Genomic DNA, 47,883 nt, shown 5'->3' on the forward strand with positions numbered 1-47,883 from the left:
CTCATCCTGGACATCGCTCCAGGTCTGGAACGGGTCAAGCGAGCAGGGCAGTGACCTGGTGGCACCCGGGGTGCATCGGCGCTCTGTCTGAGAACGCCGACAAGAGGATGGTGGACCAGTGAGCCGGGAGCCCCAGCCCGAGTCCCGGTCGCGCGGGCGTGACCACGACGTCGGCCCTCGCCGCCGGGACGTCGAGCAGGCGGCGAAGGCGGCCACCATCGCGGCGTACGACGCCCATGCCGCCGACTACGGCCGGGCGGTCGCCGAGCTGCCGGAGAAGGTCCGGTCGACGCTCGACCGGTTCCTGGGCCTGCTCGAGCCCGGCGCCAGGGTGCTCGAGATCGGCAGCGGCGGCGGCCGCGACGCGGCCGCGATGGAGGCAGGTGGCGTGCGGGTGCGCCGTACCGACATCACGCCCGGCTTCGTCGACCGGCTCCGCGACCAGGGGTACGAGGCCTGCGTGCTCGACCCGCTTACCGACGACCTGCGCGACCCGGCCTCGCCCCAGGACCCCTACGACGCCGTGTGGGCCGCCGCCTGCCTGCTGCATGTGGCTCGGACCGACCTGCCGGTGGTGCTCGGCCGGCTCGCGGCCGTCACCCGGGCCGGGGGAGCGCTCCACGTCTCGCTGAAGGAAGGCGACGGCGAGGGCTGGTCCACCCATGGGTCGGTGCCGGCGCCGCGACTGTTCGTCTACTGGCGTGAGGGGCCACTGCGGGAGGCGCTGGCGGCGACCGGCTGGGAGGTGGTCGAGGTGGGACACGGCATCGGCAACCGCGGGGAGCCGTGGCTTGACGTCCTCGCGCGTCGGGCGGACCGGCCGCCGGCTCCCCCACACTCGTAGGCTGGGGGAGTGAGGCACACCGAGTTCTGGTCGCGGATGGACGATGCGCTGGGCCGGGACTACTCCCGGGTGTGGGCCGGCCAGTTCGTGATGGCCGATCTCGGCGGCCGCACCGCGCTGCAGGCGCTGGAGGCGGGGGAGAGCCCGAAGACCGTCTGGGCGGCGGTCTGGCACGCCCTGGAGCTGCCCGCGCGCGAGCGCTGAGCACCGCTGCTCATCCGGGGCGAGACGACGCGGGCGACACGCCGCGCGGGAATCTTTCATCGAACATCTGTTCGCCATACAGTGGATCGCGACGTGCCGATCAAGGTGCCCGATCCGAAAACTGTCGGTGGCCTCATCTAGCGTCGGGACCGATGACGACGAAGACACGGCGGAAGAGCGACGGGCGGGCTACGAAGGCCTCGCAGGAAAGGAACATCATGGCTGGTGGGGATCGCGAGAAGGCGCTTGACGCCGCACTCGCCAACATCGAGCGGCAGTACGGCAAGGGGTCGGTGATGCGCCTGGGCGATGAGGCCCGCGCGCCGCTGGAGGTGATCCCGACCGGGTCGATCGCGCTGGACGTGGCGCTCGGCCTCGGCGGTCTGCCGCGTGGTCGCGTGGTCGAGGTCTACGGTCCGGAGTCCTCGGGTAAGACGACCGTCGCGTTGCACGCGGTCGCCAACGCCCAGCGCGCCGGCGGGATCGTGGCGTTCATCGACGCCGAGCACGCCCTCGACCCGGAGTATGCGAAGAACCTCGGCGTCGACACCGACGCGTTGCTGGTCAGCCAGCCGGACTCGGGTGAGCAGGCCCTGGAGATCGCCGACATGCTGATCCGCTCCGGCGCGCTCGACCTGATCGTCATCGACTCGGTCGCGGCGCTGGTGCCCCGCGCCGAGATCGAGGGCGAGATGGGCGACAGCCACGTCGGCCTGCAGGCCCGATTGATGAGCCAGGCACTGCGCAAGATGACGGGTGCGCTGAACAACTCCGGCACCACCGCGATCTTCATCAACCAGCTGCGCGAGAAGATCGGCGTCATGTTCGGCTCGCCCGAGACCACCACCGGTGGCCGGGCGCTGAAGTTCTACGCCTCGGTGCGCCTCGACGTGCGCCGGATCGAGACCCTCAAGGACGGCACCGACATGGTCGGCAACCGGACCCGGGTCAAGGTCGTGAAGAACAAGGTCGCCCCGCCGTTCAAGCAGGCCGAGTTCGACATCATGTACGGCAAGGGCATCAGCCGCGAGGGCGGCCTGATCGACGTCGGGGTGGAGGCCGGGCTGATCCGCAAGGCGGGCGCCTGGTTCACCTACGACGGCGACCAGCTCGGCCAGGGCAAGGAGAACGCCCGCAACTTCCTCAAGGACAACCCGGACCTGGCCAACGAGCTGGAGAAGAAGATCCTGGAGAAGCTGGGTGTCGGAGCGACCGTCGACGAGTCACCGCTGGCCGAGCCGGTCGGAGTCGATGACTTCTGATCCGTGGGCCGGCGACCCGCTCCAGGGGGACCCGCCCGACTGGCTCGGTGACGTCTCGGCGGGGGTCGACGCGTGGACGCGGCGCTCGAGCTCCGCGACGCCGGCCGTGCCCGAGCCGGAGCAGGACCCCGAGGCCGATCACGAGGCGGTCGCCCGCAAGATCCTGTTGGATCAGCTGACCGGCCAGGCCCGTAGTCGTCAGGAGCTGGCCGCTCGGCTCGCCAGGCGCCACGTGCCCGACGAGGTGGCGGGCCGGGTGCTGGATCGCTTCGAGGAGGTCGGCCTGGTCGACGACGCCGCCTTCGCTCGGAGCTGGGTCTCGGCCCGTGGACGCGCCGACGGCAAGGGTCTGGCGCGGCGCGTGCTGGCCCAGGAGCTCCGTCGCAAGGGCGTCGACGACGAGGCCGCCCGGGCGGCTCTCGACGAGATCGATCCGGCCGAGGAGGAGCGGGCCGCCCGGGCGCTGGTGCGCAAGAAGCTGCGCGGCATGACCCGGCTGGACGCGATCACCAAGGCGCGGCGGCTCGCCGGCATGCTCGCCCGGAAGGGCTACCCGTCGGGGCTCGCGTTCGCGGTGGTGCGCGAGGAGCTGAGGCTGACCGATGGCGCAGATCTCCCGCACTCGGTCGAGTAGGCCCGATCGGCGTCCGATCCGGTGATGACACAATGCGCGGGTGACGAGCGAGCAGACGCCTCCGCGGGAGATCCTGACCTACGAGCTCTTCGGCGTGGCCGTTCGTGAGCTCGCCCAACAGGTGGTCGACAGCGGCTACGAGCCGGACATGGTGCTCTCCATCGCCCGCGGTGGCCTGGGGCTGGGCATGGGGCTCGGCTACGCGTTGGACGTGAAGAACCTGTCGGCGGTGAACGTCGAGTTCTACACCGGCGTCGACCAGCGACTCGAGGTGCCGATCATGCTGCCGCCGACGCCGACGGCGGTGGACCTGACCGGACTGAAGGTGCTGATCGCCGACGACGTCGCCGACACCGGCAAGACGCTGGAGATCGTGCAGGAGTTCTGCGCCGGACACGTCGCCGAGGCGCGCACGGCCGTCATCTACGAGAAGCCTCGCACCGTGATCAACGCCGACTTCGTGTGGCGTCGCACCGAGCGATGGATCGACTTCCCCTGGTCCGCCGAGCCGCCGCTGGTCGACCGGCACGGAGGCATGGCGCACTGAGCCACTGAGCCGCAGGTGACCGATGCCGACCCCGATCGTCGTACGACACGGTGAGCGAGAGCTCGCCGGGCTCACCCAGCCCGGGGAGTCCTGGGGCGCCGCGGCGGCACGGATCGGTCTGCGAGAGGCGTGGGCGGTCGACCTCTCCGGCGAGGTGAAGGTGTTCGCCACCGACCCGATGCCGTCGGTGGCGCTGCGCGAGATGACCCCGGGCGACCTGCGTTCGGTCTCGCGCTGGCGCTACGCCGAGCACGTGGCCCGCTGGTATCACGGCACCGACGAGGCCGACCTGGACTCGGTCACCGCCAGGTACGGTCCGCGGCTGGAGGCGAGCGGTCCGATCCGGATGTGGGTGGTCGAGGTCAACGGCCGCTCGATCGGCTACGTGCAGGACTACCGGATCGGGGACGTGCCGGGATTCGCCGCCATCGCCCCGACCGAGCCGGACTCGGTCGGCGGCGACTATCTGATCGGCGAGATCGCCTGGGCGGGGCGCGGTCTCGGCACCCGGATGCTGTGGGCCTGGTTGCGCACGATCCCGGGCCGCTATCCGGCCGCGCGGGAGGTCTTCTGCGCCCCCGACCATGCCAACCTCGCGTCGCTGCGCGTGCTGGACAAGCTGGGCTTCCGCCGGGGCGTCTGGTTCGACGAGCCCGCGCCCGGGGGCGGCATCGACACCATGGTCGCCTGCTCCCTCGACCTGCCTCGGGTGGTGGGCACCGGATCGCGGCCGGGACCGGAGGGCGACGGCTAGGCTCGCGCCCATGAGTCTGCTCGATGCGCTGCGCGTCCCCGCCGGACCGGTGGACCTGCTCGCCTACGACACCGATGCCACGCCCGGCTTCGAGGGCGACAAGAGCGACGGCGAACGGGCGCTCGCCGACCTCGGCGAGCATCTGATGGACCTGCAGACCAGACTCTTCGCCGGCCGCGAGACCGACACACCGCACCGGGTCCTGATGGTGCTGCAGGGGATGGACACCTCCGGCAAGGGGGGAGTGCTCAAGCACACCGTCGGGCTGGTCGATCCGGTCGGGGTGAAGATCACCTCGTTCAAGGCGCCGACCGAGGAGGAGCTGGCGCATGACTTCCTGTGGCGGATCGCCAAGGCCGTGCCCGGTCCCGGCTATCTGGGGGTCTTCGACCGCTCGCACTACGAGGACGTGCTGATCGGGCGGGTGCGCGCGCTCGCCCCGGCCGAGGAGATCGAGAGGCGCTACGGCGCCATCAACGGCTTCGAGGCGGATCTGGTCGCCGGCGGTACCGTGGTGCTCAAGTGCATGCTGCACATCTCGCCCGCCGAGCAGAGGCGGCGGCTGCAGGCCCGGCTCGACGACTCGACCAAGTACTGGAAGTACAACCCCGGCGATCTGGACGAGCGTGCGCTGTGGGCGGACTACCGCTCGGCATACGAGATCGCGCTGGAGCGGACCACCACCGACGCCGCGCCATGGCATGTCGTCCCCAGCGACCGCAAGTGGTACCGCAACCTGGCGGTCGCCCAGTTGCTGGTCGAGACGCTCGAGGAGCTGGACCTGCACTGGCCGCCGCCGGCCTTCGACCTCGAGGCCGAGCGGGCGCGTCTCGCGGCGGACGGCATCTCGTGACCGAGGAGTCCACGGCGGCCGTGTCGACCGCGCTGACGCGGGTGGCGGTGACCCGATACGTCACCCCGCTGCGCGAGGGCGGCAGCCTGCCCGGCATCGTCGAGGCCGACGACCTGGGCACCTACGTCTGCAAGTTCCGTGGTGCGGGTCAGGGGCTGCGGGTGCTGGTCGCCGAGGTGATCGTCGCCGGGCTGTGCCGGGTGCTCGACATCCCGACGCCCGACCAGGTCGTGCTCGACCTCGACCCCGACCTCGCCCGCTACGAGGCCGACGAGGAGGTGCAGGCGCTGCTCAGCGCCAGCCCCGGCACCAACCTCGGGATCGACTTCCTCGCCGGGGCGTTCGGCTACGACGCCGGCCACCGCCCCGACCCCGACCTGGCCGGTCGGATCCTCTGGCTGGATGCGTTCATCGCGAACGTCGACCGGAGCTGGCGCAATCCGAACCTGCTGGTCTGGAACGGCGTGCTCTACGCGATCGACCACGGCGCCTCGCTCTACTTCCACCACTCCTGGCCGGGCGGGCCCGGCAGCCCGGAACGGTTCGCGGCCCAGCCCTACGACGCCGGCGAGCACATCATGCTGGCCTACGCCGACCGTGCCGTCGCCCAGGACGCCGACCTCACCCGGAGACTGACCGACACCGCGGTGCGCGAGGTGGTCGCGGCCGTGCCGGCGGAGTGGCTCGAGCCGGTGCCCGGCGCCGAGACCCCGGACGAGCTGCGCCGTCGGTACGAGAGCTTCCTGCGGGCCCGGTCGACCGGTGACCGCCGCTGGCTGCCGACGGCCGGGGGTGCCGGATGAGCCCCGACCGGATCGGCCGGCCTCGCCGGCCGGATCAGCCCTACGAGTCCCACCAGCTTCACCAGCCTCACCAGCCCTACCAGTACGTGGTGCTGCGCTGTGTGCCACGCCCGGATCGGGAGGAGTTCCTCAACGTCGGGGTCGTGCTGCACAGCCCGGCGGCGGAGTTCCTCGGCGCGGCCTGGCGACTCGACCGGCAACGGCTCGCCGCGTTCGCCCCCGAGCTCGACCAGGAGTCGGTCCGCTCGGCGCTGGAGGCGGTCGACCTGATCTGTGCGGGCGACGCCCATGCCGGGTTCGGTGCCGGCCGGCGAGCCACCGCCTATGGCGTCCGGCTCCTCGGCGACGACCAGAGCACCCGCTTCGGGCTGCTCAAGGCGCCCAGGAGCACGGTGCTGCAGCCCGGCCCGGTCCACGGTGGCGTCACCGAGGATCCGGCCGCCGAGCTCCAGCGTCTCCTCGCGGCCCTCGTGTCCTGACCCCGGAGAGGAGCCGTGGCCGGGCCGCGGGCCCCGAAACGTGTCCTCAGACCGGGACCAGCTCGACGGCGCCGACGGCGTACCGGGCCAGGATGGTGCGGGCGATCTCGGGATGGGCGCCGAGGGCGTCGGAGACGGCCACCGCGCCGGCCTCGAGGGCGAGCTCGCTGACCCGGTCCAGCAGGTTCCCGGGCGCGAGGAACAGCGAGGCGACCGCGATGTGCCGGCGGCCCTCGCCGCGGAAGGCGCGCACCGCCTCGCCCGCGGCCGGGGGAGCGGCGGAGGCGAACGCCGCCACCACCGGCAGCCGGTGGTGGCTGCCCCAGATCCGTGCCAGCCGGGCCACCGACTGGTTCGCCAGCGGGTCGCTGGAGCCGGCGCCGGCGAGCACCAGGGCGTCGAGCTCGCGCACCCGGTGCGTGCGGAGCGCGGCCCGCAGCCGGTCGTCGAGCACCCGCAGGAAGGTGGCCTCCAGACCGAGGATGGCGCTGGTGTGGATCTTCAGACCGGGGTGACGCGCGGTCGCCTCGCCGATCAGCTGTGGTACGTCGACCTTGGCGTGGAACGCCTCGGTGAGCAGCAGCGGCACCACCACGATCTCCTCGAAGCCGGCCCGGACCAGCTTGCCGACGACGGTGGGGAAGCTCGGCTTGGCGAGGTCGAGGAAGGCGGCCTCGACGCGGAGGTCCGGCCGTTGCGCGCGCACCTCCTCGATGAGAGCGGTGATGGTGGCGGCGGAGCGGGGGTCTCGGCTGCCGTGGGCCAGGGCCACCAGGGCTGGAGCGGCCATCAGTGGGTCATCCCTTCGGTGTCGCGGTGGAGGTGGTGGACGTGCGGGGCTCGGCGGTCGCCCGCGAGCACGCGGATCGGCGCGCTCATGTGTGGATCCCGCACTCGGTCTTGTTCATCCCCGCCCAGCGGCCGCTGCGCGGATCCTCGCCCGGGGCGACCCGACGGGTGCAGGGGGCGCAGCCGATCGACGGGTAGCCGTCGTAGACCAGTGGGTTGACCAGGACGCCGTTCTCCGCGATGTAGCGCTCGACCTCCTCGTCGGACCACCGCGCGATCGGCGAGACCTTGACCTTGCCCTTCTTGGCATCCCAGCCCACCACCGGGGCGATCACCCGGTTGTGGGTCTCGGCGCGGCGCAGGCCGGTCGCCCAGGCGTCGTACCCGGCCAGGGACTCCGCCAACGGCCTGACCTTGCGCAGCGCGCAGCACAGATCGGGGTCACGCTTGTAGAGGTCCTTGCCGTATTCGGCGTCCTGCTCGGCGACCGACTGGACGGGAGTGATGGTGATCAGGTTGACGTCCAAGGTGGCGGCCACCGCGTCGCGGGTGCCGATGGTCTCGACGAAGTGGTATCCGGTGTCGAGGAAGACCACGTCGACACCGGGCACCACCTTGGCGGCCAGGTGCGCGAGCACCGCGTCGCCCATCGAGGAGGTCACGCAGAACCGCTCGCCGAACGTCGCCGCCGCCCATTCGATGATGCTCTCGGCGGGCGCGAGCTCGAGCTCGGCACCCATGTGGGAGACGATCTCGCGGAGCTCCTCGGGGGAGCGGTCCGCCGTCTTGGAGCCGCGGTAGGCGGCCGCGGCAGCCGTCGTCGCCGCTGTCATGAGCCACCTCCTCGGTGGGCGCTGGGCTGGATCATCCCGGTCATCCGGAGAGTGAAGGTCCGCAGGCACGAGCGGCACTCCCAGGAGCCGTGGCTCTCGTCGTGCGGCCGCAGGTCGTCGTCGCCGCAGTAGGGGCAGTGGTTCGGCTGGGAGCGTTCAGACATCGGTCCGGCCACCCGTCGGCGGTGTGGAGGGGATGGCGGTGGTCATCAGACCGCCTCGAGGGTCTTCTCGCCGCGCAGTTGCTCCTCATCGGCCCGCGCGACCCAGGCGGCGAACGACTCCCCGTCCTCGCGCTCGTCGAGGTAGGCCCGTACGACGGTGGTGACGTAGTCGTCCAGGCCCGCGCTGGTGACCTTGTGGGCGCGCAGCTTGCGGCCGAACTCGGCGGTCAGGCCGATCCCGCCGCCGAGGTGCACCTGGAAGCCTTCCACCTGGTTGCCGTCATCGTCCAGCACCAGCTGGCCCTTCAGGCCGATGTCGGCCACCTGGATCCGGGCGCACGAGTTCGGGCAGCCGTTGACGTTGATGGTGATCGGCGTGTCCAGGTCGGGGAAGCGTCGTTCCAACTCGTCGATCAGCGCCTTGGCCCGGCTCTTGGTCTCGACGATGGCGAGCTTGCAGAACTCGATGCCGGTGCAGGCCATCGTGCTGCGCCGCCAGTTCGAGGGGCGGGCGCTGAGTCCGATCCTCTCCAGCCCGGTCACGACGTCGTCGACGACCGCCGGGTCGACCCCGATCAGCACCAGCTTCTGGTAGGCGGTGAGGCGGGCGCCGGCGACGCCGTGGCGCTCGACCAGGTCGCCGAGCGCGGTGAGCAGCTCGCCGTTGATCCGTCCGACGGTGGCGGTGGCGCCGATGTAGAACCGGCCGTCCTTCTGCGGGTGCACGCCGATGTGGTCGCCGTTGCGGGTCGCCCGCTCCGGTGACGGGTTGGAGACCAGCCGTCGGCCCAGGTACTCGTTCTCCAGCACCTCGCGGAACTTCTCGATGCCCCAGTCCTTGACCAGGAACTTCAGCCGTGCCCGCGAGCGCAGCCGCCGGTAGCCGTAGTCGCGGAAGATCGAGATGACGCCCTCCCAGACGTCGGCCACCTCGTCCAACGGGATCCAGACGCCCATCCGGGCCGCGAGGAACGGGTTGGTGGACAGGGCGCCCCCGACCCACAGGTCGAAGCCGGGCCCGAGCTCGGGGTGGCGGACGCCGACGAAGGAGACGTCGTTGATCTCCGGCGCGGCATCGAGGCTGGGGTGGCCGCTGACCGAGGTCTTGAACTTGCGCGGCAGGTTCGAGTAGGCCGGGTTGCCGGTCCGCCGCCGGTTGATCTCCTCGAGCGCCGGGGTGCCGTCGATGATCTCGTCGGCCGCCACGCCGGCGACCGGGGATCCGAGCATGCCGCGCGGGGAGTCGCCGCAGGCCTCCTCGGTGCTCAGCCCGACCGCGGCCAGCCGCTCCCAGATCTCGGGGACGTCGCGGATGTCGATCCAGTGGTACTGGATGTTGCTGCGGTCGGTGATGTCGGCGGTGTTGCGGGCGAAGTCGGTGCCGATCCCGCCCAGGGTGCGCAGCTGGTCGGCGTCGAGCAGCCGGCCGTCGGAGCGGACCCGCATCATGAAGAAGCGGTCGTCCAGCTCCTCTTCCTCCAGGGCCCCCGTCTTGCCGCCGTCGATGCCCGGCTTGCGCTGGGTGTAGAGGCCCATCCAGCGGAATCGGCCGCGCAGGTCCGCCGGGTCGATCGAGTCGAAGCCGCGCTTGGAGTAGATGTACAGGATGCGGTCCCGCACGTTGAGCGGGTCGTCGTCCTTCTTGGACTGCTCGTTCTTGTTCAGCGGCTCGGTGTAGCCGAGCGCCCACTGGCCTTCGGCACGCTTGGGGCGCGGGATCGCGGTGCTCTCCGCCCGGCGGGCCTGGAAGCGCGGGTCTGACATGGGGGTTCCTTGGCGTTCGGGGACGCGCGGCGCGAGCTGGGCCGACCGGAGGAGTGTCGACGGGGGCTGCTCGGTTGCCATACGCCCTAGATGTTGGGGGGCGATGGGCCAGCGGGTTCGTCGCGCCGTTGCGGCGATGCGCTGGGTCCTCAGCTCGACCAACAGATCATGCTGCGCATGCGGCAGTAGTCCACGTGGCGACGTACCACGAGATGCGCATGAGTAGCAGCGGAGACCATGTCAAGCAGTCTCACGGTTCGGACGGGGTTGCGGCAACTTCGCTTCTCGCAGTCTGAGACGGTCGTCCATATAATGGACAATGTTGATCGATCACGCAGGCCCGGGTGACAGGTGTCACGCCGCGGTCATGCCTGGTCAACCTGTCGAGACGGCCGGGCATTCCCGTTCGCGGCCGTCCGGTCGCATCGATAGGCTGTCCGCCATGGCCGACCTCAACGCCCTCACCAGCAGCGCCTACTCCCACGCCCTCGAGGTCATCGCCTCGGTCGAGCCCCGCATCGCCGAGGCCACCCGGGCCGAGCTCGCCGACCAGCGGGCCAGCCTGAAGCTGATCGCCAGCGAGAACTACGCCTCGCCCGCGGTGCTGATGACGATGGGGACCTGGTTCAGCGACAAGTACGCCGAGGGCACCATCGGGCACCGGTTCTACGCCGGCTGCCAGAACGTCGACACGGTCGAGTCCGTCGCCGCCGAGCACGCGCGCGAGCTCTTCGGGGCGCCGTACGCCTATGTCCAGCCGCACTCCGGGATCGACGCCAACCTGGTCGCGTACTGGTCGATCCTGGCCCACCGGGTGGAGAGCCCGGCGCTGGAGAAGCTCGGTGCGAAGAACGTCAACGAGCTCACCGATGCCGACTGGGAGGAGCTCCGGGCCGAGCTCGGCAACCAGCGTCTGCTCGGGATGTCCCTGGACGCCGGCGGACACCTGACCCACGGCTTCCGCCCGAACATCTCCGGCAAGATGTTCCACCAGCAGCAGTACGGCACCGACCCGGTCACCGGGCTGCTGGACTACGACGCGGTGGCGGCGAAGGCGCGCGAGTTCCGGCCGCTGGTGATCGTGGCCGGCTACTCCGCCTACCCGCGCCGGGTGAACTTCGCCAGGATGCGCGAGATCGCCGACGAGGTCGACGCCACCCTGATGGTCGACATGGCGCACTTCGCCGGTCTGGTGGCCGGCAAGGTGTTCACCGGCGAGGAGGACCCGGTGCCGCACGCCCACGTGACCACCACCACGACGCACAAGTCGCTGCGCGGTCCGCGCGGCGGGATGGTGCTCGCCGGCGAGGAGTTCGCCGCCGACATCGACCGCGGCTGCCCGATGGTGCTCGGCGGGCCGCTCTCCCACGTGATGGCCGCGAAGGCCGTCGCGCTGGCCGAGGCGCGTCAGCCGTCCTTCGCCAGCTACGCCCGGCAGATCGCGGACAACGCCCAGTCGCTCGCCGAGGGCTTCCTGAGCCGGGGCGCGAGGCTGGTCACCGGCGGCACCGACAACCACCTGGTGCTGCTCGACGTCAGCTCGTTCGGGCTGACCGGACGCCAGGCCGAGTCCGCCCTGCTCGACGCCGGTGTGGTCACCAACCGCAACTCGGTGCCCGCCGACCCCAACGGCGCCTGGTACACCTCCGGGGTGCGGCTGGGTACGCCGGCGCTGACCACTCGCGGCTTCGGGGCGGCCGAGTTCGACCGGGTCGCGGAGCTGATCGTCGAGGTGCTGCGAGCGACCACCCCCGGCACCACCAAGGCCGGTACGGCGTCCAAGGCGTCGTACGTGCTGGCCGACGGCGTCGCCGAACGCACCCGCGCGGCCGCGGCCGAGCTGCTCGACGCCCACCCGCTCTACCCGGGTCTCGAGCTGGCCTGACCCGCGTCCCGGGCCGGCGGAGACCGGGAGCGCTAACGGACCGGCGTGGCCCGCTCCACGATCGCTGCCAGATCTCCGCCGGTGAGCATTCCGTACACCCCGTGCGGCTCGGCGAGCCGGGAGGCGCAGAAGACGTCCGCGACGGCGGCCGGCGCGTGCCGGACCAGCAGTGAGCCCTGCAGGCAGGCGGCCATCCGGCCGGCCAGGCGGCGCGCGGAGGCCTCCATCGCGTCCGGCGCGGCCATCAGCTCGCCGAGCAGGGCGAGCGTCTCCTCGATCGCCCGATCGAGTCGGGGATCGCCGCCTCGGGCGAGGCCGACCTCGGTGATCCAGGCGTCGAGGGCCGCCGGCTCGCGGCCCAGCGCGCGCAGCACGTCGAGCGCGTTGACGTTGCCGGAGCCCTCCCACACCGAGTTCAGCGGGGCCTCCCGATAGAGCAGCGGCATCCCGGACTCCTCCACGTAACCGTTGCCGCCCAGGCACTCGAGCGCCTCGGCGACCATCGCCGGGGTCCGCTTGCACACCCAGAACTTGGCCAGCGGCAGCCCGATCCGGCGCAGCGCCGCCTCGCCGGCGTCGTCGGCGCGGTCCACCGCGGCGGCCAGGCGCATCGCCACCGCGGTGGCCGCCTCGGACTCGACGGCGAGGTCGGCGATCACATTGCGCATCAACGGCTTGTCGGCCAGCGGCCCGCCGAACGCCGAGCGGTGCGCGACGTGCCAGGAGGCCTCGGCGACGGCCCGGCGGATCAGCGAGGTCGAGCCGAGCACACAGTCGAGCCGGGTGGCGGCGACCATCTCGATGATGGTGCGCACGCCCCGGCCCTCGTCGCCCAGCCGACGGACCAGCGCGCCGTTGAACTCCAGCTCCGCGGAGGCGTTGGAGCGGTTGCCGAGCTTCTCCTTGAGCCGGACGACGTCGTAGGAGTTGCGGGTCCCGTCCGGGAGGACACGCGGCAGCACGAAGCAGGTGAGTCCGCCCGGTGCCTGGGCCAGCACCAGGAAGACGTCGTTCATCGGGGCCGAGGTGAACCACTTGTGCCCGTGCAGGGTGTACTCGCCCTCGACCGCGGTCGGCCGGGCCTCGGTGATGTTGGCGCGCACGTCCGAGCCGCCCTGCTTCTCGGTCATCCCCATCCCGGCCAGGGCGCCGCGCTTGTGCTGGACGGGTGTGGTGCGCGGATCGTAGTCGGTCGAGGCGAGCAGCGGCACCCACTCCTTGGCGAGCAGCTCGTCGGTGCGCAGCGCCGGCACCGCGGCGTACGTCATCGAGATCGGGCAGCCGTGTCCCGGCTCGGTCTGCGACCAGGCGACGAACCCCGCGGCCCGGCGGAGATGGGCGTGCCCGGCGCTCTGCTCGCCCCCCTGTGCGGCCCCCTGTGCGGCGCGCTCCCAGGGTGCGGCGGCCAGCCCGTGGGCGACCGCGCGCGACATCAGCCAGTGCCACGACGGATGGAACCGCACCTGGTCGATCCGGTCGCCGTACCGGTCGTAGCCGGCGAGCGTGGGCTCGTTCTCGTTGGCGAGCATGCCGTGCTCGCGAGCCTCGGCACTGCCCGCCGCGGTGCCGAGCGCGGCGAGGCTGCCCAGCACCTGCTCGTCGGCGTGACGCAGGACCGCGTCGCGGAGGGCGTGGTCGGCCGCGACCACGTCGTAGTCGACCAGCGGGGGAGCCTGGTTGAGCACGGTGCGGTTCTGCGAGGTAGCCATGAGACCGAGATTAGTGCCCGACCGCGCTAGATTTCGGGGGTGCCCGAGGAGACCAGCGACTTCCTACCCGGCAAACGGTCGAGGCCCGGCTCGGTCTCGTTGCCGGAGCGGGTGCGCTCGCCGTGGTGGCAGCTCTCCCGCCGGCTGTTGCTGGCGACCGCGATCCTGGTCGGCACGGTGCTGCTGGTCTACGTCGACCGCCACGGCTACCGCGACACCGCCCACCCGCACCGGCCGCTGACGCTGATCGACGCGGTGTACTACACCACCGTCACGCTCAGCACGACCGGGTACGGCGACATCGCGCCGGTGGCCGAGCACGCCCGGCTGATCAACGCCTTCGTCATCACCCCGGCGCGCATCGGGTTCCTGGTGCTGTTGATCGGCACCACCCTGGAGGTCCTGGCCACGCGCGGCCGGGAGCTGATCCGAGTCTCGCGCTGGAGGAAGAAGATGGGGCATCACGTGGTCGTCGTCGGCTACGGCACCAAGGGACGGAGTGCGGTCGAGACCCTGCTGCGCAAGGGCCACGACCGCGAGGACATCGTCGTGGTCGACCCCTCGTCGACCGCGCTGGCCGACGCTCACGCCGACGGCCTGGCGGTGGTCAGCGGTGACGCCACCCGGCGCGAGGTGCTCAACCGGGCCGGGGTCGGCAAGGCCGACCAGATCATCATCACCACCGACCGGGACGACTCCAACGTGCTGGCGACCCTCACCGTGCGCCAGCTCAACCCGGACGCGTGGATCGTCTCCGCGGTGCGGGAGCACGAGAACGCGCCGCTGATGAAGCAGTCCGGTGCGGACTCGGTGATCACCTCCTCGGACGCCGTGGGCCGGCTGCTCGGGCTCTCCTCGGTCTCGCCGACCCTCGGTGCGGTGATGGAGGACCTGCTGACCTACGGCGCCGGCCTGGAGGTGGCCGAGCGCGACCTGATGGTCGGCGAGGTGGGCAAGCAGCCGCAGCAGCTCGCCGACCAGGTGATCGCGGTGGTGCGAGACGAGAAGGTGTTCCGCTACTACGACCCGGTCGTGACCACGCTGTCGCGCGGAGACCGGCTGATCGTGGTGCGGCCGGCGAAGGAGCTGCCGTGGGCGCCGCGGCCCGGCACGCACGGCGAGGAGTTCGCCGCCGCCGACGAGAGCTGACGGCGGGTAGAAAAGAGTTGAGCCGCTGGCGTCTCGGGTCACCAGCGGCTCAACGAGAAGAACTGTAGCCGCCCCGGCGGTGGGGATCGCTCGAAACGGCGGTGCCCTGGGTAAAGATCCCCCAAATTGGGTAGGACGGGCGGGACGGAAAGGGAGGCCGGGGACGACCGGCTCAGCCGCGGTCGGTCAGGATCAGCGGTCCGTCGGCGGTGATGGCGATGGTGTGCTCCATGTGCGCCCCGCGGGAGCCGTCGGCGCTGCGCAGCGTCCAGCCGTCCGGGTCGGTGTAGATCTCGTCGGTGGTGTGCAGGAACCAGGGCTCGATCGCGATCACCAGCCCGGGCTGCAGCCTGTAGCCGCGCCCGGGGCGACCGTCGTTGGGCACGTGCGGGTCGCCGTGCATGGTGCGGCCCACGCCGTGTCCGCCGAACTGGGTGTTGATCTTCAGGCCGGCGCCGCGCGCGACCTCGGCGATCGCGGAGGAGATGTCGCCGAGCCGGTTGCCCGGCTGGGCCGCGGCGATGCCGGCGGCCAGCGCCTCGGTGGTGACCTCGATCAGTCGCAGGTCCTCCGGGCGCGGCGTACCGACGACGAGGGAGAGCGCGCTGTCGGAGACCCAGCCGTCCACGCTGGCGGCGAAGTCGACGCTGAGCAGGTCGCCGTCCTGGAGCGCATAGTCGAACGGCAGGCCGTGCAGCACCGCGTCGTTGACGCTCGTGCACAGCACCTTGCCGAACGGCATCGCCCCGAAGCTGGGGTGGTAGTCGATGTAGCACGACTCCGCGCCCCGCTCGGTGATCATCCGGTGGGCGAGGGCGTCGAGCTCGAGCAGGTTCACCCCGACCGCCGCCTTGTCGGCCAGGGCCAGGAGCACGTCGGCGACGAATCGCCCGGCCGGCTTCATCTCGTCGATCTGGGTCGGGGTGCGGAGCTCGATCACGCAGGCGACTCTAGCCCGGGCCGGCGCGCGAGCCCGAGCCGGGAAGGCGGCGGCCCGGCGCTCCGCCGGGGCGTTCTGCTCAGGGCAGCTCTGCCGACGGCGGATTCCCTGGTCGTCGTACGGCGTGACGTCCAGGCTCGAGGCATGACTCAGATCACCACCCGAGCACAGAGACCGGCGCAGGCAGCGGCGCCGGCAGCGGCACCCGCACTCGACGACCAGCTTGCCGGCCGGCTGCTGCAGCAACGCATCCTGGTGCTCGGCCAGGAGGTCGACGATCCGATCGCCAACCGGATCTGTGCCCAGCTGCTGCTGCTCTCCGCGGAGGACCCGCACCGCGACATCAGTCTCTACATCAACTCCCCGGGCGGCTCGGTGACCGCCGGGATGGCCATCTATGACGTCATCCAGCTGATCCCGAACGACGTCTCGACGCTCGGCATGGGGCTGGCCGCGAGCATGGGTCAGTTCCTGCTGACGGCCGGGACGCCCGGCAAGCGCTTCGTGCTGCCGAACGCCGAGGTGCTGCTGCACAAGGGCTCGGCCGGCATCGGCGGCAGCGCGGCCGACATCGCGGTGCAGGCCGCGCGGCTCGAGCGGATGACCCGGCGGATGCTGCAGATCACCGCGGCGTGCACCGGCCAGAGCGAGGCGACGATCGACCTCGACTCGGTGCGGGACAGGTGGTTCACCGCCGAGGAGGCGCGGGAGTACGGCCTGGTCGACGAGGTGCTCAGCGATGTCGGGTCGGTGACGCCGGCGCGCCACGGCCTGGCCTTCGGGGCCGGCCGATGAGCAGCTACTCGATTCCGTCGGTCATCGAGCGGACCCGAACGGGGGAGCGGGCGACCGACATCTACAGCCGGCTGCTCTCCGAGCGCATCGTCTATCTCGGCACCCCGATCGATGACGGCGTGGCCAACGTCGTGATCGCGCAACTGCTCTATCTGGAGTCGGAGAGCAGCGAGACCGAGATCGGGATCTACCTCAACTCCGCCGGCGGCGACCCGACCGCGGCCCTCGGCATCTACGACACGATGCAGTTCATCAACGCTCCGGTCCTCACCACCTGCGTGGGCCAGGTGGCCGGTCCGGCGGCGGTGTTGCTGGCGGCCGGGGCGCCCGGGCGCCGTACCGTCCTGCCGCATGCGCGAGCGGTGTTGCAGCAGCCGGGGCAGGGCGGCACCCGTGGCGACGTACCGGACCTCCAGGTGGCGGCCAAGGAGATCGCTCGGCTACGGGCGGAGCTGGAGGCGATCCTCTCCCGGCACACCGGCCGGGAGAGTGCCCAGATCCATGCCGACACCGAGCGGGACCTGGTGCTGGGCGCCGACCAGGCGGTGGAGTACGGACTCGTCGACGCGGTGCTGGAGAGCAGGAAGGCGGCGCAGTAGCGGGCAGATCCGGGGCGGGCCCTCACGCGGCCAGCGCGAGCGGGCCGCGTACGGCCGCGGTGGTGAGGCGTCGGGTGACCCGTGCGGTCAGATCGACGAGCCGGAGGCCGAGCGCCGCCGCCACCGCGCCCAGCATCTCCGAGCTCGGCTCCTTGCGTCCCCGCTCGATCTCGGAGAGGTACTGGGTGGAGAGCCCGGCCTCGCCGGCCACCTCCGCGAGCGTACGGCGCTGGGTGGCCCGCTCGGCGCGCAGCTCCTGTCCGACCGCGTCCCGCCACAGCGGCTCGGCCGACGGCGCCGGGCGCGGACCGATGGGGCGTGGCAATCGAATCAACTCACCCATGTCGCCCACCCTAGCCGCGCACCGGGTGCGGAGACCGGTACGGAGACTCGGACCGGTCGGTGTTCGCGCCGGGCGAACGCTCACCAGCCGCGCTCGCGCCACTCCGCCAGGTGGGGCCGCTCGGCGCCGAGGGTGGAGTCGTCGCCGTGACCGGGGTAGAACCAGGTGTCGTCGCCGAGACGCTGGAAGACCCGTTCGTCCACGTCGTTGATCAGCTGCTCGAAGCGACCGGCGTTGTTCTGGGTGTTGCCGACGCCGCCGGGGAAGAGCGAATCGCCGGTGAACAGGTGGGGGGTGCCGGCGGGATCGGAGTAGAGCAGCGCGATGGACCCGGGGGTGTGCCCGCGCAGCGCGATCACCTGCAGGGTGCACTCACCGACGGTGACGGTGTCGCCCTGGCCCACCGCACGGTCGATGCCCACGCCGGTGGCGTCCTCGATCGCGGCGGCGTCGCGCTCCCCGGCGATGGTGACCGCGCCGGTGGCGGCGACCACCTCGGCGAGCGCGCGATGGTGGTCCCAGTGCCGGTGCGTGGTGACCACCGTGGCCAGTCCGTCGGCGCCGACCAGGTCGAGCAGCACTCGCGGCTCGTCGGCGGCGTCGATGAGCAGCTGCTCACCGGTCTGCTGACAGCGCAGCAGGTAGCAGTTGTTGGACATGGTCGGATCGACGGCGACCTTGGTGATACGCAGCTCGGCGAGTTCGCGCGCCTCGGCGGGGCCGCCGGGCTTCACCGCCCCGGTGTAGCTCATCTGGTCCTCCCCGGCCCCGCCGTGGGGGCATCGACACTCTGGAAGCATGCAGCGCCGGGACGCGGCGCGCAAACTTGTCGGTGGCGACTGGCAGGGTGCCCTCCGGAGTGTGCGTGCCGATCGACCGATTGACCGATTGATGCGGTCGCGTACTATGACGAACAGTTGTTCGATGGAAGGGATCGCTCAGTGGCCGAGCAGCAGCTCATCATCCGGGGTGCCAGGGAGCACAACCTCAAGGATGTCTCGCTGGATCTTCCGCGCGACGCGCTGATCGTCTTCACCGGCTTGTCCGGCAGCGGCAAGTCGAGCCTGGCCTTCGACACCATCTTCGCCGAGGGCCAGCGTCGCTACGTCGAGTCGCTCTCGGCGTACGCCCGCCAGTTCCTCGGCCAGATGGACAAGCCGGACGTCGACTTCATCGAGGGACTCAGCCCCGCGGTCTCCATCGACCAGAAGTCGACCTCGCGCAACCCGCGATCCACGGTCGGCACCATCACCGAGGTCTACGACTACCTCCGCCTGCTCTACGCGCGCGCGGGTCGGCCGCACTGCCCGGTGTGTGGCGCGCCGATCGAGCGGCAGACCCCGCAGCAGATCGTGGACCGCATCCTGACCCTGCCCGAGGGCACCCGGTTCCAGGTGCTGGCGCCGGTCATCCGCGGCCGCAAGGGGGAGTACGTCGAGCTGTTCTCCTCGTTGCAGACCCAGGGCTTCTCCCGTGCCCGGGTGGACGGCGAGACCCACACCCTGGACGCGCCGCCGAAGCTGGACAAGCAGAAGAAGCACACCATCGAGGTGGTGGTGGACCGGCTGGCCGTCAAGGAGTCGGCGAAGCGCCGTCTGACCGACTCGGTGGAGACCGCGCTGGAGCTGGCCGGCGGCCTGGTGGTGGTCGACTTCGTCGACGGTCCTCTCCCGGACGGGCAGTCCCAGCTGAAGTTCAGCGAGAAGATGGCCTGTCCCAACGATCATGTGCTCGACACCGACGAGCTGGAGCCGCGGTCGTTCTCCTTCAACTCGCCCTTCGGCGCCTGTCCGGCCTGTACCGGGCTGGGCACCCGGATGGAGGTCGATCCGGAGCTGGTGGTGCCGAACCCGGCCGCCACCCTCGCGGACGGCGCCGTCCAGCCCTGGAGCCAGGCGCATGTCGCCGACTACTTCCAGCGCCTGCTCGGCGCGCTCGGCGACGAGCTGGGCTTCGACCTGGACACGCCCTGGTCGGCGTTGCCCGAGCGGGCCCGCGCGGCGATCCTGGAGGGCCATGGCCGCAAGGTCCACGTGGTCACCACCAACCGGTACGGCCGGGTCCGCTCCTACGACGCCGAGTTCGAGGGCGTACGGCGCTATATCGAGCGCCGTCACCGGGAGGCGGAGAGCGACACCAGCCGCGAGCGGTTCGAGGGCTTCATGCGGGAGGTGCCGTGTCCGACCTGCCGGGGCAGCCGGCTGAAGCCGATCTCGGTCGGCGTCACCCTCGGCGACCGCGCCAGCGGCGGGCTGAACATCGCCGAGGTGTGCGCGCTGCCGATCAACGAGACCGCGGCCTGGCTGAACCGGGTCGAGCTGAGTGCCCGGGAGCGGCAGATCGCCGAGCGAGTGCTCAAGGAGATCCAGGAGCGGCTGCGCTTCCTGCTCGACGTCGGCCTCGACTACCTCTCCCTCGACCGCCCGTCCGGGTCGCTGTCCGGCGGCGAGGCGCAGCGCATCCGGCTCGCCACCCAGATCGGTGCCGGGCTGGTGGGCGTGCTGTACGTCCTCGATGAGCCGTCGATCGGGCTGCACCAGCGCGACAACCACCGGCTCATCGAGACCCTCGTCCGGCTCAAGGACCTGGGCAACACGCTGATCGTGGTCGAGCACGACGAGGACACCATCAAGGTGGCCGACTGGGTGGTCGACATCGGCCCCGGGGCCGGCGAGCACGGTGGGCAGGTGGTGCACAGCGGCACCGTCGGCGCGTTGCTCGCCAACGAGCACTCCGCGACGGGGCAGTACCTGGCCGGCAAGCGCGAGATCCCGGTCCCGGCGGTCCGCCGCCCGCGGACCGTCGGCCGCGAGCTGACCGTGCACGGCGCGCACGAGCACAATCTCAAGGACCTCGACGTCACCTTCCCGCTGGGACTCTTCGTCGCGGTCACCGGCGTCTCCGGGTCGGGCAAGTCCACCCTGGTCAACGACATCCTCTACACCTCGCTGGCCAAGCAGCTCTACGGTGCCCGGGCGGTGCCCGGCCGGCACACCTCGATCAGCGGGATGGAGCACGTGGACAAGGTCATCCACGTCGACCAGTCGCCGATCGGGCGTACGCCGCGGTCGAACCCGGCCACCTACACGGGGGTCTTCGACCACGTGCGCAAGCTGTTCGCCTCCACTCCGGAGGCGAAGATGCGCGGCTACCAGCAGGGCCGGTTCTCCTTCAACGTCAAGGGCGGCCGATGTGAGGCCTGCTCCGGTGACGGCACCATCAAGATCGAGATGAACTTCCTGCCCGACGTCTATGTGCCCTGCGAGGTCTGTCACGGCGCCCGGTACAACCGGGAGACCCTGGAGGTGCACTACAAGGGCAAGACCATCGCCGAGGTGCTCGACATGCCGATCGAGGAGGCGGTCGACTTCTTCGCGGCCGTCCCGGCGATCGCGCGGCACCTGACCACGCTGGTCGAGGTGGGGCTCGGGTATGTCCGCCTCGGCCAGCCGGCGACCACCCTCTCAGGGGGCGAGGCGCAGCGGGTGAAGCTCTCCGCGGAGTTGCAGAAGCGCTCCACCGGGCGCACCGTCTATGTGCTCGACGAGCCCACCACCGGACTGCACTTCGAGGACATCCGCAAGCTTCTCGGCGTGCTGTCCAGCCTCGTCGACAAGGGCAACACGGTGTTGGTCATCGAGCACAACCTGGACGTGATCAAGACCGCCGACTGGCTGGTCGACATGGGGCCCGAGGGCGGCAACCGCGGTGGTGCGGTGGTGGCCGAAGGCACTCCCGAGGAGGTGGCGAGCATCCCGGCGAGCCACACCGGTCGGTTCCTGGCCCCTCTGCTGGAGGGGCGTGCCGCCGAGCAGCCCGGCCCGCCGCGGTCGGTGCCCGAGGTCGCCGACCCGGCAGCCAAGACAGCCAAGACCGCCAAGACAAGGAAGACGGGCACGACGACCAAGACGGCCAAGACGGGCAGGGCGACCAAGAAGGCCGCCGCCAAGCGGCCCGCCACGAGGAGCAGCGCCGGTTAGCCAGCCAACCGGGACAGTCAGCCGGGACAGTCAGCGTGATCCCGCGGCGGTGGCCGGGAGCGTGCGTCGCCACCGCTCGTCGCGCGGGGACCGGCGCCGCTCCAGTCGTGCATCCAGCAGGATCCGGGCCTCGTCCCACCGGTCCGCGCGCAGCAGCGCGGCGATGCGGGCCTCCTCGACCACCTCGCGCTGGGCATCGGAGCCGCCGAGGCGCCGGATCGACGGCGCGAGCACGGCGAGCCGGTCGGCAGCCTCGCCGGGACGGTCCGTGGCCATCAGCCCGAGCGCGACCGTGAGCGGCGCCACCACCTCGCGCATGGTGGCGTGGGCGTGGCCGCCCGCCCATCGTGCCAGCGCGTCCAGCCGGACCGTGTCGCCGATGGCCAGCAGCGCCACCGCGGCGTGCAGGGCGAGGAACGGGGTCGCCGGCCGCTCCAGAGTGGTCTCGCCGGTCACCCGGAGCACCTCGCTCATGTCGGGCACGGCGCTCGCGCCCGGGGTGAGGGCCCACCGGAACAGCAGCGAGCCGCTGTCGACCAGCGCGCGGCACCCGAGCGCGTTCCCCGGCTGCAGTTGGGTCCGATAGCGACGTCGGACGGCGTCGAGGTCGCCGAGCGAGAGCTCGTGCAGGGCGGCGTGCCAGCTGAAGTGCGAGAGGCTGTCGATCTCGGCCCCGTCGCCGAGCACCCAGGCGTCCATCCAGGCGAGGCCACTCTCGTGGTCCCCGGTCTCGTAGTGCGCGTGCGCGCGGGCGTGCGCGGAGTGCCCCGCACCCGGGACGACGGCCAGCGACCGACAGGAGAGCTCCATCGCCTCGTCGAACCGCAGCTGCTCGGTGCGGATGAAGGCGAGCAGGCCGGCGTACCACCAGTCGTCGCCATAGGCCGGGGCCGCCCGCTCCACGATCGCCCAGGCCTCCTCGGGCACCTCGGTGGCGCCGGCGAACGCGATCGTCGGCACCGCGGTGGACAGCAGCAGGGCGTCTCGGGGATAGGCCGCCAGGTGGTCGATCAACGGGCGGGAGTCGCCGCCGATGTGCGCCACGACGGCGTGTACGTGGCTGCGCTCGCGCTCGTCGCCGCGACCGGCGTGCAGTCGCGCCTGACGCAGCCGCGCGTCGACGTCGACGGGGGCGCACAGCTCGTGTCCCAGCAGGGCCAGGGCGGCGTGTCCGAGGGCGAACGTCGGGTCGTGCACGATCGACTCGGCGAAGTGGTCGAGTGCCCCGGTGCGCAGGCGCAGCACGTCGAGCAGGCCCGCGTCGTACGCCTCGGCTGCCGAGGTGGCGGTGGTCAAGGCGTAGCCGTAGCTGTCACGGGGGCTCACATAACAAGACTAGATCACTAGACAATCCCGGGCGAGGAGGCGGCCGGTACGGCGTACGTGTCGGTGTCGAGCCGTAGGGTTGTGGACGTGCCCGACCCGCGTAGCTACCGGCCGAAGCCGAGCGAGATCCCCACCCGGCCGGGGGTCTACCGGTTCCGGGATCCGGCCGGCCGGGTGATCTATGTCGGCAAGGCGGTCAACCTGCGCGCCCGGCTGGCGAACTACTTCCAGCCGCTGCCCAGCCTGCACCCTCGCACCGCCACCATGGTGACCACCGCGGCCAGCGTGGAGTGGACGGTGGTCAACACCGAGGTCGAGGCCCTGCAGCTGGAGTACTCCTGGATCAAGGAGTTCGATCCGCGGTTCAACGTGAAGTACCGCGACGACAAGTCCTACCCGTGGCTCGCGGTGACGGTGGGCGAGGAGTTCCCCCGGGTGATGGTCGGCCGCGGTGCCAAGCGCAAGGGCACCCGCTACTTCGGTCCCTACAGTCACGCCTGGGCCATCCGGGAGACCGTCGACATCCTGCTCCGGGTGTTCCCGATGCGCTCGTGCAGCAACGGCGTCTTCAAGCGCTCGGGCCAGATCGGCCGGCCGTGCCTGCTCGGCTACATCGACAAGTGCTCGGCGCCGTGTGTCGGCTCGATCAGCGCGGCCGACCACCGCGCGATCGTCGAGGACTTCTGTGACTTCATGGCCGGTCACACCACCGGGTTCATGCGGCGCATCGAGAAGGAGATGTTCGCCGCCTCCGAGGAGCTCGACTTCGAGCGGGCCGCCCGGCTGCGGGACGACCTGGCCGCCATGCAACGTGCCCTGGAGAAGCAGGCGGTGGTGCTCGGCGACGGCGCCGACGTCGACGTGATCGCGCTGGCCGAGGACCCGCTCGAGGTCGGCGTGCAGATCTTCTATGTGCGCAGCGGCCGGATCCGCGGCCAGCGCGGCTGGGTCGCCGATCGGGTCGCCGACGGCGGGACCGACGAGCTGGTCGAGCAGTTCCTGCTGCAGCTCTACGCCGGCGAGAGCGCCGACGCCATCCCGCGGGAGATCCTGGTCCCGGTGCTGCCGCCGGACAGGGCCACCCTGGAGGAGCTGCTCTCCGACGTCCGCGGTGCCAAGGTGCAGATCCGCATTCCGCAGCGTGGGGACAAGAAGACGTTGCAGGAGACGGTGGCCGCCAACGCCGCCCAGGCCCTGGCGCTGCACAAGACCAAGCGCGCCAGCGATCTGACCACCCGCAACCGGGCGTTGGAGGAGATCCAGGCGGCGCTCGGTCTGGACGAGGTCCCGCTTCGGATGGAGTGTTACGACATCTCCAACCTCCAGGGCACCGAGGTGGTGGCCTCGATGGTGGTCTTCGAGGACGGGCTGCCGCGCAAGAGCGAGTATCGCCGGTTCGTGATCCGGTCGGTGGGCGGGGAGAGCGGCGCCAACGACGTGGCGTCCATGCACGAGGTGATCACCCGCCGGTTCCGGCGGCTGCTGGAGGAGCAGGCGACCAGCATCCCCGCCGAGGACGGTCCGGGGGGCGGACCTGGCACCGGACCTGGCACCGGGCGCGCGGACGAGCTCGGCCCGATGCTGGTCGACCCCGAGACGGGTCGGCCGCGCAAGTTCGCCTATGCCCCCGGACTGGTGGTGGTCGACGGTGGGCCGCCCCAGGTGGCGGCGGCCAAGCGGGCGCTCGACGAGCTCGGCATCGACGACATCCCGGTGGTGGGCCTGGCCAAGCGGCTGGAGGAGGTGTGGGTGCCCGAGGAGGAGGATCCGGTGATCCTGCCGCGCAGCTCGGAGGGGCTCTACCTGCTGCAACGGCTCCGGGACGAGGCGCACCGGTTCGCCATTACCCACCACCGCTCCCGGCGCAGCAGGTCGATGGTGGAGAGCGTGCTGGACGACGTACCGGGCCTGGGGGAGGTGCGTCGCAAGACCCTGCTGTCGCACTTCGGCTCGTTGCGGAAGCTCCGCGCCGCCACCGCCGAGGAGATCGCCCGGGTGCCGGGCATCGGGCCGGCGACCGCCGCCGCCATCGTCCGGGCCGTCGCCGCCGACAGCGCGTCCGGCCGGGTCTCGGTGAATACCGCCACCGGCGAGGTCACCTCGGCGGATACTGAGACCGTCCCCGCCGCCTCACCCGACCCCGCCACCAAGGAGTCCTGAATGGAGCAACCCGCCACCGGCGAGCTCGTGGTCGTCACCGGCATGACCGGAGCCGGCCGGAGCACGGCGGCCAAGGAGCTGGAGGACCTCGGCTTCTATGTCGTGGACAACCTGCCGGCCAGCCTGCTGCCCGAGGTGGTCGGCCTGGTCGACGCCTCCCGCGGCGCCCAGCAACCGGTGGCGGTCGTGATCGACGTCCGCTCCGGAGCGTTCTTCGACGAGCTGGAGGAGACGCTGGCGCAGCGCGCGGCCGGTCGTCGTACCACGATGGTCTTCCTCGACGCCAGCGACGACATCCTGGTCCGGCGCCAGGAGGCCGCCCGCCGTCCGCACCCGCTGCAGGGCGGCGACCGGCTGCTCGACGGGCTGGCTCGGGAGCGGGTGGCGTTGGCCGACCTGCGGGCGGCCGCCGACCTGGTCATCGACACCTCCGCGCTCAACGTGCACCAGCTGACCGACCGGATCGCGGAGGCGTTCGGCACCCCGGACACCACCAGACTGCGGGTCTCGGTGGTCAGCTTCGGGTTCAAGTACGGCATCCCGGTGGACGCCGACTTCGTCGCCGACATGCGTTTCCTGCCGAACCCGCACTGGATCCCGGAGCTGCGGCCCGGGAACGGCCGGGACAACCCGGCGGTGGCCGACTACGTCTACTCCCGGCCCGGGGCGCAGGAGTTCCTGGCCGGCTACGTGCCGGTGCTCGCCGGCGTCGCCGAGGGCTACCTGCGCGAGGGGAAGCGCTTCATGCGGGTGGCGGTCGGCTGCACCGGCGGCAAGCACCGCAGCGTGGCGATGGCCGAGGAGATCGCGCGCCGCCTGCGCGCCGACGGGCTGGTCGCCCGCGCGATCCACCGCGACCTGGGGCGGGAGTGACGGTGAGCACCCCCGAGCGTGACGAGCGGCACGGCGACCAGGCCCAGGCCGCCGTCGCCCTCGGCGGCGGGCACGGGCTGTTCGCCTCGCTCAGCGCGCTGCGGCTGCTGGTCGACGATCTGACCCTGGACAGCCTCACCGCGATCGTCACGGTGGCCGACAACGGCGGCTCGTCCGGGCGGCTGCGGCGCGAGTTCGGCGTACTGCCGCCCGGTGACCTGCGGATGGCGCTGGCCGCGCTGTGCGGCGACGACCGGTGGGACGGCACCTGGGCGCAGGTGCTGCAGCACCGCTTCGCGGGTGACGGCGAGATGAACGGCCACAACCTGGGCAACCTGCTCATCGTCGGCCTCTGGGAGCAGCTCGGCGACCACGTCGAGGCGCTGGACTGGGTCTGCCGGCTGCTGCGTGCCAAGGGCCGGGTGCTGCCGATGGCGCTGGTGCCGATGGACATCACCGCCGAGGTCCGGGGTCTGGTCCCCGGCGACCCGAACGCGCTCACCACCGTCCGCGGGCAGGTCGAGGTCGCGACCACCGACGGGATCATCGACAGCATCGCCCTGGTCCCCGACGACCCGCCGGCCGCACCGGCCGCGCTGGCCGCGATCGCCGCGGCGGAGTGGGTCTTCCTCGGCCCCGGGTCGTGGTTCACCTCGGTGCTGCCGCATCTGATGGTGGCCGCGCTGCGGCAGGCGCTGCTGCGGACCGCGGCCCGGATCGTGGTGGTGATGAACCTCGCCGAGCAGGTCGGCGAGACGCCCGGCTTCGGGCCGGCGGATCATCTCACCGCGTTGCTCGAGCACGCTCCCGACCTGCGCATCCATGCGGTGCTGGCCGACGGCTCGATGGACGGCCTGGACGAGCTGGCCGATCTGGTGGCGGCCTCGGGCACCACCCTGGTCGTCGAGGACGTGTCGATCGGCGACGGTACGCCGCGACACGACCCGGCCAAGTTGGCGGCGGCGTACGCACGGATCATGGCAGGGGACGCCTCCCGGCGTTGACGAGGCGTGAAAGACTCCGGCGTATGGCGATGACGGCACAGGTGAAAGCAGAACTGGCCTCCACCCAGGTCACGAAGGTGTGTTGTCGCAAGGCGGAGGTCGCCTCGACGCTGCGGTTCGCCGGCGGGATCCACATCGTGGCGGGCCGGATCGTCATCGAGGCCGAGCTGGACACCGGTGCCGCGGCGCGCCGGCTGCGCACCGATATCGCCGAGATCTACGGTCACACCGCCGAGGTGGCGATGGTGCAGGGCAACGGCATCCGCAAGGGCAGCCGGTACATCGTCCGAGTGGTCAGGGACGGTGAGGCACTGGCGCGCCAGACGGGGCTGTTGGACCAGCGCGGGCGCCCCGTCCGCGGCCTGCCGCCGGCGGTCGTCTCCGGGGGCACCTGCGATGCCGTCGCCGCCTGGCGCGGCGCGTTCCTGGCGCACGGTTCGCTGACCGAGCCCGGCCGGTCCTCCGCGTTGGAGGTCACCTGTCCCGGCTCCGAGGCGGCACTGGCGCTGGTCGGGGTGGCCCGCCGGCTCGGGATCTCGGCCAAGGCACGCGAGGTGCGGGGCGTGGACCGGGTGGTGATCCGGGACGGCGACGCCATCGGCCAGCTGCTGACCCGGCTGGGCGCGCACGAGTCGTTGATGGCCTGGGAGGAGCGCCGGATGCGGCGCGAGGTGCGCGCCACCGCCAACCGGTTGGCGAACTTCGACGATGCGAACCTGCGCCGCTCGGCGCGCGCCGCGGTCGCCGCCGGAGCCCGCGTCGACCGGGCCCTGGAGATCCTCGGCGAGGAGATCCCCGACCACCTGCGCCAGGCCGGCACCCTGCGGCTGGAGCACAAGCAGGCCTCGCTGGAGGAGCTCGGCCAGCTGCACGACCCGGTGCTCACCAAGGACGCCATCGCCGGTCGGATCCGTCGTCTGCTCGCGATGGCCGACAAGCGCGCCGAGGAGCTCGGCGTACCGGACACCGAGGCGTCGCTGACCGCGGAGATGCTCGCCGACGACTGAGGCTCCCCCTGACCCCCGCTGCCTGGCGACCCCGAGGTCGGACTGGGTAGGGTCGGGGTGGGCGACCGAACGCCCACCCACCGTCACGGCCGGCGACCAAACGCCTGCCCCAGACCCAGGAGATCTGCAGTGACTGTTCGCGTTGGCATCAATGGATTCGGCCGGATCGGCCGCAACTTCTTCCGCGCGGTACGCGCGTCCGGCCTCGACCTCGAGATCGTGGCCGTCAACGACCTCACCGACAACAAGCACCTCGCCCCGCTGCTCAAGTTCGACTCGATCCTCGGTCGCCTGGACGCCGACGTCGAGGCCAGCGAGAGCGAGATCACGGTCGGTGACCAGGTGATCAAGACCTTCGCCGAGCGGGATCCCGCCAACCTGACCTGGGGTGACCTCGGCGTCGACGTGGTGGTGGAGTCCACCGGGTTCTTCACCGACGCCACCAAGGCCCGCGCCCACGTGGACGCGGGCGGCGCCAAGAAGGTCATCATCTCCGCGCCGGCCAGCAACGAGGACGCCACCTTGGTGATGGGCGTCAACCACGAGACCTACAACCCCGACACGGACACGGTCATCTCCAACGCGTCCTGCACCACCAACTGCCTGGCCCCGATGGCGAAGGCGCTCAACGACGGCCTCGGCATCGTCAAGGGCCTGATGACCACGGTGCACGCCTACACCGCCGACCAGAACCTGCAGGACAACATCCACAAGGACCTGCGGCGGGCGCGGGCCGCCGCGCTGAACGTGGTGCCGACCTCGACCGGCGCGGCCAAGGCGATCGGCCTGGTCCTGCCCGAGCTCAAGGGCAAGCTCGACGGCTATGCGCTCCGCGTCCCCGTCCCGACCGGCTCGATCACCGACCTGTCCTTCGAGGCCGGCCGGGAGACCTCCGTCGAGGAGGTCAACGAGATCGTCAAGGCGGCCGCCGACGGCCGGATCCTGAAGTACTCCACCGATCCGATCGTCTCCTCCGACATCGTCACCGATCCGGCCTCGTGCATCTTCGACGCGCCGCTGACCAAGGTGATCGGCAACCAGGTCAAGGTGGCCGGCTGGTACGACAACGAGTGGGGCTACTCCAACCGCCTCGCGGACCTGATCGACTACGTCGGCAAGACCCTCTGAGGCGGGTCGGGTAGACGTGGCGGACACCATCGAGCAGCTCGCCGAGAAGATCGGCGGGCTGGCGGGCAGGCGCGTGCTGGTGCGCTGTGACCTCAACGTCCCGCTGGAGGACGGTCCCGGGGGCTCGGAGGACCGGGTGGTCACCGACGACGGACGCATCCGCGCGTCGCTGCCGACCCTGACCAAGCTGTCCCGGGCGGGTGCGCGCGTGCTCGTGCTCGCCCACCTGGGGCGCCCGGCGGGAGCGCCGGACCCGGCCTACTCGCTGCGCCCGGCCGCCGAACGGCTGGCCGAGCTCGCCGACTTCTCGGTCGGGCTGGCCACCGACACCGTGGGGCCCAGCGCACAGGCGATGGCCGCCGCGGCCGCGGACGGCGACGTGGTGGTGCTGGAGAACGTCCGTTTCAACCCCGGTGAGACCAGCAAGGACGACGCCGAGCGACGCGCGTTCGCCGCGCAGCTGGCCGCGCTCGGCGACGCGTTCGTCTCCGACGGCTTCGGTGTGGTGCATCGCAAGCAGGCCAGCGTCTACGACCTGGCCCAGCTGCTGCCGCATGCGATGGGGGACCTGGTCGCCGCCGAGATCGACGTACTCGAGCGGTTGACCGAGACGCCGGAGCGGCTCTACGCGGTGGCGCTCGGCGGGTCGAAGGTCTCCGACAAGCTGGGTGTGATCGACAACCTGTTGGGCAAGGCCGACCGGCTGCTGATCGGCGGCGGGATGGTCTTCACCTTCCTCGCGGCTCAGGGCCATGAGGTCGGCAAGAGCCTGCTGGAGACCGATCAGATCCCGACGGTGCTCGGCTATCTCGACCGGGCACGGGCCGAGGGGGTCGAGATCGTGTTGCCCACCGACGTCGTCGTGGCCGACTCCTTCGGCGACGAGAGCTCGGCCCGGGTGGTGGCCGCGGACGCGATCCCGGCCGAGACGCTCGGCCTGGACATCGGCCCGGCGTCCGGAGCCGCCTTCGCTGCGGCGCTGGCCGACGCCAGGACGGTGTTCTGGAACGGGCCGATGGGCGTCTTCGAGCAGCCGGCCTTCGCCGAGGGCACCCGGGCGGTCGCCCAGGCGCTCACCGGGGTCACCGCCGCCGGCGGGCTGTCGGTGGTCGGCGGTGGCGACTCCGCCGCGGCGGTGCGGACGCTCGGGTTCGCCGACGACGCGTTCGGTCACATCTCCACCGGCGGTGGCGCCAGCCTGGAGTACCTGGAAGGAAAGGAGCTCCCCGGCCTCACCGTGCTGGGGGAGTGAGCGATGGCCGGCACGCGTACCCCGCTGATGGCGGGGAACTGGAAGATGAACCTCAATCACCACGAGGCGGTGGTGCTGGTCCAGAAGCTCGCCTGGACGCTCTCCGACAAGCGCCACGACTACGCCAAGGCGGAGGTGGCGGTGATCCCGCCGTTCACCGACCTGCGGTCGGTGCAGACGCTCGTCGACGGCGACCGGCTCTCCATCGAGTACGGCGCCCAGGACGTCTCGGTGCATCCCGACGGCGCCTACACCGGCGAGATCTCGGCCGGGATGCTCGCCAAGCTCGGCTGCAGCTACGTGGTGGTCGGGCACTCCGAGCGGCGGGCCTATCACGGCGAGAGCGACGAGACCGTGGCGGCCAAGGCGGCGGTGACGCTCGCGGCCGGCATGGTGCCGATCGTGTGCGTCGGCGAGGGCCTCGAGATCCGGCAGGCCGGCACTCACCTGGAGCACTGCACCGCGCAGACGGCAGGTTCGCTGGCCGGGCTGGATGCGGCGCAGGTGGCCGGGCTGGTGATCGCCTACGAGCCGGTGTGGGCGATCGGCACCGGTGAGGTGGCGACCCCGGAGGACGCCCAGGAGGTCTGCGCCGGGATCCGGGCCTGGGCCGAGCAGACCTATGGTGCCGAGACCGCCGCCGCGGTGCGGATCCTGTACGGAGGCTCGGTGAAGGCGAACAACGTCGCCGGACTGATGCAGCAGGCCGATGTCGACGGGGCGCTGGTGGGTGGCGCGAGCCTGCAGGTCGAGGAGTTCGCGGCGATCTGTCGGTTCTATGACCTGCCGGTGCTCTGATCGGGCGCGGCTGACGTAGGATTCGGAACCGTGGAACTTCTCTTCACCGTCATCCTGGTCATCGCGAGCGTGCTGATGATCCTGTTGGTGCTGCTGCACAAGGGCCGTGGGGGCGGGCTCTCCGACATGTTCGGCGGCGGCGTCTCCAGCTCGTTGGGGGGCTCGTCCGTCGCGGAGCGCAACCTCGACCGGCTCACCGTCGGCATCGGGGTGATCTGGTTCGCGTGCGTGATCGCACTCGGACTGTTGCTGGCTTATTAGGGCGCGTCTGCGACGGGTCGGTCCGACGGGCCGGACGTCACCCGCACACGGGGCGTGTGGTCGCCGAACCAGTTCGGCTACACCACTTCAGAGAGGACAGAATCACCGATGGCTGGTGGAGGGAATGCGATCCGGGGCTCACGGATCGGCGCTGGCCCGATGGGGGAGGCCGAGCGGGGTGAGGCGGCGCCACGCAAGGCGGTCGTCTACTTCTGCGCCAACGAGCACCGCTCGGTGATCACGCTCGCCGTCGAGGCGACCGAGCCCGAGTCCTGGGACTGCCCGAAGTGTGGCCTGCCGGCCGGACTCGACGCCGAGAACGCCCCGCCGGCCCCCAAGATCGAGCCCTACAAGACGCACCTGGCCTATGTGAAGGAGCGTCGCTCCGAGGCCGAGGCGGCCGACATCCTGGACGAGGCGATCCAGCTCCTGCGTTCGCGCCGCCGGTCCGGCGAGGTCATCTTCTGACGCCGACTCGGCGCTTGTCGTACGCCTGAGGTCGCCGAGTCGGCACTACTTGGACCAGGTAGCGCCGACTCGGCGATTCAGGCGGGGCGAGGAAGAGCGTGGCCGCGGCGACGAAGCGCGGCTTCGTACAGTCGGCGGATCTTGAGCTCGGGGCAGCTGGTCCGAACGAAGAGGTCCTCCTTGGTGAAGATCTCGAGCAGCCAATCCTGCTCCGCGAGATCCTGCCGCTGGTTGCGGTCCCTCTCGAGCGCCTCCGGCGCGGAATGCCACTCGAGACCGTCATACTCGAGGGCGAACCGCAGCTCTTCATTTCCCAGATCGAGACGGGCGACGAAACGGCCCCGGTCGAAGACCTCGAGCTGCGGGACGACCGGCACTCGGCAGTCGCGGCACAGGATACGGAGGATCGACTCCGGTGGCGACTCGGCGCGACCGTCTGCCATCGGACCGACGACCCGGAGTGTTCGGACCCAGCGATGGCCGCGGAACTGTTCGATGCCGGCGTTGAACTCCTCCGGCCGGTAGCGGCCCAGCCGGTGCATCTGGTCGATGGCCGAGATCGCGGCGTTGGGCCATGGCACCCGGCCGAGGTCCCAGGCGGTCCGCAGCGGGGTGGTGACCCGCATGCCGCCGACCACCGTCACGTGCTCCTTCGGCAGCCATCGCTCACCGCTGGTGGCGATGTGGTTGCGCAGCCGGCCCTTGCCCGATGGCCGGAAGATGGAGAGTGGACGCAGCCCGATGTGCTCGCCGGGCGCCAGCACCATCGAGGCGCCGTGCAACCAGCCTGCGTGCCGGTCGACGATCACACAGTCGTCCGGTGCGACCAGTGCGAGACACCGCGCCCGGAGCTCGATCGAGTCGCCGGCCTCGGTCGCCAGATAGACACCGCGGACCGTGCGTCTGATCAGGCCCGAGGCCAACAGTCGTTCGAGCTGTCGCCGGGATATCCCCGCATCCGTAGCCATCGCGCCGGTGAACGGCCGATCGATCGGCAGCGGGAACTCCCGACCGAGACTCCCGGCGAAGCGCATCTCCTCGATGTCCATGCCGCGATCGTGCTGCGGCCGCGGGGCGCGGTACAGGGGTGGCGGCCGGGTTGTGGAGAACCCGTACAGTAAGCGCCGACTCGGCGGGTAGTGAGTGCCGACTCGGTGGGCAGTAAGCGCCGACTCGGCGGTCAGAGCCGGGAGGCCGCGGCGCGGTCGAGGAACCAGACGGTCTCGTCCTCCCCGCCGACCCCGGCCGCCGGGGTCTGGTGCACGTCGGCGTCGCCGAGCGCCGAGGCCACCGCGGCGGCCTTGCCCTCGCCGCTGACCAGGAACCACACCGAGGACGAGCGGCGCAGCGCCTCGAAGGTGAGCGAGACCCGCTCCGGCGGCGGCTTGGGGGAGTCGGTCACTCCGACCGCGATCGCGTCGGTGGCGTCGAGCTGCGGAAACCCGGGGAACAGTGAGGCGATGTGCCCGTCCGGGCCCACCCCGAGCATCAGGATGTCGAAGCGGCCCGAACCCTGGGCGCGCACCTCGGCGGCGTACGCCTCGGCGGCGGCGTCGACGTCGGCGGCGTCCGCGGTGGACGGCATCGCGTGCACCCGGTGTGCGGGTACGCCGACCTCGTCCAGGAAGGCGGCTCGGGCCTGGCCGACGTTGCGGTCGGGGGAGTCCGGCGCGACGAAGCGCTCGTCGCCGAACCAGAAGTCGACGGCGCCCCAGTCCACCCCCGAGGCCGGTGCCAACCGGGCGATCTCGCGGTGGATGGCCTCCGCGATGGTGCCGCCGGTCAGCACGACGTGCGGCACGTGGCCGGCGGCCTGGGCGTCGGCCACCCGGTTGAGGAACTCACCGGCGACGGCAATGGCCAGCTCGGCCGGGTCGGGATGGACTTCGATGCGTGCCTCGGTCACTTCTTCCCCTTCTTCGTCTTCGCGGCCCCGGTCTTGGCTCCGGTCTTGGTCTTGGCCCCCGTCGTGGCCTGGCCGTCGGCGGCGCGGACCAGCGCACGCGCGGTGGCGGCGTAGACCTCGTCCTCGTCCAGCCGGCGTAGCTCCTCGTTCAACAGCTCGGGGACGCCGCGCCGCTTGAGCGCGATCGGCCGCTCCGGGCCACCCGGGATGGAGTAGCGGGCGAGCCGGCCGTCCGGCCGGGTGATCCGTACGTCGCCCCCGGAGGTGCCGACGGTGACGGTGGTGACCCCGGGGCCGTCGGTGACCTCCTGGGTGACGGTGACCTTGAGCCGGTCGCGTAGCCACGCGGCCAGCAGATCGGCGCTCGGGTTGCCGCGCTCGGCGGCCACCACCGCGCCGGTCGGCCGGCCCGGCGGGTTGTCGAACGCCGCGGCCAGCAGGGCCCGCCACGGGGTCAGCCGGGTCCAGGCCAGGTCGGTGTTGCCGGGTGCGTACGCCGCACACCGCGCCACCAGCTTCTTCCCGCCGGCCGCGGCGATGCTCGCGGCATCGGTGATCCGGCGCTGGGCGAGCCGGCCGATCGGGTCGCCGGCGGGGTCGGCGGGCGCCTTGACCGGCCACCACGCCACCACCGGCGAGTCCGGCAGCAGCAGCGGCAGCACCACCGACTCGGGATGTGCGGTCACCTCGCCGGTCAGCCGGATGAGCGCTGACTCGCCGCCGTGGCCCACCCCGATGCCGATCTGCGCGTGCACCCGTCCGTGCCCGCGGCGGGCGCCGATCACGACGCCGAGGATGCGTGCCGGGTGCTCCTGGGCGGCCTCGTGGGCGATGCCCATCGCCTCCTCGGCGTGCTGGTCGTCGGTGACCACCACCAGCGTCATCACCATCCCCATCGCGGGGCTGCCCGCCTCCCGGCGGGCACGGATGAACTCGGCCGCGATGGCCGCCGCGTTGGTGTCGGGCAGCTCGGTGGGAGCCAGCTGGACGGACCGGCCGGCCTGGGCAGCTTGGGCGGGCTGGGTGGACTGGTTCACGGTCGCCTCCAGGTGCGTCCGTCGCGGGCGAGCATCGCGTCGGCCGAGGACGGACCCCACTCGCCCGACGGGTACTGCTCGGGCCCCTTGCCGCGCTTGTCCGCGCGCGCCCAGTGTGCCAGCACCGGGTCCAGCACCTGCCAGGACAGCTCGACCTCGCTGCTGCGCGGGAAGAGTGGCGGATCACCGAGCAGGACGTCGAGGATGAGCCGCTCATAGGCCTCGGGCGACGACTCGGTGAACGAGCCGCCGTAGGCGAAGTCCATCGTGACGTCCCGGATCTCCATCTGGGTGCCCGGCACCTTGGAGCCGAACCGCACCGTGAGACCCTCGTCCGGCTGGATCCGGATGACGAGCGCGTTGTGGGTCAGCTCCTCGGTCGCACCCGCCTCGAACGGCAGGTACGGCGCCCGTTTGAAGATGACGGCGACCTCGGTGACCCGTCGGCCGAGTCGCTTGCCGGTGCGCAGGTAGAACGGCACCCCCGCCCAACGGCGGTTGTCCACGTGCAGGGTCACCGCCGCGTAGGTCTCGGTGGTGGAGCCCTTGGCGATGCCGTCCTCCTCGAGGAACCCGGGCACCTTCACCCCGCCGGCCCACCCGGCGGCGTACTGTCCGCGTGCGGTGGTGGCGCCGAGGTCCGCGGGCAGCTGGATCGAGGAGAGCAGCTTCTCCTTCTCGATCCGCAGCGCCGCGGCATCGAAGGAGACCGGCTCCTCCATCGCCACCAGCGCCATCAGCTGCAGCAGGTGGTTCTGGATGACGTCGCGGGCGGCGCCGATCCCGTCGTAGTAGCCGGCCCGGCCGCCGATGCCGATGTCCTCGGCCATGGTGATCTGTACGTGGTCGACGTAGTGGGCGTTCCACACCGGCTCGAACATCTCGTTGGCGAACCTGACCGCCAGGATGTTCTGCACCGTCTCCTTGCCCAGGTAGTGGTCGATCCGGAAGATCGAGCTCTCCTCGAAGACCGAGTGCAGGGTGTCGTTCAGCTCGCGCGCCGAGGCGAGGTCGTGGCCGAACGGCTTCTCCACCACCACCCGGCGCCAGCCTCCGGCGGGCCGGTCGGAGGTCGAGGACTCCAGCAGCCCGTGATCGTGCAGCTGGCGCACCACCTTGCCGAAGGCGGCCGGTGGCACCGCCAGGTAGAAGGCATGGTTGCCCTGGGTGCCGCTGGACTCGTCGAGCTCGGCGAGGGTGGCCCGCAGCCGTTCGAAGGCGGTGGCGTCGTCGAAGTCGCCCTGGACGAACCGGAACCCGGTGGCGAGCTGGGCCCACACCTCCTCCCGGAAGGGCGTGCGGGCGTACTGCTTGACGGCGTCGTGGACGACGGCGGCGAAGTCCTCGTCCGCCCAGTCCCGCCGGGCGAAGCCGACCATGGAGAAGCCCGGCGGCAACAGTCCGCGGTTGGCCAGGTCGTAGACGGCCGGCACCACCTTCTTGCGGGAGAGGTCGCCGGTCACGCCGAACAGCACGATCCCGCAGGGCCCGGCGATCCGCGGCAGCCGCCGATCCTGCGGGTCCCGCAGCGGATTGGTCTGGCCGCGCCCGACCGCCTGGGTGGGCATCAGCTGCGGTGCTTGCGGTAGTAGCCGATCAACGACCTGGTGGAGGGATCCTGCGCGGCCCTCACCGCCTCGTCGCCGCCGACCGCGGGAGCCAGCGCGAGCGCCAGCTGCTTGCCGAGCTCCACCCCCCACTGGTCGAAACTGTCGATGCCCCAGATCGCGCCCTGGGTGAAGGTGATGTGCTCGTAGAGCGCGATCAGCTGGCCGAGCACCGACGGGGTCAGGGCCGGCGCCATGATCGAGGTGGTCGGCCGGTTGCCGGTGAAGACCCGCGCCGGGACGATCTCCTCGGGTGTCCCCTCGGCCCGGACCTGGTCGGCGGTCTTGCCGAGGGCCAGGGCCTGGGTCTGGGCGAAGAAGTTCGCCAGCAGCAGCTCGTGTACGTCGACCTCGGGTCCGCCCGGACCCTCCGGAGCGTCCACCAGCGGGTAGGCCGGATTGGCGAACCCGATGAAGTCCGCCGGGATCAGCCGGGTGCCCTGGTGGATCAGCTGGTAGAAGGCGTGCTGACCGTTGGTGCCGGGCTCGCCCCAGAAGATCTCCCCGGTCCCGGCGGTCACCGGGCTGCCGTCCCAGCGCACCCCCTTGCCGTTGGACTCCATGGTCAGCTGCTGCAGATAGGCCGGGAAGCGGTGCAGCAGCTGGGAGTAGGGCAGCACCGCATGCGTCTGGGCACCGAGGAAGTCGGCGTACCAGACGTTGAGCAGGCCCATCTGGAGCGGGACGTTCTGCTCCGGCTCCGCGGTGCGAAAGTGCTCGTCGAGGGTATGGAAGCCGGCCAGGAACTCCGCGAACCGCTCGGGTCCGATCGCGATCGCCAGCGAGGTGCCGATCGCGGAGTCGACCGAGTAACGACCGCCGACCCAGTCCCAGAAGCCGAACGCGTTGGCCGGGTCGATGCCGAACGCCTCGACCTTGTCCAGCGCGGTGGAGACCGCGACGAAGTGCTTCGCGACCGCCTCGGCCCCGGTGCCGACCGCGACGCCGGCGGCGGCCAGGGTGTCGAGCAGCCAGCTCCGGCACAATCGCGCGTTGGTGAGCGTCTCCAGGGTGCCGAAGGTCTTGGAGGAGACGATGAACAGCGTGGTCGCCGGGTCGAGCCCGGCCAACGTGGTCGCCGCGTCGGTCGGGTCGATGTTGGAGATGAACCGGCATGCGATCTCGCCCTGTCCGTCCGGCAGGGCCCGGTACGGCGCCAGCGCCTCGTAGGCCATCACCGGGCCGAGGTCGGAGCCGCCGATGCCGATGTTGACCACCGTGCGGATCCGCTCGCCGGTGACGCCGGTCCACGCGCCGGAGCGGACCCGGTCGGCGAAGTCGTAGACCCGGCGGAGGACGTCGTGGACGCTGGCCACCACGTCCTGACCGTCGACGGTCAGGTGCGCGGTCGCGGGCAGTCGCAACGCGGTGTGCAGCACCGCGCGATCCTCGGTGACGTTGATGTGGTCGCCGCGGAACATCGCGTCCCGCCGCTCCGCCACCCCGACCTCGGCGGCCAGCGCGCGCAGCGCCCGCCAGATCTCCGGGCTCACCAGGTTCTTCGACAGGTCGACGTGGAGGTCACCCGCCTCGAGGGTGGAGTGGCGGACCCACTCCTCGTCGGCCAGCGTCGCCCGCAGATCGGGCACGAAGCCCTCGGCGAGCCGCGTCAGCCTCTGCCACGCCTGCGTCGTCGTGGCGTCGACCGGCGCCGCATTCACCGCTCGACCTGGTCCATCTGCCCCTGGACGGTCTCGACGAGCTCGGCCCAGGAGACCTTGAACTTGTCGACGCCCTCGACCTCGAGCACCGTGAACACGTCGGCCAGGTCGACCCCGACGGCGGCGAGCTGGTCGAAGAGGGCCTGCGCCTCGGCCGCCTTCCCGGTGACCTCGTCCCCGGTCACCTCGCCGTGGTCGGCGAAGGCGTTCAGCGTCTTCTCCGGCATGGTGTTGACGGTGTCGGCCACCACCAGGTCGGTGACGTAGAGGGTGTCGGGGTAGGCCGGGTTCTTCACCCCGGTCGAGGCCCACAGCGGCCGCTGGGCGTTGGCGCCGGCCGCCGCCAGCGCCTGCCAGCGCGGGCCGGAGAAGACCTCCTGGAAGGCGCCGTAGGCCAGTCGGGCGTTCGCCACCGCCGCCTGGCCGGCCAGCGCGGCCGCCTCGGAGGTGCCGATCTTCTCCAGCCGGGCGTCGATCTCGGTGTCGACCCGGGAGACGAAGAAGGAGGCCACCGAACGGATGGTGGACAGGTCCAGGCCCGCCTCCTTGGCCTGCTCCAGGCCGGTCAGGTAGGCATCCATCACGGCGCGGTAGCGCTCGGTCGAGAAGATCAGGGTCACGTTGACGCTGATCCCGGCGGCGATCGCGGCGGTGATCGCCGGCAGGCCCTCCAGGGTCGCCGGGATCTTGATCAGCGCGTTGGGCCGGTCGACGGCCGCCCACAGTGCCCGGGCGCTGGCGATGGTGCCCTCGGTGTCGTTGGCCAGGGTCGGCTCCACCTCGATGGAGACCCGGCCGTCGTCCTTGGTGGCGGCCGCCACCGGCGCCAGGATGTCGCAGGCGTTGCGGACGTCCTCGGTGGTGAGCTCGAAGATCACCTTGTCGACCTCCGCGCCGTCGGCGACCAGGGCCTTGACCTGGTCGTCGTACCGGGCGCCGTTGGCGATCGCGGCGGCGAAGATGGTCGGGTTGGTGGTCACGCCGACCACCGACCTCTCCTTGACCAGGTCCGCCAGGTTGCCGGTCTCGATGCGCTCGCGGGACAGGTCGTCGAGCCAGATGGACACACCGGCGTCGGCCAGTGCCTTGAGACGATCACTCATGAGATCTCCTTGTTGAGTCGTACGGGTCGAGTCGTACGGCGAGCCGGCTCAGGCGCCGGCGGCCTGGATGCTCTCCTTGGCGGCGGTCACGACCGCCTCCGGGGTGAAGCCGAACTCGCGGAACAGCAGCGCACCGTCGGCCGAGGCTCCGTAGTGCTCGATCGAGACCGAGCGGCCGGCGTCGCCGACGTACTCGCGCCATCCGAGCTTGATGCCCGCCTCGACGCTGACCCGGGCCCTGACCGCGGGTGGCAGCACGCTGTCGCGGTAGGCCTGGTCCTGCCGCTCGAACCATTCGATCGACGGCATCGAGACCACCCGGGCGCCGATGCCCTCGGCGGCGAGCAGCTCGCGGGCCTTGACCGCGTACTGCACCTCCGAGCCGGTGCCGATCAGGATCACGTCGGGGGTCACGCCATCCCCGTCGCCGGCGTCGAGCAGCACGTAGCCGCCCTTGGCGGTGCCCTCCGCGGCGGCGAATCCGTCGACGCCACGCGGGAAGGTCGGCAGGTTCTGCCGGGAGAGGATCAGCCCGGCCGGGTGGTCGGTGGTCTTGAGGATCTGCAGCCAGGCGGCGGCGGTCTCGTTGGCGTCGGCCGGCCGGACGACGTCCAGGCCGGGGATGGCGCGCAGCGCCCACAGGTGCTCGATCGGCTGGTGGGTAGGCCCGTCCTCGCCGAGGCCGATCGAGTCGTGGGTCCACACGTAGGTGACCGGCACGCCCATCAGGCTCGCCACCCGGACCGCGCCCCGCATGTAGTCGGAGAAGGTGAGGAAGGTGCCGCCGAAGACCCGGGTCAGGCCATGCACCGTGATGCCGTTCATGATGGCGCCCATGCCGTGCTCGCGGATGCCGAAGTGCAGCACCCGGCCCTGGTACGGGTCCCCGTTCCAGTCCTTGGTCGAGCGGTCGGTCGGGATGAACGAGGGCACCCCGGAGATGGTGGTGTTGTTCGAACCGGCCAGGTCGGCGGAGCCGCCCCACAGCTCGGGGAGCACCGGAGCGAGCGCGTTGATCACCTTGCCGGACGCGGCCCGCGACGCGATGCCCTTCGCGTCCGCCTCGAAGACCGGCAGGGCCTCGGCGATGTCGTCGGGCAGGGCACGGTTGCGCAGTCGGTGCAGCAGGGCGTCGGCGGCGGGGTTGGCCGCCGCCCAGGCGGCGTACTTCTCATCCCACTCCGCGCCCCGGGCGCGGCCGCGCTCGAGCAGCTTGCGGGTGTGCTCCAAGACCCCGGCCGGGACCTCGAAGGTCTTCGTCGGGTCGAAGCCGAGCGCCTCCTTGGTGGCGGCCACCTCCGCGTCGCCGAGCGCGGAGCCGTGCGCCTTCTCGGTGCCCTGGGCGTTCGGAGCCGGCCAGGCGATGATGGTCTTGAGCACGATCAGGGAGGGCTTGTCGGTGACGCCGTCGGCCCGCTCGAGCGCCTCGTACAGGGCCGGCACGTCCTCGGCGTACCCGGTGCCGCCGTTGGTCCAGTCCACCGTCTGGACGTGCCAGCCGTAGGCCTCGTAGCGCTCGGCGACGTCCTCGGTGAAGGCCACCTCGGTGTCACCCTCGATGGAGATCCGGTTGTCGTCGTAGATCATCGTGAGGTTGCCGAGCTGCTGGGTGCCGGCGATCGAGGACGCCTCGCCACTGACACCCTCCTCCAGGTCGCCGTCCGAGGCGATCGCGTAGATGTGGTGGTCGAAGATGGACGCGCCCGGGGCGGCGTCGGGGTCGAGCAGCCCGTGGGTCCGGCGGGCGGCCATCGCCATCCCGACGGCGTTGCCCACGCCCTGGCCGAGCGGGCCGGTGGTGATCTCGACGCCGGCGGTGTGGCCGTACTCCGGGTGGCCGGGCGTCTTGGAGCCCCAGGTGCGCAGGCTCTCGATGTCCTCCAGCTCCAGTCCGAAGCCGCCGAGGAAGAGCTGGAGGTAGAGGGAGATCGAGGAGTGTCCGCAGCTCAGCACGAACCGGTCCCGGGCGATCCAGTTGGGGTCGGCGGGGTCGTGCCGCATCACCTTCTGGAAGAGCAGGTACGCCGCCGGCGCCAGGCTCATCGCGGTGCCCGGGTGGCCGTTACCGACCTTCTGTACGGCGTCCATGGCCAGGACGCGGATGGTGTCGACGGCCAGCTTGTCCTGGTCCGTCCACTCAAGGTCAGCGAATGCGCTCACGAGGTTCCTTCACTGGATCGAAACGTTGCCGAACTGCCTGATGCTGAGCCTACTCATGCCGGGGGTTAGACTCACACCGCAGTTCATCAGCGAGCGCTAAGGAACGCCTCACGTGACGTACGTCGGTCAGCCGGTTCCGGACCTGCAGTCCACCGGTGGCCACGCGACCTTCAAGGACGTGGTCGGCGCCTACGTCTCGCTGACCAAGCCACGGGTGATGGAGCTCCTGCTGCTCACCACCGTGCCGGTGATGTTCTTCGCCGCGCGCGGCATCCCCGGGCTGGGCCTGGTGGTGGCCACGGTGGTGGGCGGCAGCTTCTCGGCGGGTTCGGCGTCGGTGTTCAACTGTGTCTACGACCGTGACATCGACGAGCAGATGCGCCGCACCCGGCGCCGGGCGCTGCCGCGTCACGTGGTCTCGCCGACCGCCGCGCTGGTCTTCGGCGCGGTGCTGGCGGTGGGCTCGGTGCTGGTGCTGGGCTTCTTCGTGAACTGGCTCTCGGCCGGACTGTCGGTGGTGGCCAACGCCTTCTACGTCTTCGGCTACACGATGCTGCTCAAGCGGCGGACCACTCAGAACATCGTGTGGGGCGGCATCGCGGGTTGCTTCCCGGCGATGATCGGTTGGACCGCGGTGACCGGCTCGCTGGCCTGGGCGCCGGTGGTGCTGTTCGGGATCGTCTTCTTCTGGACCCCGCCGCACACCTGGGCGCTGGCGCTGCGCTACCGCGACGACTACGCCCAGGTCGACGTGCCGATGCTGCCGGTGGTCAGGTCGGCCCGCGAGGTCGGGCGTCAGATCGTGCTCTACTCGATCGTGATGGTGGCGACCTCGCTGCTGCTGTGGCCGGTTGCGCACACCGGATGGTTCTACCCGGTGTGCGCGGTGGTCCTGGGCGCGGTGTTCCTGGTCCAGGCGCAGCGGATGTGGGTGCGCGCCCGTGGCACCGAGGATCTCTCCCTGATCCGGCCGATGCAGCTGTTCCACTCCAGCAACCTCTACCTCTCGCTGCTGTTCGTCGCGGTCGCCATCGACCCGCTGATCACCCGCTGATCGTCCGCTCGCACGGGGCGGGGTAGGGCATCCCCGGAGGTGCTCGGCTGTGGGTCGAGCAGGGCTCGGCTGTATCTGTCGGTCGAGTAGGGCGAGGGGACGAGCCCGTATCGAGACCACCGAGGCCTGGGGATCTCGATGCGGTCGCTCGTTCCGGAGGCCGAACAAGGGACCATGTGCCTCTGCTCGGCAACCATGGCGGCGCCGTTTGCCTCTGTTCGGCAACCATGGCGGCGCCACTTGCCTCTGTTCGGCAACCATGGCGGCGCCACTTGCCTCTGTTCGGCGGGTGTGGCGGCGCCGTTTGCCTCTGCTCGGTCAGGCGGGTGCGTCGTACCGGATCCGCAGGAGCACCCAGGTGATGCAGGCCGAGATCAGTGCCGCGCCGAGCATGTGGAACATGACCAGCACGATCGGCAGGTCGGTGAAGTACTGCACGAAGCCGACGGTGCCCTGGGCGAGCTCCACGGCGAGCAGGATCCACGCCGCCTGCCGGGTCGCCGGTGGCGCGCCGAGCGCGTAGGCGGCGACGATCAGGCCGACGGTCAGGCCGATGAAGAGGAAGACCAGGTCGGCGTGGAGCTGTGACATCTGCAGCGCGGAGAGGCCGTTGCGGGGCGCGTCCTGGTCGCCCGCGTGCGGGCCGGCGCCGGTGACGACGGTGCCGGCGTAGAGCACCAGCCAGGCCACCGCGAACGTCGCCCAGGCGAGCCAGACCACGGGGCCGCGGGCGAGTGGCCGGGCGGGCACCCGGATCCGCCACAGCAGCAGGACGGCGAGTCCGATGATCCCCATCGAGCAGAGCAGGTGCAGCGAGACGATCCAGGGGTTGAGGTCGGTGAGCACGGTGATGCCGCCGATGACCGCCTGGGCGGGGATGCCGAGGGCGATCCACAGCGCGAGCCGGCGCAGCTCGCGTCGCCCGGTCTGCCAGGCGGAGACGAAGGTGAGCACCGCGATCGCCACCAGCACGAAGGTGAGCATCCGGTTGCCGAACTCGATCGCGGAGTGCACGTTGAGGTCGCCGTGCGGCGTCATGCCCTCGTCGGTACAGCGCGGCCAGGTCGGGCAGCCGAGGCCGGAGCCGGTCAGCCGGACCGCGCCGCCGGTGACCACCAGCACCACGTTCGCGGCCAGCGTCGCCCATCCCAGCGGCTCGATCCAACGGGCCAGCGACGGGATCCGGCCGGCCAGTCGGGCGGTCTGCGCGGTCATTCCCATGTGAAGGTCCTCGCGGTCAGTCCGGTGCCGATCAGGGCCCAGGCCAGCAGCACCCCGAGATCGCGCCAGCTCACCTCGGCGTGCAGGAAGGCGGCGCGGATGGCCTCGCCGAGCGCGCCGGACGGCAGCCAGCGGGCGACGTCGCCGAACCCGCCGTACGCGGAGATCGGCAGCACCACCGCGCCGCCGGCCATCAGCAGCAGGTAGATCAGGTTGGCGGCCGCCAGGGTGGCCTCGGCGCGCAGCACGCCGGCCACGAACAGCCCGAGCGAGGCGAACGCCGCGGTGCCCAGCAGGACGGCCAGGAAGAAGCCGACCGCGCCGGGCTCGGGCGTCCAGCCGAGGATCTGACCGACGCCGCCGATGACGAACATCTGCAGCAGCTCGACCAGCAGCAGCGCGACGACCTTGCCGGCCAGCAGCCCGACCCGGGGCAGGGGTGAGGCGCCGAGGCGCTTGATCACGCCGTACCGGCGCTCGAAGCCGGTGGCGATGGCCAGCGAGGTGAACGAGGTCGACATCACCGCCAGGGCGAGCACCCCGGGGGTGAAGATGTCCACCAGCGGTCGCGGGTCGGTGAGCTTGAGGTTGAGGTGCTCCCCGGCGGTGACGCCGCCCACCAGGATCAGCACCGGGATCACCACGGCGAGCAGCAACTGCTCGCCGTTGCGCAGCATCAACCGGGCCTCCATCGCCGCCTGCGCGGCCACCTGTCGCCACAGCGGCGCGCCGCCGGGCAGCGGGGCGAAGGCTCCGCTGCCGGTGAGGGGACCCGTGCCGGGGTTGCCGGCTGGGTTGGGAGCGGCGTCAGCCACGCGTGAGCTCCCGTCCGGTGAGGTCGAGGAAGACGTCCTCGAGGGTGCGCTGGCCCAGCGCGAGCGACTCCGGGAGCACCTGGTTCTCCTCGCACCAGCGCGACACCTTGGCCAGCGTGGTCGAGTCCGCCGGACCGCTGACCCGCAGCGACCGCTCGTCGAGCAGCACCACCTCGATGCCCTCGCCGAGAGCCGCCCGCAGTGACGCCGGCGCCCCGGGCGGGAACGGCCGGGTGACCACCAACCGGATCGTGGCCTGGCCCTGGCCGGCCTTCGCCCGGGTCAGCTCGAGGGGGGAGCCGGAGGCGATCAGCCGGCCCTGGTCGATGATGTGCACCTGGTCGGCGAGCTGCTCGGCCTCCTCCAGGTAGTGGGTGGTGAGCACCACCGTCACCCCGTCGCCACGCAGCTCCTCCAGGAGCCGCCAGGTGGTACGCCGCGCGGCCGGGTCCATTCCGGCGGTGGGCTCGTCCACGAACACGATCTCCGGGCGGCCGACCAGGGCGAGCGCCAGCCCGAGCCGTTGCTGCTGTCCGCCGGAGAGCCGGCGGTACGGCGTACGGCCGCACTCGGCCAGGCCCAGGCGATCGGCCAGCATGTCGACGCTGAGCGGGTGCGCGTGCAGTCGGGCGATGTGGCGCAGCATCTCCATCGCGCGTACGCCGCTCCAGGCGCCCTGGCCCTGGAGCATCACGCCGATCCGGGGGAGCAGGTCGCGGCGCTGCGCGACCGGGTCCATGCCGAGCACCCGCACCGATCCGGCATTCGGCTTGCGGTAGCCCTCGCAGGTCTCCAGGGTGGTGGTCTTGCCGGCGCCGTTCGGGCCGAGCACGGCGGTGATGGTCGCCCGCCGGACGCTCAGGCTCAGCGCATCGACGGCGACCTTCTCGCCGTAGGCCATGCGCAGGTCGCGCACCACGACAGCGGCGTCACTCTCACCATCGGGCACCGCGCCAGTGTAGGTAGCGGCGTGTCGCGCCGCGGAATCGGGGCGCGGCGCCGCCCGGGCCCCTCCGGACCGACTCAGACCTCGGCGCCCTCGGTCACCGAACCGCCCTCGGAGTCGGACGCGATGGCCTCGAACGCGGCGGGCGGCTCGCGCCAGGGGTCGGGCAGCGTGCCGGCGCGGGCCTGCTCGATCACGCGCCACACCCGCTCCGGAGTGCAGGGCAGGTCGATGTGCCGGACGCCGAGATGGCTCACCGCGTCGACCACCGCGTTCTGCACCGCGGGGGTGGAGCCGATGGTGGCGGACTCGCCGATGCCCTTGGCGCCGAGCGGGTTGAGCGGAGTCGGGGTCTCGGTGTTGCTCGCCTCGTACTGCACGGTGTCGGGCGCGCCCGGGATGCAGTAGTCGACGAAGGTCGAGGTCAGCGGCGTGCCGTCGGCGTCGTAGACCATCTCCTCCCACAGTGCCTGCGAGATGCCCTGCAGCGCGCCGCCGTGCTGCTGTCCGGCCACGATCAGGGGGTTGAGCACCCGGCCGCAGTCGTCCACGGCGACGTGCCGCAACGGGGTGACCCGGCCGGTCTCGGCGTCGACCTCGACGATCGCCACGTGCGCCCCGAACGGGAACGTGGCCGCCGGCGAGGTGAAGTCGTAGACCTCGCTCAGACCGCCGTCGGCGTCGGCCTCGGCGGCGATCTGCGCCCAGCTCACTCGCGCGTCGGCCACGCCGCGCACGGCCAGCCCGTCGGGCACCGGCTCGAGGTCGGCGGCGTCGGCCTCCAGCATCCGGGCCGCGATCTCGGCACCCCTGGCGTAGACCCGGTCGGCCGCGCCGCTGACCGCGCTCCCCCCGAGCTGCAGCGACCGGGAGCCGCCGGTGCCGCCACCGGAGCGCACCTTCGCGGTGTCGGACTGCACGTAGCTGATCTTCTCCATGGCGATGCCGAGCCGGTCGGAGACGATCATGGCGAAGGAGGTGGCGTGTCCCTGGCCGTGGGCCGAGGTGCCGGCCGTCACGGTCGCGTGCCCGGTGGCATCGATCTGGACGGAGCCGAACTCGCTGCCGCCGAACCCGGTGATCTCGATGTACGTCGAGATCCCGATGCCGAGCAGCCGCGTCTCGCCGGCCTCGCGCCGACGGGTCTGCTCGGCGCGGGCGGCATCGATGTCGGCGATCCGCAGCGCCTCGCGCAGCGGCAGGTCGAAGTCGGCGATGTCGTAGTCCGCGCCGGTCGCGGTCCGGTGCGGGAAGTCGTCCTTGGCGATGAAGTTGCGTCGGCGGATCTCCTCGGGTGCCAGCCCGAGCTCGTCGGCGGCCAGGTCGACGAGCCGCTCGATCATCGCCGCCGCCTCGGGGCGGCCGGCGCCGCGGAAGGCCCCGGTGGGCGCGGTGTTGGTCAGCGACGCGATCGCCGCGTAGGTCAGGCGCGGGATGTCGTAGACGCCGCCCGCCATCAGGTAGGTCGGTCCGAGCACGAAGGAGCCGCCGAAGCCGGCGTACGCCCCGCAGTCCCCGACCAGTCGGAGCCGTAGGCCGAGGAAGCGCCCGGCGTCGTCGAGACCGAGCTCGGCGTACTGGACCTGACCGCGGCTCTGCATCGAGATCATCGCCTCGCTGCGGGTCTCGGCCCAGCTCACCGGTCGGTGGAGCAGTTGGGCGGCCCCGAGCACCGCGCAGTGCTCGGCGATCACCCCGGCCTTGCCGCCGAAGGCGCCGCCGACGTGCGGCGCGACGACGCGCATCTGCTCCGGTGCGACGCCGGCGTACGCCGCCAGCTGGGTGCGAGCCAGATGGGGCTGCTGGGTGCCGACCTGCACCTCGAAGGCGCCGGGCCCGTCCTCGGGATCGTTCGGGATGACCAGGATCGCGTGGCCCTCCATCGGCGCGGTGGCGACCCGCTGGTTCTCCATCCGCAGCCGTACGACGCGCGCGCCGGCCGGCCACGGCTCGGACTGGTCGTCGTCCTTGCGCGAGGCGGCGATGTTGCTGCCGAGCTCGGGGAACTGCAGCGGCGCGTCGTCGGCCAGGGCGGCCTCCATGTCGGCGACCGCCGGCAGCGGGTCGTAGTCGACGATCACCAGCTCGGCGGCGTCCACCGCCTGGGCCCGGGTCTCGGCGACGACCAGCGCCACCGGATCGCCGACGTAGCGCACCGTCTGGTCCGCCAGCGCCTGGCGGGTCAGTGCCGGGTTGACGGTGGCGAACGGGGTGAACTCCCGGCCACCGAGGTCGCCCGCGACCAGGACCGCCGCCACGCCGGGAGCGGACGCCGCCTCGTCGGTGTCGACCTGTTCGATCCGGGCATGGGCCAGCGGACTGCGGACGAACACCGCATGGAGCAGGCCCGGTGGTCGCTGATTGTCGACGAAGGTGGTCCGGCCGACCAACAGGTCGGGGTCCTCGACGCGGCGTACGACTGTTCCCAACAATGATCCCGGCACATCTGTGAGGTTAGCCAGATCACCTCGATCAGGACACCCTCTCCGGTTCTTGCATCGGTCACCGTGCCGGTGCGACGGGTGACTGTGACCGAGGTTAGGTCAGCCTTGCTTGAAGCGCCCCGGGGAATATCGTCACAATGGTGTTGTGAAAATCGACGAGGTGGCCCACCAGGGCGACGACCGGTCGACGCGCAGGCGCGTCGCCCGGTCGATCCTCGTCGAGGGCCCGCTGACCGCGGCGGCGCTCGCCGAGCGGCTCGAGCTCACCCCGGCCGCCGTCCGGCGGCACCTCGAGGTGCTGGTCGCCGACGGCACGGTCGAG

Annotated in this window: 45 protein-coding genes; 25 read left to right on the forward strand and 20 right to left on the reverse strand. The window is 71.4% G+C overall.

Going from position 1 to position 47,883, the window contains the following annotated elements; genetic code table 11:
• Positions 1–118: 118 nt before the first annotated feature.
• The 9 genes from QM638_RS12525 (at position 119) to QM638_RS12565 (ending at position 6,380) form a co-directional block, all read left to right on the forward strand.
• The gene (locus tag QM638_RS12525; RefSeq protein ID WP_415142313.1) at positions 119–844 is read left to right on the forward strand and encodes a class I SAM-dependent methyltransferase; all 726 of its coding nucleotides are present in this window, start codon (positions 119–121) and stop codon (positions 842–844) included.
• 9 nt (positions 845–853) lie between these two features.
• Positions 854–1,048 carry a DUF3046 domain-containing protein gene (locus QM638_RS12530; protein WP_415142314.1) on the forward strand — a complete coding sequence of 65 codons (195 nt, stop codon included), beginning with the start codon at positions 854–856 and terminating at the stop codon, positions 1,046–1,048.
• Between the two features lie 218 nt (positions 1,049–1,266).
• Positions 1,267–2,310, forward strand: a complete 1,044-nt coding sequence (gene recA / locus QM638_RS12535) for a recombinase RecA (RefSeq protein WP_415142316.1) — start codon at positions 1,267–1,269, stop codon at positions 2,308–2,310.
• The gene (locus tag QM638_RS12540) at positions 2,300–2,944 is read left to right on the forward strand and encodes a regulatory protein RecX (protein ID WP_415142317.1); all 645 of its coding nucleotides are present in this window, start codon (positions 2,300–2,302) and stop codon (positions 2,942–2,944) included. The genes recA and QM638_RS12540 overlap by 11 nt, the downstream gene beginning before the upstream one ends.
• Positions 2,945–2,984: 40 nt before the next feature.
• The gene (locus QM638_RS12545) at positions 2,985–3,491 is read left to right on the forward strand and encodes a phosphoribosyltransferase (protein ID WP_415142318.1); all 507 of its coding nucleotides are present in this window, start codon (positions 2,985–2,987) and stop codon (positions 3,489–3,491) included.
• A gap of 22 nt (positions 3,492–3,513) precedes the next feature.
• Positions 3,514–4,245: a GNAT family N-acetyltransferase gene (locus tag QM638_RS12550; protein WP_415142319.1), complete on the forward strand. Its 732-nt coding sequence runs from the start codon at positions 3,514–3,516 to the stop codon at positions 4,243–4,245.
• Positions 4,246–4,255: 10 nt separating this feature from the next.
• Positions 4,256–5,098, forward strand: a complete 843-nt coding sequence (locus tag QM638_RS12555) for a PPK2 family polyphosphate kinase (RefSeq protein ID WP_415142320.1) — start codon at positions 4,256–4,258, stop codon at positions 5,096–5,098.
• Positions 5,099–5,118: 20 nt separating this feature from the next.
• Positions 5,119–5,901 (forward strand): HipA family kinase, encoded by a 783-nt coding sequence (locus tag QM638_RS12560; protein WP_415142321.1) that lies wholly within the window; start codon positions 5,119–5,121, stop codon positions 5,899–5,901.
• A complete protein-coding gene (locus QM638_RS12565) occupies positions 5,898–6,380 on the forward strand; it encodes a DUF3037 domain-containing protein (protein WP_415142322.1) in 483 nt (160 codons plus the stop codon). The genes QM638_RS12560 and QM638_RS12565 overlap by 4 nt, the downstream gene beginning before the upstream one ends.
• A gap of 46 nt (positions 6,381–6,426) precedes the next feature.
• Here QM638_RS12565 and QM638_RS12570 read toward each other — a convergent pair whose 3' ends face one another.
• The 4 genes from QM638_RS12570 to QM638_RS12585 all read right to left on the reverse strand — a co-directional run bounded on the left by QM638_RS12570 (position 6,427) and on the right by QM638_RS12585 (position 9,930).
• Positions 6,427–7,170, reverse strand: coding sequence for a sirohydrochlorin chelatase (locus QM638_RS12570; protein ID WP_415142323.1), 744 nt, complete (start codon positions 7,168–7,170; stop codon positions 6,427–6,429).
• Between the two features lie 85 nt (positions 7,171–7,255).
• Positions 7,256–8,002, reverse strand: a complete 747-nt coding sequence (locus tag QM638_RS12575; protein WP_415142324.1) for a phosphoadenylyl-sulfate reductase — start codon at positions 8,000–8,002, stop codon at positions 7,256–7,258.
• On the reverse strand, positions 7,999–8,166 hold the full coding sequence (locus QM638_RS12580; RefSeq protein WP_415142325.1) for a hypothetical protein: 168 nt from the start codon (positions 8,164–8,166) through the stop codon (positions 7,999–8,001). The genes QM638_RS12575 and QM638_RS12580 overlap by 4 nt, the downstream gene beginning before the upstream one ends.
• 45 nt (positions 8,167–8,211) lie before the next feature.
• The gene (locus QM638_RS12585) at positions 8,212–9,930 is read right to left on the reverse strand and encodes a nitrite/sulfite reductase (RefSeq protein WP_415142326.1); all 1,719 of its coding nucleotides are present in this window, start codon (positions 9,928–9,930) and stop codon (positions 8,212–8,214) included.
• Between the two features lie 442 nt (positions 9,931–10,372).
• Between QM638_RS12585 and QM638_RS12590 the strand changes: the two genes are divergently transcribed.
• On the forward strand, positions 10,373–11,815 hold the full coding sequence (locus tag QM638_RS12590; RefSeq protein WP_415142327.1) for a glycine hydroxymethyltransferase: 1,443 nt from the start codon (positions 10,373–10,375) through the stop codon (positions 11,813–11,815).
• 32 nt (positions 11,816–11,847) lie between these two features.
• On the opposite strand, the gene QM638_RS12595 is transcribed toward QM638_RS12590, so the two are convergent.
• Positions 11,848–13,524: an acyl-CoA dehydrogenase family protein gene (locus QM638_RS12595; protein WP_415142328.1), complete on the reverse strand. Its 1,677-nt coding sequence runs from the start codon at positions 13,522–13,524 to the stop codon at positions 11,848–11,850.
• A gap of 39 nt (positions 13,525–13,563) precedes the next feature.
• Between QM638_RS12595 and QM638_RS12600 the strand changes: the two genes are divergently transcribed.
• Positions 13,564–14,673 (forward strand): potassium channel family protein, encoded by a 1,110-nt coding sequence (locus QM638_RS12600; RefSeq protein ID WP_415142329.1) that lies wholly within the window; start codon positions 13,564–13,566, stop codon positions 14,671–14,673.
• A 172-nt stretch (positions 14,674–14,845) separates the two neighbouring features.
• Here QM638_RS12600 and map read toward each other — a convergent pair whose 3' ends face one another.
• The gene (map, locus tag QM638_RS12605) at positions 14,846–15,613 is read right to left on the reverse strand and encodes a type I methionyl aminopeptidase (protein ID WP_415142330.1); all 768 of its coding nucleotides are present in this window, start codon (positions 15,611–15,613) and stop codon (positions 14,846–14,848) included.
• 144 nt (positions 15,614–15,757) lie between these two features.
• On the opposite strand from map, the gene QM638_RS12610 reads away from it, so the two are divergent.
• Both QM638_RS12610 and QM638_RS12615 read left to right on the forward strand, forming a co-directional pair.
• A complete protein-coding gene (locus QM638_RS12610) occupies positions 15,758–16,408 on the forward strand; it encodes an ATP-dependent Clp protease proteolytic subunit (protein ID WP_415142331.1) in 651 nt (216 codons plus the stop codon).
• The gene (locus QM638_RS12615) at positions 16,405–17,007 is read left to right on the forward strand and encodes a ClpP family protease (RefSeq protein WP_415142332.1); all 603 of its coding nucleotides are present in this window, start codon (positions 16,405–16,407) and stop codon (positions 17,005–17,007) included. Before QM638_RS12610 ends, QM638_RS12615 begins: the two co-directional genes overlap by 4 nt.
• Before the next feature lie 22 nt (positions 17,008–17,029).
• On the opposite strand, the gene QM638_RS12620 is transcribed toward QM638_RS12615, so the two are convergent.
• Both QM638_RS12620 and QM638_RS12625 read right to left on the reverse strand, forming a co-directional pair.
• Positions 17,030–17,350 carry a helix-turn-helix domain-containing protein gene (locus QM638_RS12620; protein WP_415142333.1) on the reverse strand — a complete coding sequence of 107 codons (321 nt, stop codon included), beginning with the start codon at positions 17,348–17,350 and terminating at the stop codon, positions 17,030–17,032.
• An 80-nt stretch (positions 17,351–17,430) separates the two neighbouring features.
• Positions 17,431–18,102: an MBL fold metallo-hydrolase gene (locus QM638_RS12625; protein WP_415142334.1), complete on the reverse strand. Its 672-nt coding sequence runs from the start codon at positions 18,100–18,102 to the stop codon at positions 17,431–17,433.
• 189 nt (positions 18,103–18,291) lie between these two features.
• Between QM638_RS12625 and uvrA the strand changes: the two genes are divergently transcribed.
• Complete coding sequence (gene uvrA, locus QM638_RS12630; RefSeq protein WP_415142335.1) at positions 18,292–21,330, forward strand: excinuclease ABC subunit UvrA; 3,039 nt, start codon at positions 18,292–18,294, stop codon at positions 21,328–21,330.
• 30 nt (positions 21,331–21,360) lie between these two features.
• Here uvrA and QM638_RS12635 read toward each other — a convergent pair whose 3' ends face one another.
• Positions 21,361–22,656: a pyridine nucleotide-disulfide oxidoreductase gene (locus QM638_RS12635; protein WP_415142336.1), complete on the reverse strand. Its 1,296-nt coding sequence runs from the start codon at positions 22,654–22,656 to the stop codon at positions 21,361–21,363.
• A gap of 87 nt (positions 22,657–22,743) precedes the next feature.
• Between QM638_RS12635 and uvrC the strand changes: the two genes are divergently transcribed.
• The 9 genes from uvrC to QM638_RS12680 all read left to right on the forward strand — a co-directional run bounded on the left by uvrC (position 22,744) and on the right by QM638_RS12680 (position 31,607).
• Positions 22,744–24,816 carry an excinuclease ABC subunit UvrC gene (uvrC, locus tag QM638_RS12640; RefSeq protein ID WP_415142337.1) on the forward strand — a complete coding sequence of 691 codons (2,073 nt, stop codon included), beginning with the start codon at positions 22,744–22,746 and terminating at the stop codon, positions 24,814–24,816.
• Positions 24,817–25,689 carry an RNase adapter RapZ gene (gene rapZ / locus QM638_RS12645; protein WP_415142338.1) on the forward strand — a complete coding sequence of 291 codons (873 nt, stop codon included), beginning with the start codon at positions 24,817–24,819 and terminating at the stop codon, positions 25,687–25,689.
• Between the two features lie 2 nt (positions 25,690–25,691).
• On the forward strand, positions 25,692–26,693 hold the full coding sequence (locus QM638_RS12650; RefSeq protein WP_415142339.1) for a gluconeogenesis factor YvcK family protein: 1,002 nt from the start codon (positions 25,692–25,694) through the stop codon (positions 26,691–26,693).
• Positions 26,694–26,716: 23 nt separating this feature from the next.
• Positions 26,717–27,700 (forward strand): DNA-binding protein WhiA, encoded by a 984-nt coding sequence (gene whiA / locus QM638_RS12655; RefSeq protein ID WP_415142340.1) that lies wholly within the window; start codon positions 26,717–26,719, stop codon positions 27,698–27,700.
• 129 nt (positions 27,701–27,829) lie between these two features.
• A complete protein-coding gene (gene gap, locus QM638_RS12660; protein ID WP_415142341.1) occupies positions 27,830–28,828 on the forward strand; it encodes a type I glyceraldehyde-3-phosphate dehydrogenase in 999 nt (332 codons plus the stop codon).
• Between the two features lie 16 nt (positions 28,829–28,844).
• A complete protein-coding gene (locus QM638_RS12665) occupies positions 28,845–30,080 on the forward strand; it encodes a phosphoglycerate kinase (RefSeq protein WP_415142342.1) in 1,236 nt (411 codons plus the stop codon).
• Positions 30,081–30,083: 3 nt separating this feature from the next.
• A complete protein-coding gene (gene tpiA, locus QM638_RS12670) occupies positions 30,084–30,878 on the forward strand; it encodes a triose-phosphate isomerase (RefSeq protein ID WP_415142343.1) in 795 nt (264 codons plus the stop codon).
• 30 nt (positions 30,879–30,908) lie between these two features.
• On the forward strand, positions 30,909–31,139 hold the full coding sequence (gene secG, locus QM638_RS12675; protein WP_415142344.1) for a preprotein translocase subunit SecG: 231 nt from the start codon (positions 30,909–30,911) through the stop codon (positions 31,137–31,139).
• A 108-nt stretch (positions 31,140–31,247) separates the two neighbouring features.
• Positions 31,248–31,607, forward strand: coding sequence for an RNA polymerase-binding protein RbpA (locus QM638_RS12680; RefSeq protein ID WP_415142345.1), 360 nt, complete (start codon positions 31,248–31,250; stop codon positions 31,605–31,607).
• A gap of 77 nt (positions 31,608–31,684) precedes the next feature.
• Here QM638_RS12680 and QM638_RS12685 read toward each other — a convergent pair whose 3' ends face one another.
• The 7 genes from QM638_RS12685 to tkt form a co-directional block, all read right to left on the reverse strand.
• Complete coding sequence (locus QM638_RS12685) at positions 31,685–32,656, reverse strand: type IV toxin-antitoxin system AbiEi family antitoxin domain-containing protein (protein ID WP_415142346.1); 972 nt, start codon at positions 32,654–32,656, stop codon at positions 31,685–31,687.
• A 131-nt stretch (positions 32,657–32,787) separates the two neighbouring features.
• Positions 32,788–33,513, reverse strand: coding sequence for a 6-phosphogluconolactonase (pgl, locus tag QM638_RS12690; protein ID WP_415142347.1), 726 nt, complete (start codon positions 33,511–33,513; stop codon positions 32,788–32,790).
• Positions 33,510–34,550, reverse strand: coding sequence for a glucose-6-phosphate dehydrogenase assembly protein OpcA (locus QM638_RS12695; protein WP_415142348.1), 1,041 nt, complete (start codon positions 34,548–34,550; stop codon positions 33,510–33,512). The genes pgl and QM638_RS12695 overlap by 4 nt, the downstream gene beginning before the upstream one ends.
• Complete coding sequence (gene zwf / locus QM638_RS12700) at positions 34,547–36,118, reverse strand: glucose-6-phosphate dehydrogenase (RefSeq protein ID WP_415142349.1); 1,572 nt, start codon at positions 36,116–36,118, stop codon at positions 34,547–34,549. Before zwf ends, QM638_RS12695 begins: the two co-directional genes overlap by 4 nt.
• On the reverse strand, positions 36,118–37,818 hold the full coding sequence (gene pgi / locus QM638_RS12705) for a glucose-6-phosphate isomerase (RefSeq protein ID WP_415142350.1): 1,701 nt from the start codon (positions 37,816–37,818) through the stop codon (positions 36,118–36,120). Before pgi ends, zwf begins: the two co-directional genes overlap by 1 nt.
• Entirely contained in the window at positions 37,815–38,921 is a 1,107-nt protein-coding gene (gene tal, locus QM638_RS12710; RefSeq protein ID WP_415142351.1) for a transaldolase, read from the reverse strand. Before tal ends, pgi begins: the two co-directional genes overlap by 4 nt.
• Before the next feature lie 48 nt (positions 38,922–38,969).
• Entirely contained in the window at positions 38,970–41,009 is a 2,040-nt protein-coding gene (gene tkt / locus QM638_RS12715; protein WP_415142357.1) for a transketolase, read from the reverse strand.
• Positions 41,010–41,193: 184 nt separating this feature from the next.
• Here tkt and QM638_RS12720 point away from each other — a divergent pair, with 184 nt between their 5' ends.
• Positions 41,194–42,135 (forward strand): heme o synthase, encoded by a 942-nt coding sequence (locus tag QM638_RS12720; protein ID WP_415142352.1) that lies wholly within the window; start codon positions 41,194–41,196, stop codon positions 42,133–42,135.
• Positions 42,136–42,453: 318 nt separating this feature from the next.
• Here QM638_RS12720 and QM638_RS12725 read toward each other — a convergent pair whose 3' ends face one another.
• From QM638_RS12725 to QM638_RS12740, 4 genes are all read right to left on the reverse strand, one after another.
• On the reverse strand, positions 42,454–43,356 hold the full coding sequence (locus tag QM638_RS12725) for a COX15/CtaA family protein (protein WP_415142353.1): 903 nt from the start codon (positions 43,354–43,356) through the stop codon (positions 42,454–42,456).
• On the reverse strand, positions 43,347–44,171 hold the full coding sequence (locus tag QM638_RS12730) for an ABC transporter permease (protein ID WP_415142354.1): 825 nt from the start codon (positions 44,169–44,171) through the stop codon (positions 43,347–43,349). Before QM638_RS12730 ends, QM638_RS12725 begins: the two co-directional genes overlap by 10 nt.
• On the reverse strand, positions 44,164–45,120 hold the full coding sequence (locus tag QM638_RS12735) for an ABC transporter ATP-binding protein (RefSeq protein ID WP_415142355.1): 957 nt from the start codon (positions 45,118–45,120) through the stop codon (positions 44,164–44,166). Before QM638_RS12735 ends, QM638_RS12730 begins: the two co-directional genes overlap by 8 nt.
• Before the next feature lie 74 nt (positions 45,121–45,194).
• On the reverse strand, positions 45,195–47,561 hold the full coding sequence (locus QM638_RS12740) for a xanthine dehydrogenase family protein molybdopterin-binding subunit (RefSeq protein ID WP_415142356.1): 2,367 nt from the start codon (positions 47,559–47,561) through the stop codon (positions 45,195–45,197).
• Between the two features lie 160 nt (positions 47,562–47,721).
• Between QM638_RS12740 and QM638_RS12745 the strand changes: the two genes are divergently transcribed.
• Positions 47,722–47,883, forward strand: a 162-nt coding sequence (locus tag QM638_RS12745) for a helix-turn-helix domain-containing protein (RefSeq protein ID WP_415142358.1), incomplete at its 3' end; no start/stop codon positions are given.

Origin of the sequence: Nocardioides sp., from assembly GCF_047606145.1 — a bacterium.
In the GTDB taxonomy this organism is placed as follows: domain Bacteria; phylum Actinomycetota; class Actinomycetes; order Propionibacteriales; family Nocardioidaceae; genus Nocardioides.

What these genes read in the sequence shown, in the direction of transcription:
- recA (WP_415142316.1), top strand. Translation starts at nt 1,267, where the DNA reads ATGGCTGGTGGGGATCGCGAGAAGGCGCTTGACGCCGCACTCGCCAAC.
- QM638_RS12540 (WP_415142317.1), top strand. Translation starts at nt 2,300, where the DNA reads ATGACTTCTGATCCGTGGGCCGGCGACCCGCTCCAGGGGGACCCGCCC.
- QM638_RS12550 (WP_415142319.1), top strand. Translation starts at nt 3,514, where the DNA reads ATGCCGACCCCGATCGTCGTACGACACGGTGAGCGAGAGCTCGCCGGG.
- QM638_RS12555 (WP_415142320.1), top strand. Translation starts at nt 4,256, where the DNA reads ATGAGTCTGCTCGATGCGCTGCGCGTCCCCGCCGGACCGGTGGACCTG.
- QM638_RS12565 (WP_415142322.1), top strand. Translation starts at nt 5,898, where the DNA reads ATGAGCCCCGACCGGATCGGCCGGCCTCGCCGGCCGGATCAGCCCTAC.
- QM638_RS12570 (WP_415142323.1), bottom strand. Translation starts at nt 7,170, where the DNA reads ATGGCCGCTCCAGCCCTGGTGGCCCTGGCCCACGGCAGCCGAGACCCC.
- QM638_RS12575 (WP_415142324.1), bottom strand. Translation starts at nt 8,002, where the DNA reads ATGACAGCGGCGACGACGGCTGCCGCGGCCGCCTACCGCGGCTCCAAG.
- QM638_RS12580 (WP_415142325.1), bottom strand. Translation starts at nt 8,166, where the DNA reads ATGTCTGAACGCTCCCAGCCGAACCACTGCCCCTACTGCGGCGACGAC.
- QM638_RS12585 (WP_415142326.1), bottom strand. Translation starts at nt 9,930, where the DNA reads ATGTCAGACCCGCGCTTCCAGGCCCGCCGGGCGGAGAGCACCGCGATC.
- QM638_RS12590 (WP_415142327.1), top strand. Translation starts at nt 10,373, where the DNA reads ATGGCCGACCTCAACGCCCTCACCAGCAGCGCCTACTCCCACGCCCTC.
- QM638_RS12595 (WP_415142328.1), bottom strand. Translation starts at nt 13,524, where the DNA reads ATGGCTACCTCGCAGAACCGCACCGTGCTCAACCAGGCTCCCCCGCTG.
- QM638_RS12610 (WP_415142331.1), top strand. Translation starts at nt 15,758, where the DNA reads ATGACTCAGATCACCACCCGAGCACAGAGACCGGCGCAGGCAGCGGCG.
- QM638_RS12615 (WP_415142332.1), top strand. Translation starts at nt 16,405, where the DNA reads ATGAGCAGCTACTCGATTCCGTCGGTCATCGAGCGGACCCGAACGGGG.
- QM638_RS12620 (WP_415142333.1), bottom strand. Translation starts at nt 17,350, where the DNA reads ATGGGTGAGTTGATTCGATTGCCACGCCCCATCGGTCCGCGCCCGGCG.
- QM638_RS12625 (WP_415142334.1), bottom strand. Translation starts at nt 18,102, where the DNA reads ATGAGCTACACCGGGGCGGTGAAGCCCGGCGGCCCCGCCGAGGCGCGC.
- rapZ (WP_415142338.1), top strand. Translation starts at nt 24,817, where the DNA reads ATGGAGCAACCCGCCACCGGCGAGCTCGTGGTCGTCACCGGCATGACC.
- whiA (WP_415142340.1), top strand. Translation starts at nt 26,717, where the DNA reads ATGGCGATGACGGCACAGGTGAAAGCAGAACTGGCCTCCACCCAGGTC.
- tpiA (WP_415142343.1), top strand. Translation starts at nt 30,084, where the DNA reads ATGGCCGGCACGCGTACCCCGCTGATGGCGGGGAACTGGAAGATGAAC.
- QM638_RS12680 (WP_415142345.1), top strand. Translation starts at nt 31,248, where the DNA reads ATGGCTGGTGGAGGGAATGCGATCCGGGGCTCACGGATCGGCGCTGGC.
- QM638_RS12685 (WP_415142346.1), bottom strand. Translation starts at nt 32,656, where the DNA reads ATGGACATCGAGGAGATGCGCTTCGCCGGGAGTCTCGGTCGGGAGTTC.
- zwf (WP_415142349.1), bottom strand. Translation starts at nt 36,118, where the DNA reads ATGCCCACCCAGGCGGTCGGGCGCGGCCAGACCAATCCGCTGCGGGAC.
- tal (WP_415142351.1), bottom strand. Translation starts at nt 38,921, where the DNA reads ATGAGTGATCGTCTCAAGGCACTGGCCGACGCCGGTGTGTCCATCTGG.
- tkt (WP_415142357.1), bottom strand. Translation starts at nt 41,009, where the DNA reads ATGGACGCCGTACAGAAGGTCGGTAACGGCCACCCGGGCACCGCGATG.
- QM638_RS12725 (WP_415142353.1), bottom strand. Translation starts at nt 43,356, where the DNA reads ATGGGAATGACCGCGCAGACCGCCCGACTGGCCGGCCGGATCCCGTCG.